Source organism: Pseudomonas sp. efr-133-TYG-23, assembly GCF_030209215.1.
Classification (GTDB): domain Bacteria; phylum Pseudomonadota; class Gammaproteobacteria; order Pseudomonadales; family Pseudomonadaceae; genus Aquipseudomonas; species Aquipseudomonas rhodesiae.
The window spans coordinates 57672-114995 of record NZ_JARVSL010000001.1; the positions used below are offsets into that span (position 1 = coordinate 57672).

Genomic DNA, 57324 nt, shown 5'->3' on the forward strand with positions numbered 1-57324 from the left:
CGAGGACCGCCGAGCCTCCAGCCCCTAGGGAACCGAAAATGACTTCAAACCTTGTCAAAGTCGTGTTGATCGCCGGTGCGTTGTTGTTGAGCGCGTGTTCATCGTCTTCTGCTGTCAGCAGCGACCCGTGTTTTTCAGGCGGGTGCCAAGCCTTTGGCGACCACAGCCCCAACAAAGCCGCCAAGATGAATTTTGGCGGCAGTGGGTTGGGGAGCAGTTATGGGGAGTATGGGGCGGGGTTGTTGCATGATGATTGATGGGGTGGTGGGTCAGTCAGTGGTGTATTGACTGGCCCACTGGCTATCGGGGGCAAGCCCCCTCCCACAGTTTGATCTCCAGCGGAGCGGGTGACGTTAGTGGCCGCCTTGCATGCGGCGGGCGATCAGGTAGATGCCCAGGCCGACCAGTGCGGTGGCGGCGCCGATGTAGCCGGTGCTGGTCCAGCCGTACCCGGCGGTGATCGCCATGCCGCCGAACCATGGCCCCAGGGCGTTCGCCAGGTTGAATGCCGCATGATTGGAGGTCGCTGCCAGGCTGGGGGCTTCGTGGGCGATGTCCATCAGGCGGATTTGCAGCGGTGCGGCCAGTGACACCATGGTGCCGACCAGGCCCATGCTTAGCAGCACGCCCCATAACGAGGATGCGGCGACGGGGAAGAACAGCAGCACCGCCATCGACCACACCAATATCAGACCCACCGCGCGAAATTGCAGGCGGTCGAAAAGCTTACCGCCGGCGATATTGCCGATGATCCCGCCCACACCGAAGGCCGCCAGGCCGAAGGGGATCCACTGGGGCGACACCTTGGTCACTTCCAGCATGGTCGGCGCCAGGTAGCTGAATACGCAGAACATCCCGGCAAAGCCGATGGCGCCGATAGCGAGGGCCATCCAGACCTGGGGTTTGGTGAAGGCGCGCAGTTCTTTGCGCGGGTCGCTGCGTTGTTCGTCATGGCGGTGGGGCACGAACTGCCAGACCAGAGCGATGGTGCACAGAGCAATCGCACTCACCAGTGCAAACGCCGAGCGCCAACCCAGGTACTGGCCGAGGAAGGTGGCGATGGGGTTGCCCAATAGCATGGCCAGGGTCAGGCCCATCATGACGCGGGCCACGGCGCCGGCGCGTTTGTCGGTGGGCACCATGCTGGAGGCCACCACGGCGGCAATACCGAAGTAGGCGCCATGGGGCAGGCCGCTGATAAAGCGAAACGCTACCAGCGAACCGAAGGTCGGGGTAAACGCCGTGGCCAGATTGCCCAACGCATACAGCCCCATCAGCAACAGCAACATGTGTTTGCGCAGCAATTTGGCGCCGAGGATCGCCAGCAGCGGCGCGCCGACCATTACGCCCAACGCATAAGCGCTGATGGCGTGGCCGACCTGGGGTTCACTCAAGTTCAGGTTATGGGCGATGTCGGGCATCAGGCCCATGATGGCGAATTCGCCGGTGCCGATTGCGAACGCGCCCACGGCCATGGCCGCTTCCATTTTGGCGGCACTGCGCGCGGGCAGCACATGCCCGGGTGTTTGCTGGATAGACATGAATCGCTCTATTTTGATGAGGGGCACGAAGGACAGCCGCCGATGCTACGCAAGCAACGACGAAGGTGTCTAGAACAGCCATTTGCACCAGAGTTCCCGCGCGATTGCCAGGCTGTGACCCCACGTCGCGCCCGTCAGGCTTGACACTGTGGCCGATCCAGCGCGCTAAAGCGGTTGTTTTGGCGTTGTCAATTAGCCAAACAGCGCATAACGGCCTTTTGCCGTGATATTCTGCGCGCCGTCCTGGTCTGGTCTGTTCCCGCAACGTATTCCTGTATACGTTGCGACGGGCGGCTGTCGCCGGGTAGCTGAAGCCAATAATGATAAGAAGTCAGCGCAGAAGGGACATAAAAGTGAAGTCGATACGTCGGCTTTGTGTGCCCACCCTGCGACCCTGAAATGACTGTGCACACCTCGCGGTGCGTTGCCTGGCGCAGCGCGATAGCGGCGTGCCCAGGCGCAGGGGCTGCGGGGCGGATGGCGTTTTATCATAGGTGCTACGGATGTTTAAGAAAGTTAACACTGCCCTGCTGGGGCTGGCGTTGTCGATGGGGATCACGACCGCGCAAGCGCAAGAGCCTAAGAAAGTCGATGTGCTGCTGATCGGCGGCGGCATCATGAGCGCGACCCTCGGCGTATGGCTCAACGAGCTGGAGCCGGATTGGTCGATGGAGATGGTCGAGCGTCTCGACGGCGTCGCCGAAGAAAGCTCCAACGGCTGGAACAACGCCGGTACTGGCCACTCGGCCCTGGCTGAGCTGAACTACACCCCCGAAGACAAGAACGGCAACGTTGAGATCCCGAAAGCGGTCGAGATCAACGAAGCGTTCCAGATCTCCCGTCAGTTCTGGTCCTGGCAGGTCCAGCAGGGCGTGCTGAAGAACCCACGTTCGTTCATCAACTCCACACCGCACATGAGCTTCGTGTGGGGCGATGACAACATCAAGTTCCTGAAAAAACGCTACGAAGCCCTGCAGGCCAGCCCGCTGTTCGCCGGTATGCAGTACTCCGAAGACCAGGCGCAGATCGCCAAATGGGTGCCGCTGATGATGGAAGGGCGTGACCCGAACCAGAAAATCGCGGCCACTTGGACCCCGATCGGCACCGACGTGAACTTCGGCGAAATCACGCGCCAGTTCGTCGCGCACCTGCAAACCACTCCGAAGTTCGATCTGAAGCTGTCCAGCGAAGTGCAGGACATCACCAAGAACGATGACGGTTCGTGGCGCGTCAGCTACAAAAACCTGAAAGACGGCACCAAGACTGAAACCGACGCCAAGTTCGTGTTCATTGGCGCTGGCGGCGGTGCACTGCACCTGCTGCAAAAGTCCGGCATTCCTGAAGCCAAGGAATACGCAGGTTTCCCGGTGGGTGGCTCGTTCCTGGTGACCGAGAACCCGACCATCGCCGAGCAGCACCTGGCCAAAGCCTATGGTAAAGCTTCGGTCGGCGCGCCGCCGATGTCGGTGCCGCACCTGGACACCCGTGTGCTGGATGGCAAACGCGTGATCCTGTTTGGCCCATTTGCGACCTTCTCCACCAAGTTCCTGAAGGAAGGTTCGTATCTGGACCTGCTGACCAGCACCACCACCCACAACATCTGGCCAATGACCAAAGTCGGTATTCGTGAATACCCACTGGTCGAGTACCTCGCCGGCCAACTGATGCTGTCCGATGACGACCGCTTCAAGGCGCTGCAAGAGTACTTCCCGAACGCCAAGCAATCCGACTGGCGTCTGTGGCAGGCCGGTCAGCGCGTGCAGATCATCAAGCGTGACGAAGAGCAGGGCGGCGTCCTGAAACTCGGCACCGAAGTGGTCAGCTCCGCCGACAACACCATCGCTGGCCTGTTGGGTGCATCGCCAGGCGCGTCCACCGCGGCTCCGATCATGCTGACCGTGCTGCAGAAAGTGTTCAAGGACAAGGTCGCCACCCCGGCCTGGCAGGAAAAACTGCACCAGATCGTGCCGAGCTATGGCACCAAGCTGAACGACAGCCCGGAAGCGGTTGCCAAGGAATGGGCCTACACCGCCGGAGTCCTGCAACTGACACCACCGCCTGCAATCCCACAGCGGTCGGCGCCAACGGCTACCGAGGCTGCCAAGCCTGCGGCCGAGCCAAGCAAGCCGGCGTCTGACCTGGCGCTGTAAAAAATGCTTTAAGACACAAAAAAGCCCGCTGAACCGGTAACGGTCAGCGGGCTTTTTTGTGGGCATCTGTCAAAGGGTGAAGCCCTGCTTTAACTGCTCATGCAGATCGAGCGCCAGGTAGTTCGCGCTATCGGACAGCAAGTAGAGATGGTGGCGTGGCAGTTCGGGCAGTTGCACCCCTGGAATGTTTTTAGTCAGCCCGGCGCTGATGCGACTTTCTTCGATCATGCCCACGGCCAGGCCGCAGCTGATGGCCGCCTCCACTGCCGTGGAGCTCGCGCTTTCCAGTAGCACCCGGTAGTAGGTGCCGTTGTCCTTGAGCACCCGCATGGCCGAGGCGCGGTAGGGGCAACCGTTCAATTGCACGGCGATTGGCAGCGGCGCCTGTTCGGGTGTTCTGAAATCTTCGGAAACCACCCACACCGGTTGTATCGACCCCAACAGCTCCCCTTGTTCCAACGGCTGAGCGCTGACAATCAACGCCAGATCGATCTGCTCACGGCTGAACATGGTGAACAATTCACCACTGGATCGGGCTTCGACTTCCAGTTCGAGCAGCGGATTGTCGGCGATCAGTTGCGGCAGGAAGTCTCGCATAAAGGCCGGTGCGTAGGAGTCCGGCAAGCCCAGGCGAATTTTCCCCTGCATGCGTTGTGGGGTCAGGGAAGCGAGGAGTCGGTCATGGCTCTTGAGGAAGTCAGTGGTTTCGCTGAGCAGCTTCTTGCCATACATCGTCAGCTCCACACCCTGATTGCTGCGAATGAACAAACGCTGACCGATCAACGTTTCGAGCTTCTGGATCTGCGTGGTGACCGTCGAGGCGCTGCGGTGCACATGTTGGGCGGCTTCGTTGAAGCGCCGAAAACGGGCCACCGCATGAAAGGTGCGCAGCAGGTCGACATTCAATTGTTTGCTCATGATTCTTCTTTTAAGGATCAGTTGTGCAGATTATTCAAATATACAAAATCATGCTCGCTCCCTAGGCTTTGGGTCAAGCAGGTACGCCGGTGGGTGCCTGATAACAATAAGAAAGGGAGCGCTTATGGATATCAATGAGCTGGTGGTGTCGTCGTTGAAGAACAACCACGGCTTTGAAAGCCCGATATGGACGGTTGAAAATGCCGCTAAATACGCGGCCACAGGCGCTGATTTATCGGAATGGGACCGGTTGGTCAGCGAAGAAATCCTGCACCTGATGACCTCGCTGAATCAGGAGGGCGTCGACCGCGTGGATCTGTGCGCCGCGCCCTGTGGCCAGGGCGCATTGGGTCAACTGTTGCGCGCGGTGGCGGATGACCTTGTGGAGCTGGTCGGTCAAGACCGCTTGCATTATGTGGAATTGGGCCCTGAGCCGATCAAAACCTGCGCGCTGATGCGACACCTGCTGGAGAACGGCGCTGAGCCCTTGCATTACACCGCCGTTGATATCAACCAGGCATCACACGGGGTCATGCGCCGATCGGTCGAGCCATTGCTCGTAGCGCCGCAAGGGTTTCGCTACTTATCGACGGATTTTCGCTCGCTGTACAGGCGTCACATCGACTGCGGGCAGGATGTGACGCTGATCACCATGCTGGGGTTTCAGGAAGGCAATGAACTGCCCGACACCATCGGACAGATCCTACGGCGTATTGGTGGCGCGCGAACCTACGTGCTTTCGGAGATGCAACTGTCCACTGCCCAGGGCGACGAACACATCCAGCGCTTTTACCGGCACGACTGTATGTATCGATTCTCCGACCTGATCGGCATGAAGCTCGGCTTCCAGAAAACCGGCGAGCACGAAGTGGTTGTTTCAGAAATCGAGCACGGGGTGGATCGCTACCGCGTTGCCGCCACCTTGTTGCCCGTCAGCAAAGGCTCGGCACAGGGCTACCTGTTGACCAATGTCTGTTTGAAGTACACCCGCGAACAATTTACCCGCGTACGCCAGGACTACGGCGGTTGCCGAGTCATCGGCGAGTACTGCAGCGGTGACGGCAGCGTGCTGTTTCAGCTGTCGGAATATTGCGCGGATCACGCGGCCGTCAATTGAGTGAGGCATCACCATGAAAAGACAAAGTGAGCTACCGGTATTCGCCCAAGGCTTCGCGCGCGTCAGATCAGCCTTGCAGGCGTCATTGGCCCCCACATCCCGTTGTAAACATCCGGGCGCATTGCTCGATACGTTGCAACCTTGGCGTGACAGCTATTTGCGAACGGATGGGCCCAGTCTCATGGGGAGCCGCACCCTTGCGGACTTGGGTTATGTGGACTCGCCCTTGGCGGTTTCCACGCCTCAACAATTGACGGCCTTGGCCCAGGTATCGGGGCTGTTCAGCGAGCAGGGCATCCTCCAACTGCGGCGTGCCTGTTATCAGTTGGAGGCGGGTTCCAGCACCAGTGACTGGATCATTTCAAACCGCACCCGCGGCGTCACAGAGTCGTCCACACTGATACGCGAGATGATGAACAGTCGGGCCTTTCTGCTGGCGGTATCGCGCATTGCCGGGGTTCCGTTGGTGCCCCATCCGTTCCCGCGGGCGCGTTCCCAGGTCAACTATTTCTATCCGCCCCAGGCACACCACGACAAGGCGCAGATCGGCATGTGGCACACCGACGGCACCAGTTTCGTGTTGAATATTCTGCTGTCTGAGTCCGACGAGTATGACGGCGGCGAGTTCGTCTACTTCGATGGCACCGCTGAACAGTTCGATGTCGAGGAGCTGGATCAGCGTGTGCGCAGTTGCTCGGTCAAATCCAGTGGTGATGCGGTGTATATCTACGGCAGCCGTGTGTTCCATGGAGTGCGTCCGCTTACGCGCGGTCGTCGTATGTCGTTGGTGCTATCGTTTCATTGCCCTTATAGCCAGGAGGATGTGAACAAGTTCTGGCACCTGGCTTCGGACGACGGGGTCTTGAGGACGATCCGACCGTGGTTCCGTTTACAGCACGACCTGGTGCGGCCGGCCCACGAGCAGTACCAGCGGCTGGGCATCGAGCCGATTACCTTCGCCGATCTCGATCCGTTGAGCGTGGCGCCGTGAGCGCCACTCACGGCACGCCTGGCATGGGTTATGTGAAGCTGCTGCTCCTGCAGGCGGTGTTCGTCCTGTCCTGGAGTTCGGGCTTTATCGGCGCCAAATTGGGCGCGCAGAGTGCCGGTGCATTCAACCTGCTGTTCTGGCGATTTCTGTTGGTCTCGCTGTGCCTGGGCGTGTTCTTGAATGTGCGGTTGCTCAAGGTTTCCTGGGCGCAGATACGTCATCACGCGGTGATCGGGTTTCTCTCGCAGTTTCTCTACTTGAGTTGCGTTTACGTGGCGATCCAGAACGGGTTGCCGCCGGGGATCGCGGCCATTATCGCGGCCTTGCAGCCGTTGATGACGGCGGCGCTGTCAACGGGGAACGCCGGGGAGCGCAGTGGTGGATGGCAGTGGTTGGGGTTGCTGATCGGGTTTGTCGGCGTGTCGATCGTCATCTCGGGGCAATACGGCAGCAGCGGGCGAAGTGTTGGCCTGGTCATGTATCTGTTGCCGCTGGTGTCGGCGTTGGGGCTGACCCTGGCAACCCTGTATGAGCGCCGTTCTGCGCAACAACACAGCACGGGCCTGGTGTTGCCGCTGTTTATCCAATCGCTGCTGACGCTGATCGGGTTTACCGCTGCGGTGTTGTATACCGACACCCTGAGCATTCCCCGTGAGCCTGAGGTACTGATCTCGATTGTCTGGCTGACGGTGTTCTCGACCTTCATTGCCTACTTGAGTCTTTGGATGCTGCTGCGGTTCATGACCGCGACCCATGTGGCAGTGCTGGTTTACCTGGAGCCGCCAGTGACCTTGGTGTGGGCGGCGTTGATGTTTGGCGATGCGATTCTCGCCTCCACCTATGCCGGCATTGCGGTGGTCGTCGCCGGTCTGATTCTGGTTCGGCTCAAGCGACCGACCGTCGCCTGCACATCGTGATGCCCTCAGCTTCAGCAAGCCGACAGATATCGCCTGTTACAAATTGTCCATGGCCACGCAGGAGCATGGCTGCGGCAACGGGGGGATTTTTGACAGCGGCAGGTGTTGGGCGCTAATGCCCGAGGGGTTTGTATGTTGCTACGTTATGCGGCATTGGCGGCGGTGGTCGTGGCTGCGTCCGGGTGTGTGCAAGAGCGTGTGGTGCATGAGCGCCGACCGGTGCAACGGGAATATGTCGAGGTGGTGGCGCCGCAGCCGCCGCCGGTGCAAGTGGTCGAAGTCGAACCGCCGGCACGTTATGGCTATATCTGGTCTCGCGGTTATTGGCGTTGGGAGGGCGGTCGCTATGTGGCGGTCCATGGCCACTGGGAGCCAGTGCGCGAAGGCTATCGCTATGTGCATCCGCATTGGGTGCAGCGCAGTGATGGCTTTCACTGGCAGATTGGTGGCTGGGTGCGTTGAGCCCGGCTCAGCCCAGGCGCTTCATGCCGGCTGCCTTGGCGGCATTAGCGTCAAAGGTCGCGGTGTATTCACAGCCGGCCCCATGGGCGCACCGCTCAATCAGGCAGTCGGCGAAATCGGCCTTGCCGACGCTGAACTTGCGTAGCGCCTGCCAGATGACTTCGGCATGTTCCAGGGTCAACTCGCGGGTGCGCAGCAGGGTTTCCAGCACGCTGACCACGTCACGCTTGGCGCACGCGTAGCAGCTCTGCAGGACCCACACCAGTTCCACTACCGACACCAGGCTGACAAACCCTGGAGACACTGTAGTGAGGGATTCGATCAATTCGGACGCCTGAGCGGACTGAACCGGGTCGTCCTGGGTGATGTAGCGCACCAAGACATTGGTATCCAACCCGATCATCGAGCTTTAGCTCCCTGCGCGGCGATGGCCTGGTTCATGTCATCGAGCGAGACCGCTTTGGCTGGCATTGGGATCAGTCCCTTCAGATCGCGAACGGTTTTACTCGCTGCAACGATTGAAAACCGGCCGTCTTCCATCTCGACGAATTCCACGCGGTCGCCGGTTTCCAGGCCAAGGGCGGTACGGACTTGCACGGGGATCGTGATTTGTCCTTTAGAGGTGAGGGTGGCGGTGGCCATAGCAAAGAGCTCCATCGGGGTATTCCTTACCCTAAGGTAAGGAATGATGGAGGACAAGGTCCGTTGGTCCATAGCGTGTTCTGCTCAAGTTAAAAGTGGGGTAGGTCAAAACCTAGTCCGAACTTTTAACGCTCGCACGCCCGATCCGGCGCCAAAGCAATACAAACTATGAACGCGCTTACTGCACCACGCGATAACACGGCACATACGCGGCGCCGCCGGGCAGTTTCATGCGGTGCTGGGCCACGAATGCCTTCAACAGTTCATCCAGCGGTTTCATGATCGCCGGATCGCCATGGATCTCGTACGGCCCATTTTCTTCGATCAGACGGATGCCCTTGTCCTTCACATTGCCCGCCACGATCCCGGAGAACGCGCGACGCAGGTTCGCCGCCAGTTCGTGAGGCGGCAGGGCGTGACTCAGTTGCAGGCTGGCCATGTTCTCGTGGGTCGGATCGAACGGGCGCTGGAAGCCTTCGTCAATCTTCAGCAGCCAGTTGAAGTGGAAGGCGTCGTTGCGCTCGCGGCGGAACTGCTTCACCTCCTTGAGGCCGGCGTTCATCTGACGGGCCACTTCGGCCGGGTCGTCGATGATGATTTGGTAGTGCGCCTGCGCCGCTTCGCCAAGGGTGGCGCCGACGAATGCGTGCAGTTGTTGCAGATACGGCGCGGCCTGTTGTGGCCCGGTGAGGATCACCGGGAACGGCACATCGCGGTTATCCGGGTGCATCAGGATGCCCAGCAGGTACAGAAATTCTTCAGCGGTGCCGGCGCCGCCTGGGAAGATGATGATGCCGTGGCCCACGCGCACGAAGGCTTCCAGGCGTTTTTCGATGTCCGGCAGGATCACCAGTTCATTGACGATCGGGTTCGGCGCTTCGGCGGCGATGATGCCCGGCTCGGTCAGGCCCAGGTAACGCCCGCCGGTGATGCGCTGCTTGGCGTGGGAAATGGTCGCGCCCTTCATCGGGCCTTTCATCACGCCTGGGCCACAGCCGGTGCACACGTCCAGGCTGCGCAGGCCGAGTTCGTGCCCGACTTTCTTGGTGTATTTGTATTCTTCGGTATTGATCGAGTGCCCGCCCCAGCACACCACGATCTTCGGTTCCACGCCCGGACGCAGCGTGCGTGCGTTGCGCAGCAGATGGAACACATAGTCGGTGATGCCCTGGGAGTTGCTCAGGTCGATGCGCTGGCTGTCCAGCTCGTTCTCGGTATAGACGATATCGCGCAGGGCGCTGAACAGCATCTCGCGGGTGCTGGCGATCATTTCGCCATCGACGAAGGCGTCGGCCGGGGCATTGAGCAATTCCAAGCGCACGCCACGGTCCTGCTGGTGGATGCGCACTTCAAAGTCTTTGTAGGCGTCGAGGATGGTCTTGGCGTTATCGATATGCGCGCCGGTATTGAGGATCGCCAGGGCGCATTGGCGGAACAGGGTGTAGATGCTGCCGGTACCGGCTTCGCTCAGTTGCTGGACTTCGCGTTGGGAGAGGGTTTCGAGGCTGCCCTTGGGGCTGACGGAGGCATTGATGACTTGACGTTGGGGCATTCTGATTCCTTGAAAGCGCAGCCACCGCATCCCCAGGGGGGCGATGGCTTGAGAAAGATGGGCGCCGATCACGGTCGCACGAGACGGTTTTTACCTCAGCCACACGGCCGAGCGCAAACACCGTCCAGCACCATCATGCCGCAGAACTTACTCGATCAGCTTCCAGTTTTTGTAGAAAACCCGACGCAGGGTAAAGACCATGGCGGCAAACCCGGCGATCACGGCGTTAAGCACCGCCGGCAGCGGGGTCGGCCGCACAATGTCGATAAACAGGCAGTAGCGCTTGGCGTCGTTTTTGTTGAAGGACGCGTGCATCAGGGTGTCATCGAAGATAAACAGCGGATCGTCATGCCAGTAGTGCTTGTGCTCGCCCACCTGGATATACACCCCATCGTGACGGGGCGCCGGTGCCATGTTGTAGAGCACGCGGAACATCATGCGCAGCGGGCCGAAGTGAAAAGACGTGGAGCGGTTCTCGTTGAATACCGACACGCCGATGGTTTTTACGAACGGCAGCTTTTGCCGCAGTTGCGGGATGTTCAGCGTGGTTTCGATCGGCCGACCGTACCATTGGAAAAACAACATGCCTCGTTTCTTCTCGGCCATGCGCTCATCCAGATAACCGATGATTTCATCCTTGTGGGCCATGGCATCGTCGATCACCTGTTGCAGTTCCTCGCGCCAGGCAGGCGGCAAGTCACGCATCGTATAGACATGGCGATTGCGCGAACTCAGCAGGTCGAACAGGGTGTTGAACGGCGCCAGCAACCACGTGTTGCGGCCGCTGCCGATAAAGTACTTTTTGACGGTGGGCGCGTCATACAGGCCGTTGCGCAGGAAATCGTAGATCCCACAGACCAGCACCAGGCTTAGAAAGACCACGGTGGTCATGGGAAACACTCCCATAAACAGCAACACGCCGATGACCCAGGCAACAGACACCGCTTTTTTACGCAACGCAGACTTATTCATGACACTCAAGCTCCAGCAGGACGCCATTCGACAGGTCCGTATCCGTGGCCGCGAGTGGTGGTTTTTGAAACATGTTGAAACATTTGCGTCATCATAAGGCGTTTGCCGCCCCATCGGCATTTTAAATAGTGCGAAATTGTGAAGGTTTTACACAGTTTTTAACCCCGCAGGATCCCGTGCATTGGATTTTGTAAACGCAAGATTTGCGACTATCGTGACGCTTCGGTTTTTGGGACGTCATAGACCGGTACGATTGAAGTTGAATGGCTACCACTGGCCTTCGGCACCTTGGAAGAGGCAGAAATTTTATGATCATCAAACCGCGGGTTCGTGGCTTCATCTGTGTAACCGCCCACCCAGTTGGCTGTGAGGCGAACGTCAAAGAGCAGATCGACTACGTGACTCAACACGGCACCATCGAAGGCGGCCCGAAGAAGGTGCTGGTTCTCGGTGCCTCCACCGGCTACGGCCTGGCCGCGCGCATCAGTGCCGCGTTTGGCTGCGGCGCCGATACCCTGGGCGTGTTTTTTGAGAAAGAAGGCGAAGAAGGCAAGCTGAGTTCGGCCGGCTGGTACAACAGCGCTGCGTTCGAGAAGTTTGCCGTCGAAAAAGGCCTGTACGCCAAGAGCATCAACGGCGACGCGTTCTCCGACGAGATCAAGCGCCTGACCATCGACACCATCAAGAAAGACCTGGGCAAGATCGACCTGGTGGTCTACAGCCTGGCCGCGCCACGCCGTACCGACCCGAAGACCGGTGAAGTCTACAACTCCACGCTCAAGCCGATCGGCAAGGCCGTGACCCTGCGTGGTATCAACACCGACAAGGGCGTAGTGGTCGACACCACCCTGGAGCCGGCGACCCAGGAAGAAATCGACGGCACCGTGAAGGTCATGGGTGGCGAAGACTGGCAACTGTGGATCGACGCCCTGCGTGACGCGGATGTACTGGCCGAAGGCGCCAAGACCACCGCGTTCACCTACCTCGGCGAAAAGCTGACCCAGGATATCTACTGGAACGGCTCCATCGGCGAAGCCAAGAAAGACCTGGACAAGAAAGTCCTGACCCTGCGTGAAAACCTCGCGGCATTGAAGGGCGACGCCCGCGTGTCGGTACTCAAGGCGGTGGTCACCCAGGCCAGCTCCGCGATTCCGATCATGCCGCTGTACCTGTCGTTGCTGTTTAAAGTGATGAAAGAGCAGGGCACCCACGAAGGTTGCATCGAGCAGGTCTACGGCCTGTTCAAGGACAGCCTGTACGGCAAGGCGCCGAAGCTCGACACCGACGGCCGCCTGCGTGCCGACCTGGCTGAGCTGGAGCCGAAAGTCCAGGACGCCGTGGCGGCGCTGTGGAACCAGGTGACCGATGAAAACGTCGACGAGATCAGCGATTTTGCCGGCTACAAGGCGGAATTCCTGCGCTTGTTCGGCTTTGAAGTCGACGGTGTGGACTACGAAGCTGACGTGAACCCGACTGTAAAGATCAACGGTCTGATCCAAGCCTAAAGCGCGGTTAAAAATGTTGGAGGGGGTTTGCCCCGATGGCGTCGCGTCAGACAGCTCAGCTGTAGCTGAGCTACCGCCGTCGGGGGCAAGCCCCCTCCCACTTTGATTTGTGTGCGTTTCAGAGGTTTCTTACGCTTCAGCGCGCCTTTCCCTCCCTTCAAATCTGCCAGACTCCTCCCGCTATCAAGCCAAGCCAACGGAGGATCTGATGACGATTCGTGCAGTAGTTTTTGATTTCGGCGGTGTTCTCTTCGATTGGAGCCCGCATCACCTCTACCGCAAACTGATTGCCGACGATCACGAACGGCAGTGGTTCCTGGATAACATCTGCACCCAGGCCTGGAATACCGAACAAGATGCGGGGCGGCCGCTGGCTGAAGCCACGCAAATCCTGATCGATCAACACCCCCAGCATAGATACTTGATCACGGCCTATTACGACCGCTGGCACGAGATGCTGCGCGGCCCTTTGCCTGAAGGCGTGGCGATTCTCCAGGCCTTGCACACCGCAAACATGCCCTTGTTCGGGCTCACCAACTGGTCGGCCGAAACCTTCCCCTATGCTCGTAAACACTACCCGTTCCTGCAGTGCTTGCGTGACATCGTCGTGTCTGGCGAAGTGAAGCTGATCAAACCCGACCCGGCGATCTACCACGCCAGCCTCGCGCACGTGCGTGCCCATCTGGCCGATATCCAGCCGAGCGAAGTGGTGTTCATCGATGACGTGGCCGACAACGCCGAAGCCGCCAGCGCTCTGGGTTGGCAGGGCATTCATCATGTATCGGCCGAGCAGACATCGGCACGATTACGTGAATTGGGCGTGGGCTTCTAGCGCGCCCATTTCTCCATCACAAAATCGACAAACGCTCGCAACTTGGGCAGGCGATAACGATCCTGGCCGTACAGCACATGCATGGGGCGGCTGGGCAATTGATAGTCGGTCAGCAACGCCACAAGGTTGCCGCTGTGCAGATCGGGCTGGACCAGCGCATCGGGCAGCATCACGATGCCCATGCCTTGCACCGCCGCTTGGCGCAGGGCTTGTGAGCTATTGATGGTCAACGATCCCGACACCGGGATTTCCACTTCGCCGTCCGCTCCCGTCATACGCCAGAGCTTGTCGGCGTTGCGCCAGTCGTCGGTGGACGGATAGGCGAATGCCAGGCAGTCGTGGAGTTGCAGGTCTTCGGGCTTGGTCGGCGTGCCGCGTCGCGCCAGGTAGCTCGGCGAAGCGCAAAGGGTGATGGTGTAGTCCTGCATGGGCCGGGCGATCAGGCTCGACGGTTCCAACTCGCCCAAGCGGATCGCCACGTCGAAGCCACTGTCGACCAGGTCCATGCGCTGGTTGCTGAGCACCACATAGAGCTTGATCTGCGGATAACGTTGGGAGAATTCGCTCAACGCCGGCGCCAGGCGCTCGGTGCCGAAGGCGGGTGGGGCGGTGATGCGCAAGGTGCCTCTGGGCACGTCGCTGTGGGCTTGTTCGGCCAGTTGTTCGGAGTCGGCCACCAGCCCCAGCACCTCCAGACAGCGTTGGTAATACTGGCCGCCGAACTCCGTGAGGCTCTGCTTGCGCGTGGTGCGCTTGAGCAGGCTGACTCCCAGGCGCTGTTCCAGGGCTCGCAGGTGGTTGCCGACCATCGTGGTCGACATGCCGCAGGCGTGGGCCGCCGCTGTCATGCTGCCGGTCTCCACCACTTTTACGTACACCGACATTGCCTGGAACAGATCCATTATCAAGCCCTGTTTTAAAGTCATTGCATAAATGCGCAGTTTATCCAGCTCAGGTGGCTAACGATACTGAGACCATCGACCTGATGACTTGGAGCCCGCACCATGACCGCCGCCTGCCTGATGACCACCTACCAACCCTTGGCCCTGAGCTTCGCCCGTGGCCTGGGCACGCGTTTGTGGGACCCGCAGGGTCGCGAGTACCTCGATGCGGTGGCGGGTGTGGCGGTGACCAATGTCGGGCATTCCCACCCGCGCCTGGTAGCGGCCATCAGCGAGCAGGCCGGTCTGTTGTTGCACACCTCCAACCTCTACAGCATCGACTGGCAACAACGCCTGGCCCAGCGTCTTGCGCAGCTGTCCGGCCTGGATTGCGCGTTCTTCAACAATTCCGGTGCCGAAGCCAACGAAACTGCGCTCAAACTGGCGCGCTTACACGGCTGGAAAAAGGACATCGAAGAGCCGTTGATCGTGGTGATGGAGAACGCTTTCCACGGGCGCACCCTGGGCACCATGGCGGCCAGTGACGGGCCGTCGGTGCGCCTTGGGTTTCAGCGCTTGCCGGGGAATTTTCTCAAGGTCCGGTTCGGTGACTTGGCCGCCATTGAGGCGATCACCCGCACCCACGGCGCACGTATCGCGGCTGTGCTGCTGGAGCCGATCCAGGGCGAAAGTGGCGTACTGCCCGCGCCGCCCGGCTATTTGCGTGGCCTGCGCGACCATTGCACCGCCCACGGTTGGCTGATGATGCTCGATGAGATCCAGACCGGCATCGGTCGCACCGGTGCGTGGTTCGCGTTCCAGCATGAAGGCATCGTGCCGGACGTGATGACCTTGGCCAAGGGCCTTGGCAATGGCGTGCCGATCGGAGCTTGCCTGGCGCGGGCGGGTGTAGCGCGCTTGTTCACGCCGGGCAGTCATGGCAGCACGTTTGGCGGTAACCCGCTGGCTTGCCGGGTGGGCTGCACGGTGCTGGACATCATCGAAGAGCAGGGCTTGCTGCACAACGCCGCGCAACAGGGCGAACGCTTGCTGGCGCGGCTGCGCGTGGAGCTGGCGGAACACCCCCAGGTGCTGGCGATTCGCGGGCAGGGCTTGATGATCGGCATCGAACTGGCCAACCCGTATCGCGACCTGGCCCAGCGCGCCGCCCAGGAACATGGGCTGCTGATCAATGTGACGCGGGGCAAGATCATCCGCCTGCTGCCGCCGCTGACCCTGGACGGCAAGGAAGTCGAGATGATCGTGCGGGCCATTAGCCGGTTATTGGATCAGGGCCATTGAGCCATTCTTGGTTGAGGGTTTCGGTGTCACCCAGGTATTCCAGCAACCACGCCATGGCCGGGGACAGCTTGTTCTGCGCCCAGGCCACGCAGGACGGGCTGGCGGGGAAGGGGCGGGTGAGTCGCAGCGCTACCAGCTCGCCGCGTTCGATCCACGGCGTCACTTGATGTGCCGGCGCCATGCCGACACACAGGCCGTCGCGCAGGCAATCGATGGCGGACGCCCAGTTGGGCACGACCAGGCGCCGTTGGTTATCCAGGGTCCAGGTATCGCGCTTGGGCAGGTTGCGCGACGTATCGGTCATGCACAGCGAAGCGAAGGGGCGCAGCTGGTCGTCGTTGAGCAAGCCTTCGGCCCTTGCCAGCGGGTGTTCTGCGCTGACCACGCACAGCCAGTTCAACAGGCCCATGTCGCGGAAGGTAAAGTGGCTGGCCACCGGCACCGCGCTGGTGGCGCCAATCACAATGTCGGTGCGTTCGTCGGCCAGGGCATCCCATACGCCGTTGTACACCTCGTATTCCAACAGCAATTCCACCTCGGGGAACTGTCGATAGAAATCCAGCACCAGTTGCCGGCAGCGCTGGGGCTTGACGATGGAGTCCACTGCCACCTTCAACTGGCCGCTCCAGCCATTGGCCACCTGCTGGCACAAGCGCCGCGTGCCGAGCATTTTCTTCATCACCCCCCGGGCTTCGTCGATAAACAGGCGGCCGGCGGGGGTTAGTTCCACGTCACGGTGACGTCGCACGAACAAAGGCACCGCCAGCCATTCTTCCAACTGACGCACCGTATAGCTGATGGCTGACGGTACGCGGTGCAATTCCTGAGCGGCGGCGCTGAAACTGCCATGGCGGGCCACTGCGTCTACTACGTCCAGAGAATATTCGGACCACATGGCTATTGCCTTCAAAAATATTGATAAGAGTGCCCAATTATTATCGCTTCACACAGAATCTATCAGCTTCATAATGGGCGCTAGTCAGCAAATAGTTTGATGGCAATGTCAGCAAGGCTTCAATGAAAAATTCGTTTGGTTTCACCGGGTATCTAGCGGGCCTGAGCATGCTCGGTTATCTCGCCATGGACATGTACTTGCCGGCGTTCGGCGCCATGGGCCAGCACTTGCAGATCAGCGTGAGCGCGGTTGGCGCGAGCTTGAGCGTATTCCTCGCAGGTTTTGCGCTGGGGCAGTTGATTTGGGGGCCGCTGTCCGACCGGCTAGGACGCAAGCCGATCCTGCTCGCGGGCCTGAGCCTGTTTGTGCTGGGCTGCGTAGGGATGTTCTGGGTCGACAGCGCTGCGCAACTGCTGGCCCTGCGCTTTATCCAGGCGGTTGGAGTGTGTTCCGCCGCCGTGAGTTGGCAGGCACTGGTGATCGATCGCTACCCGGCCGATAAGGCTCATCGCGTATTTGCCAGCATCATGCCGTTGATGTCGCTGTCGCCGGCTTTGGCGCCGTTGTTGGGAGCGGTGGTGTTGAATCATCTGGGCTGGCAGGCAATCTTCGGCGTGCTGTTGGGTGTGTCGCTGGTGCTGCTGGTGCCCACCTTGTTCCTGCGCAGCGTGCCGAAACGGCTGACACAGGCGTCGGCACGTTTGGGTTATGGGCAGTTGCTCAAATCGCGGGTGTTCAGCGGCAATGTGATGATCTTTGCCGCGTGCTCGGCCAGTTTCTTCGCCTGGCTGACGGCTTCTCCCTTTATCCTCGGCGGCATGGGCTACAGCCCTAACGATATCGGTTTGAGTTATGTACTGCCGACCTTGGCGTTCCTGATCGGCGGCTACAGCTGTCGCAGCGCCTTGCAGCATCTGCCGGGCAAAACGTTGCTGCCGTGGTTGTTGCTGGCCTACTGCGTGAGCATGGGCGCGCTGTACCTGGTTGCCACGTTGACCGTGCCGACCCTGACCACCTTGCTGATTCCGTTCTGCCTGATGGCGCTGTGCAACGGTGCCAGTTACCCCATCGTGGTGGCGAATGCGCTGATGCCCTTTGCGGAAAATTCCGGCAAGGCCGCAGCGCTGCAAAACACCCTGCAACTGGGGTTGTGCTTTGTGAGCAGCCTGCTGGTGTCATCGATGCTCAAGCATCCGCTAATGATCACCGTGATCGTGATGCTGGCGACCGCGCCGTTGGCAGTGTTGGGATATTGGCTGGCCCGGCCGAAGGCCAATCGCGCCGAGCTGATGACAGACCTGAACTGAAAGAGGACCCTGCGCAGCGGCTGCCCCACAGCCTGCAAACTGTTTATGCCTGGCACACCGCAGTGTCTGGAGACAGGGCCGCTTCGCGCCCCAGCGCGGGGCAAGCCCGCTCACCACAATTTGCGGGGGTGCTGCTTCCCTGTGGTGATGATAGAGCTGAACTGAAAGAGGACCCTGCGCGGCGCCTCCCCCAAAGCCTGCAAACTGTTTATGCCTGGCACACCGCAGTGTCTGGAGACAGGGCCGCTTCGCGCCCCAGCGCGGGGCAAGCCCGCTCACCACAATTTGCGGGGGGGGGGCTGCTTCCCTGTGGTGATGATAGAGCTGAACTGAAAGAGGACCCTGCGCAGCGGCTGCCCCAAAGCCTGTAAACCGTTTATGCCTGGCACACCGCAGTGTCTGGAGACAGGGCCGCTTCGCGCCCTAGCGCGGGGCAAGCCCGCTCACCACAATTTGCGGGGGGGGGGCTGCTTCCTTGTGGTGATGATAGAGCTGAACTGAAAGAGGACCCTGCGCGGCGGCTGCCCCAAAGCCTGCAAACTGTTTATGCCTGGCACACCGCAGTGTCTGGAGACAGGGCCGCTTCGCGCCCCAGCGCGGGGCAAGCCCGCTCACCACAATTTGCGGGGGTGCTGCTTCCCTGTGGTGATGATAGAGCTGAACTGAAAGAACACCCTGCGCAGCGGCTGCCCCAAAGCCTGCAAACTGTTTATGCCTGGCACACCGCAGTGTCTGGAGACAGGGCCGCTTCGCGCCCCAGCGCGGGGCAAGCCCGCTCACCACAACTTGCGGGGGGCTGCTTCCTTGTGGGGAGCAGGCTTGCCCTGCGTTGGGCTGCGCAGCGGCCCTAATTGCTGCGAATGCGGTGTGTCTGACTCACAGCAGCACCCGTGATTAAAAGGTGATTTCCATATTCACGGTCGGCGTGGAGGTGCGGCTGCCGCGCCCGCCGTCCACGCCGAATTTGTTATGCCAGTACTCGTAACCCACGCCCAGGTACAGGTTCGGTTTGACGCTCTTGCCCGGTCGCACGGCCACCATCAGCGCGGTGCGCATCAGCGCTTCGGCAGCGGTGTCGCGGCCGTGGTAGTCCTCGCCTTTAGCCCCGACGTAATTGATGAACCCTTGGAATTTCGCCCCGTGGTCGGCGATCTCGAACGGGCGCATCCACGTCAGGTTAAGCATGTAGGTGTCGTCGAAGGTGTGGTCGGATTCCTGGGCGCCGGGAATGCCAGTGTGGTTGCGCTCCTTGTAATACAGCAGGCTCAGGTCCAACACGCCGACAGTATTGAATTTCACGGTCGGGCCGAGCACCAGCGCGCGTTTCTTCGCGGAGGCGAAGTTGTTATTGCGGTTAGCGTCGAAGCCCAGGGTCAGGGCGTAATCCTTGATCGCACCCGTGCCCAGCGGCCTATCGAATACCCGCGACGCATAGAGCTGGTGCCGGTACACCGCGTACACCTCGCTGCCGCCGTGATCGGTGCCCTTGCGCGGGTCGCGGCTGTCGGACAGAAACACATCCAGGTTGAGGAAGTTGCTGCCGTACCGGTAGCCGCTGGCGTGGGTGAAGCTGTAGATACGCTTGCTGAATTCATCGGGGTTGTTCGGGTTGGTGAACTGCTGGCCGTAGCGAAATCCTACGCTGTTGTTCATCCACTCCACCGCGACAGCCTCCCCGCCGCCCAGCAGAGTAAGTGCGACGGTAGCGCCTTGTAATGCCTTTTTCATTGTTTTTGTGTCCTTTGGCGTTGCGGCTCATCACGGCCGAATGGTTTTTGTAACGCCGGCGGAGGGTATCTTGTCTGAATGATTGTATACAACTCTATGGACATCCAGTCCTAGGATTGCATACAGTGGCCCCACAACAAAAACAGAGAACCCCTCACCATGACTACCCCGAAGGCGTCACCGCAGCGGCCAGAAGATGAGAATCTCGGCGTCGCAGCCAATATGGCTTACGGCCTGCAGCATGTACTCACCATGTACGGCGGCATCGTTGCCGTCCCGTTGATCGTCGGCCAGGCGGCCGGCTTATCGCCGGCGGATATCGGCCTGCTGATCGCTGCGTCGTTGTTTGCAGGTGGCTTGGCGACTCTGCTGCAAACCCTTGGCCTGCCATTTTTCGGTTGTCAGTTGCCACTGGTGCAAGGCGTGTCGTTCGCCGGTGTGGCCACCATGGTGGCGATCGTTGGCAGTGACGGAGCGGGCGGTATACCGGCGATCCTGGGGGCGGTGATGGCCGCGTCCTTGATCGGGCTGCTGATCACGCCGGTGTTCTCGCGGATTACCAAGTTCTTTCCGCCATTGGTCACCGGTATTGTCATCACCACCATCGGCCTGACCCTGATGCCCGTCGCGGCGCGCTGGGCTATGGGTGGCAACAGCCGCGCGGCGGATTTCGGCAGCATGTCCAATATCGGTCTGGCGGCGTTGACCCTGGTGCTGGTGTTGCTGCTGAGCAAAATCGGCAGCGCCACTATCTCGCGTTTATCGATCCTGCTGGCGATGGTGATCGGCACGCTGATCGCGGTGGTGCTGGGCATGGCCGACTTCTCGGGCGTCGCCCAAGGGCCGATGTTCGGCTTCCCCACGCCGTTCCATTTCGGCATGCCGACCTTTCACATCGCTGCGATTATTTCCATGTGCATCGTGGTGATGGTGACCTTGGTGGAAACCTCGGCGGACATCCTGGCCGTGGGTGAAATCATCGACACCAAGGTCGACTCCAAACGCCTGGGCAACGGCCTGCGCGCCGATATGCTGTCGAGCATGTTCGCGCCGATTTTCGGTTCGTTTACCCAAAGCGCTTTTGCCCAGAACGTCGGCCTGGTGGCGGTCACCGGGGTGAAAAGCCGCTTCGTAGTGGCCACCGGCGGGCTATTCCTGGTGATTCTCGGATTGCTGCCGTTTATGGGGCGGGTGATTGCTGCGGTGCCGACGTCGGTGCTGGGGGGAGCCGGGATCGTGCTGTTTGGCACGGTGGCGGCCAGTGGGATTCGCACCTTGTCCAAGGTGGATTACCGCAACAACATGAACCTGATCATCGTCGCCACTTCCATTGGCTTCGGCATGATCCCCATCGCCGCACCGAGCTTTTACGATCACTTCCCCAGCTGGTTCGCGACCATTTTCCATTCCGGTATCAGTTCGTCGGCGATCATGGCGATCCTGCTGAACCTGGCGTTCAACCATTTCACCGCCGGCAACTCGGATCAGCAGTCGGTGTTTGTCGCGGGGACCGAACGCAGCCTGTGCTTCCACGATGTGGCGGCGCTGCGGGATGGGGATTACTTCAGGGGCGGCAAGCTGTTTGATGCCGAGGGCAAAGAGATTCCGCTGATGGCTGAACCGGCAAGGCAGCCGTCAACGCCTGAGACTTCCGAGGTGTGAAGGGGGGGGAGCAAGCCCGCTTGCTCCCACACTCAACTCAACCTGCCTTGCGTGTTGCGTGCGGTACTGCGCACGCTTCATCCAAAAACTTCACCACAGTCCCCATGCACGCCTGGCGTTCTTCCACATGGGGCATGTGGCTGGAGTCCTCAAACAGCGCCCAGCGCACATCGGCGATCTCATCCAGGAACGGCTTGACCACCAGCGGTGTGGCCTCATCGTGGCGGCCGGAGATCACCAGGGTTGGTACGTTGATCTTCGACAAACGGCCAATCGATTTCCAATCCTTCAGGCTGCCGATGACGTGGAACTCGGTGGGTCCGCTCATGGCGTGGTACACCGTCGGGTCCGAATCGACCTGGGCAAAGGTGCGGGCCACTTCTTCCGGCCATGGGTTGACCCGGCACACATGCTGGTCATAGAAGATCCGCGACGCGGCGAGGTATTCCGGGTCTTGGTAGGTGCCGGCGGCTTCGTGTTTAAGCAGGGTTTCGTGCACGCCTTCAGGCAGCAGTTTGCGCAGGCGATTGGCTTCGCTGACCCAGGTACGCATGCAGGTCGGCGAGTTGGCCGGGATAAACGCGCGCAGGCCCTTCGGCTGCAGAATCGCGTGTTCGCTGCCAAGCATGCCGCCCCAGGACTGACCCAGGATCGCGTAGTTATCGCTGATCTGCAGGTGGTCCAGCAGGTTGTTCAGCTCGGCGAGGAACAGTTCGACCGTCCAGAAGGATGGATCTTCATCTGGCAAATGGGTGGAGCGGCCGTTGCCGAGTTGATCGTAATGGATTACGGCATGGCCACTGGCCGCGACGTCCTTGAAGGCGTCGACGTAGTCATGGGTGCAGCCGGGGCCACCGTGGATGATCACCAGCGGCGTGCGACCGCTGTTCAGGTCACCGGTGACGCGGTACCAGGTCTGGTAGGCGCCGAACGCCGCATACCCTTCGCGGATTTTTTCGATGAATTCCATTTCGTACCCTGCTCTTTGAAAAAAGGATCAGGGTCACGATAAGCCGCCGTGCACATTTAGGTAACTAGCAAAACAGCTAGGTTTTATCGGCGGATCAGTCTTCCAGCAGGCGGTAATGGGTAGCGCGCACCACGGCCTGTACGCGATTCTTGGCCCCCAGTTTGTGCATCGCCGAGGCCAGGTGCAGGGTCACCACGGCCAGTGAACGGCTCAACTGGGTGGCGATTTCCGCCGCGGTCAGGCCTTCGGCGGCCCATTTAAGGCACTCGCGTTCGCGTTTGGTCAGGCGGATATGCGGGTAGCTGCGCAGTTCTTTGCCGAACAGCGGGTAGGCCGCTTCCTGCAAGGCATGGGTGATCAAGCTGAAATCCGCCAGGGTGTGTTGCGCATCCCGCAGCACCGCGCGGGTCTTGCCGACGCGTAGGCCGGTCAGTGAGGCAAAACCGCCTCGGGGCAAATGGATCGGCACACTGACCCCGCAGGTCAGTTGCTGGTCGTGCAGGTAGGAAGACACTGGCGCATGGCAGGGGTGCATGACCTTCTTAAGCGGGGTATCGGCTTTGACGTCGTAGGACCACACAAACGGCGACACTGTGCTCAGCGCCAGGTGCTGCACCGGATCGATCTGATAGAAGCCTTCGCTGCACCATAAGGCGTGCCAGTCCTGCGGGGTGTTGCGCAGTTCCAGCACCGAAGGGGTGATCAACGCGCCCTTCTGGTCCATCGGCACCGGTGTGTAGTCATACACCAAGGCATCGAAGCCCAGTTGTCGGGCGAGGATGAAAGTGTTGTCCATCTGTTCATCCAGGCTCCTGCCCGGCATCAGACGGTCGTTGAATGCAGTTAGCTTGGTCAGCATCCGTTCTGCTCCCGTTTTCATTTGAATCTCGACTTGCGCCAAGTAGAATGCCACGCCCCGGCGAAGGACTGCCAGGCCAAACCTATAAGAAATACTAGGTTATGGACGCACGGCATCCTCGGTAGTGTTGGCCTGATAAACGGCCGCGACCTGCCAGGCCGATACCACACAAGGAATGTATGCATGTGGCGTGAAATTGCCCCCGACCAGCGGTACAACGTGCAAGTCGATGGCCATAACCTCGTGGTCTACAGCTTTGGCCAGGGCGATGAGGTGCTGTTGTGCCTCAACGGCGGCCCCGGCCTGCCGTGTGACTACTTGCGCGACGCCCATGGCTGGCTCAAGGAGCATAACCTGCGAGTGGTCGCATTCGACCAGCTCGGCACGGGGGCATCAGCCAGACCGACCGATGTTTCCCTGTGGGAAATCCGCCGTTATGTCGAAGAAGTCGAAACCGTGCGCCAGGCCCTGGGCCTGGGCCGCGTGCACCTGCTTGGCCATTCCTGGGGGGGCTGGCTGGGCATCGAATACGCCATTCATTATCCCGATGCGCTCAAAAGCCTGATCCTGGAAAACACCGTCGGCGATATCCCGCACCTGTCCCAGGAACTGGAGCGCCTGCGCGGTGCCCTGGGCAGCGAAACCGTGGCCATGATGCAACGCCACGAAGCCATGGGCACCCTCGACCACCCGCAGTATCAGGCTGCGATCACCTTGCTCAACTATCGCCATGTGTGCCGTCTGGACGAATGGCCCGAGCCGGTCAAGCGCTCCCTCGGCGACTGGAACATGGGGCCTTATGAAACCATGCAGGGCCCCAACGAGTTTCTCTACGTCGGCAACCTCAAGGATTGGAACCGCATCCCTGAAATGGCCGACTTCACGATGCCCATGCTGATCACCACCGGCCAGTACGATGAACTCACGCCGGCCTGCGCCATGCGCATGAAAATGGCGGCCCGGCACGCCGAATTGCATGTCTTCCCCAACAGTAGCCATATGCCGTTCTACGAAGAACCCCAGGCATACTTCCCGGTGCTGTTGGACTTTCTCGCTCGCCATCGAGGCTGACGGATGAACCTGGCGCGTTACCGTTTCGTGCTGTACCGGCCGCTGCAACTGCTGCCGGTGCTGTTTGGCATCAGCGTGATCACGTTCGTGCTGGTGCGCTCGATTCCCGGCGATCCGGCACGGGCGCTGCTGGGTTCGCGCAGCACACCCGATGCGCTGTTGAAAATCCGCGCCCAGTACGGCCTCGACCAGCCGCTGTGGCTGCAGTATTTCTACTTCCTGAAAAACCTGCTCAAGGGCGATCTCGGCCAGTCGCTGTTATACAAGGTCGATGCGCTGAAACTGATCGTGACCCGGATCGAACCGACCCTGATGCTGGTGCTCGGCAGCGTATTGCTGGCGCTGCTGATCGCGCTGCCGCTGGCCAGCGTGGCCGCGCGGCATAAGGGCGGCTGGGCGGATAACCTGATTCGTGTCTTCACCACTGTGGGCCTGGGCATGCCGGCGTTCTGGCTGGGCTTGATGCTGATCCTACTGCTCAGCGTGCAATGGGGGCTGTTCCCGGTCTCCGGCTACGGCCGTACCTGGCTGGACAAGGCGCACCACATGGTGTTGCCGTGCTTGACCATCGCCCTGGCGTTGTCGGCGGTGCTGGTGCGCAACCTGCGTGCGAGCATGTTGATGGAGCTGCAGGCCGACCACGTCACCGCCGCCCGGGCGCGTGGGCTGTCGGAGGCGGCGGTGTTTCGTCGGCATGTGTTGCCCAACTCCCTAGTACCGGCGGTCAACTTGCTGGCGGTCAATATTGGCTGGCTGATCAGCGGCACGGTGGTCATCGAAAGCCTGTTTGCCATTCCCGGCATCGGCCAGTTGCTGGTGCGCGGCATCTTTACCCGCGATTACATGGTGGTGCAGGGCGTGGCAATGGTGCTGGCGTGCGCTACCGTGCTGGTCAATTTCGTCGCCGACCTGGTGACAGTCGCCCTCGACCCACGGGTAAAAATGCAATGAGTAGCCGCCCCCTGATTGCCCCGTGGCGCCTGCGGTTGCGCTTTGGTTTGCGCAATGGCCGGTTGACGGCCGCGTGGGGCCTGCTGATTTTAGGCGTGTGGCTTGGCTTGGCGCTGTTTGCGCCGTGGATCGCGCCGTACGATCCGATTGCGCAGAACACCGAACTGAGCCTGTTGGCGCCCAGTCTGATCCATCCATTTGGCACGGATAACTACGGTCGAGACATCCTTTCGCGTGTTATCTGGGGCGCGCGCATCGATCTGCAATTGGCGGTGGTCGGGGTGATCTTCCCGTTTCTCATCGGCACGTTTATCGGTGCGGTCTCGGGCTATATCGGCGGGCGTTTCGACAGCGTGTGCATGCGCGTGATCGATGTGATTCTGGCGTTCCCATTCCTGGTGTTGATGCTGGCGATCATGGCGATCCTCGGTCCGGGCCTGAAGAGCTTCTATATCGCCATGGCGCTGGTGGGCTGGGTGTCTTACGCGCGGTTGATCCGCTCGCAGATCCTGGTGCTCAAGGAAAGCGACTTCGCCTTGGCCGCCAAGAGCCTGGGCTTTGGCCATGGGCGCATCCTGTTTCGGCACCTGCTGCCCAATGCGATGTTCGGCTCGATTGTGTTTTCCATGTCCGATGCGGTGCTGGTGCTGCTCAATGGCGCAGCCGTGAGCTACCTGGGCCTGGGGGTGCAACCGCCGACCGCCGAGTGGGGCACCATGGTTGCCGAAGGCCAGGCGTTTATCACCACAGCGTGGTGGATCTGCACCTTTCCCGGCCTGGCCATCGTGACCCTGGCCATGGGCTTCAGCCTGCTGGCCGACGGTGTGGCGCAGATCCTGGGGGACCGCTCATGAGCCTGTTGCAGGTACGCGACCTGAGCGTGATCGCCAACAACGCCGGGCATGACGTGACCCTGGTGGACCGTGTCTCGTTCGACCTGGCCGATGGCGAGATTCTCGGCCTGGTGGGCGAAAGCGGTTCGGGCAAGACCATGGCCTGTCGTGGCCTGATCCGCCTGCTGCCATCGCCTAACCTGCGCGTGCAGGGCGGCGCGGTGCGCCTGGCCGGTCAGGACCTGCTGGCCATGGGCGAGGCCGACATGCGCGCGGTGCGCGGCGGGCAGTTGGGCATGATTTTCCAGAACCCCAGCAGCCACCTGGACCCGTTGATGCGCATCGGTGAGCAGATCGCCGAGGGCATTCGGTTGCATCAGGGCGCGTCGAAAAAGGACGCGCGTCGTCAGGCCGTCGAGGTGCTGCGGCAGGTCGGCATTCCCGATCCGCAGGCCCGCGTCGACAATTACCCCCACGAATTCTCCGGCGGCATGCGCCAGCGCGCGATGATCGCCGTGGCACTGGGCTGCAACCCCAAGGTGCTGATCGCCGACGAACCGACCACCGCCCTGGATGTAACCGTGCAGGCGCAGATTCTGCGTCTGCTGCTGGACCTGCGCGACCGGCGCGGCCTGTCGATCATCATGATCACCCACGACCTCGGCGTGGTGGCGCAAACCTGCGACTCCATCGCAGTGATGTATGCCGGGCGTTTGTGCGAGCACGCCAGCAAGTACGAGGTGCTGGCGCATCCACAGCATCCGTACACCGCCGGCCTGATCGACTGCGAGCCGGCCCACAGCAGTGGCCACGCCTTGCTGCGTACCATCCCCGGCCAGCCGCCGTTGCTCGATGCATTGCCCGCCGGGTGCCGCTTCAGCCCGCGGTGCCCGCAAGTGGGCGCGTTATGCACCGAGCAGTTGCCCCATGGCGCGCGGGTGGCGTGCCACTACCCCTTGGGAGACCGCCCATGAGCCTGTTGCAGATCAAGGACCTGGAAGTCCGCTTCGCGGCCTCCGGCAGCGGCGTGTTCGGGCTGAACAAGCAGTGGGTGAGGGCGGTGAACGGTGTGTCGCTGAACCTGGCGGCCGGCGAAACCCTGGGCCTGGTGGGCGAGTCGGGCAGCGGCAAGAGCACCCTGGGCCGGGCGATTCTGCACCTCAACCCCATCAGCGCCGGGCAGGTGGTGTTCGATGGTGTCGACATGGCCCACGCCAGCGCCGTCGACATCACGCGCCTGCGCCATGAAACCGCAATGATCTTCCAAGACCCGTACGCCGCGCTCAATCCACGGCACAGCATTGGCGAGACCCTGGCCGAAGTGTTGCGGGTGCAGCGCAAGGTCGCCGCGTCGCAGATTCCGGCGCGGGTCAATGAACTGCTCGACCTGGTGGGCCTGCGACCTGAACTGGCTACGCGCAAACCCGGTGCTCTCAGCGGCGGTCAATGCCAACGGGTCGGCATCGCCCGCGCGCTGGCGGTGGAGCCGCGTTTGATCGTCGCCGATGAATGCGTGGCGGCGCTGGATGTGTCGATCCAAGGCCAGATCATCAACCTGCTGCTGGAGCTGCAACAGCGAATGAACCTGGCGATCCTGTTTATCGCCCATGACCTGGCCATCGTGCGGCGCCTGTGCGACCGCGTGGCGGTGATGTATCTGGGCAAGATCGTCGAAGAAGGGCCGGTGGAAGCGGTGTTCAGTGCGCCGCGTCATCCGTATACGGCGGCGTTGATCCAGGCGATTCCCGAGATCGACCCGCAGCGGCCATTGCCGACCGAACCCCTGCCGGGCGAGCCGCCAAGCCCACTGAATTTGCCGACCGGCTGTGCCTTCCACCCCCGTTGCCGGCATGCGCGGGCAATGTGTTCCGTGGCGTTGCCGCCTACCCATCACCTGCACGAGCATCGGTACAGTTGCGTGCTTGAAACGCCTTTGCTTTAACCCTCTGCCATTCATGAACAAGGAGTTATGACATGCAATCCCGCCACTTGAAGTTACTCGCCGCCGCCACGCTGACCGCCTGGTCGCTGACCGCCGGTTTCGCCCAGGCCGCCGGTGTGCTCACCATTGGTTGCCGTGAAGACAGCACCACCTTTGACCCGATCAAAAGTGCGCAGAACCGCGATACCTGGGTGTTCGCCAATGTCTACGACACCCTGGTGCGCGTGGATAACCTGGGCACCAAGATGGAACCGGGCCTGGCTGAACGCTGGGACATTTCCAAGGACGGCCTGACTTACACCTTCACCCTGCGCGACGCGAAATTCTCCGATGGTTCGCCGATCACCGCCGCCGACGCCGCCTTCAGCCTGTTGCGCATCCGCGACAACAAAGCCTCGTTGTGGAGTGACCCGTTCAGCCTGATCAACACTGCGAAAGCCGCCGACCCGAAAACCCTGGTCGTCACCCTCAAGACCCCGGCGGTGGCCTTCCTGTCCCAGCTCGCTTCGCCGACGGTGTCGATCCTGTCGGAAAAAGCCATGACTTCCATGGGCGAAGACGCCTACTCGGAAAATCCGGTGACGTCCGGCGCGTTCACTGTGGAAGAGTGGCGCAAGGGCGATCGGGTGATCCTCAAGAAGAACCCGAACTTCTGGCAAGCTAAAAACGTCAGCCTGGACGGCGTGGAGTGGGTCTCGGTGACCGACGACAACACCCGTATGCGCATGGTGCAGAACAACGAACTCGATACTGCGATTTTCGTGCCGTTCTCCCGGGTTGAAGAACTGGAGAAAGACAAAAACGTGGTGGTTCACGCCGACCCATCCACCCGCGAAGATCACCTGCTGATCAACCATGCCCACGGCCTTCTGGCCAAGCCGGAAGTGCGCCAGGCGCTGGACATGGCCATCGATAAGCAATCGCTGGTCAAAACCGTCACGTACGGACAAGGCACCGTGGCCTATTCCTACATCCCAAAAGGCTCGCTGTACCACTACGCCAACAACTTGCAACGCCCCTACGACCCTACCGCCGCCAAAAAGCTGCTGGAGCAGGCCGGCGCCAAGGACTTGAAGCTTAACTATGTGGTCAATGCCGGCAACGAAGCCGACGAGCAGATTGCGGTGATCATCAAGGATCAGTTGGCCAAGGTCGGCGTGACCGCCAACCTGCAGAAGGTCGACCCGACCCAGAGCTGGCAGATGCTGGTGGACGGTGAGTACGATATTTCTGTGATGTACTGGACCAACGACATCCTCGACCCGGACCAGAAAACCACCTTCGTGCTGGGGCACGACACCAACCAGAACTACATGACCCGATACAAGAACGACAAGGTCAAGGACCTGGTAGCCGCAGCCCGCATCGAAGCTGACCCGGCCAAGCGCGAGCAGATGTATGTGGAACTGCAGAAACTGGCGAAACAGGACGTGAACTGGATCGACTTGTACTACAGCCCTTACATCAACATCTCACGTAAGAACATAAGCAACTTCCTGCAAAACCCGCTGGGCCGCTTCACCCTTGAGGAAGTGGTGAAAAACTAATAATCAGGGAACCGCGCAATGCAAATGTGGCAGGGGGCAAACCCCCTCCCACATTTTGTTCCAGTTGTGTCAGTGGTTACTGGGCATCGAATGCCTGCCCATTCACGCCCGCGCTGTCCGGCCCCATCAAATACAGGTACACCGGCATGATTTCCTCCGGTGCCGGCCTTTCCATCGGGTTTTCCCCTGGATAAGCCTGGGCACGCATGCTGGTGCGGGTGCCGCCTGGGTTGATGCTGTTGGCCCGCACCGCCGCCACATCCTCCAGTTCGTCGGCCAGGGTCTGCATCAAGCCTTCGGTGGCGAACTTCGATACGCCATACGCCCCCCAGTACGCCCGGCCTTTGCGCCCAACGCTGCTGGAGGTGAACACCACCGATGCATCCTGGGACAGCTTGAGCAGCGGCAGCAAAGTGCTGGTCAGCATAAACATCGCATTGACGTTCACATGCATCACCCGCATGAAGTTCTCGCCGGACAACTGTTCGATCGGCGTGCGTGGGCCGATGATCGAAGCGTTGTGCAGCAGGCCGTCGAGGTGGCCGAATTCCTTCTCGATCATCGCCGCCAATTCATCGTATTGATGGGGCAGGGCGGTCTCCAGGTTAAACGGAATCACCACCGGTTGCGGGTGGCCAGCGGCTTCGATTTCGTCATACACCTGGGCCAGGTTGGCTTCGGTCTTGCCCAGCAAGAGCACGGTGGCTCCATGGGCGGCATAGGTTTTCGCCGCTGCCGCGCCAATCCCGCGACCGGCACCGGTCACCAGGATGACGCGGCCTTTGAGCAGTTCTGGACGTGCGGAGTAATCAAACATAAATAGCCTCGACAGAATTCAACATGTTTCAGCACAAAACTTGAGACCGGTGGAGATCCCTTGTGGGAGGGGGCTTGCCCCCGATAACGGTGGATCAGTCAACAAATGCAGTGACTGACACACTGCAATCGGGGGCAAGCCCCCTCCCACAGGGGATCTTCATCGGTCAGCTGGATCGATGAGCCATCAGCAACTGCATAGCGCGTTATCCAGCACCTTGCGCAGTTCCAGCGGGTGATCCACCACCACATCCGCGCCCCAGTGGCGCGGGTTGTCGTCCGGGTGGATATAGCCATAGGTGACCGCGGCTGTGCGCGTGCCGGCGTCGCGGCCGGACTCGATGTCACGCAGGTCGTCACCCACGAACAGCACGCTGGCCGGGTCGAGGTCGAGCATCTTGCACGCCAGGATCAGCGGCTCGGGGTCCGGTTTGCTGTTCTTCACATGGTCCGGGCAGATCAGCAATGCCGAACGCTCGGCCAAGCCCAACTGCTGCATGATCGGCTCGGCAAAGCGCACCGGCTTGTTGGTGACCACGCCCCAGATCAGGTTGGCCTTTTCGATGTCCGCCAGCAGCTCGCCCATGCCGTCGAACAGCTTGCTATGGATCGCGCAGCCCTTGAGGTAGCGTTCGAGAAACTCTTGGCGCAGTTCCTCGAAGCCTGGGGACTCGGGGTCCATCGAGAACGTCACCGCGACCATCGCCCGCGCGCCGCCGGAGATTTCATCGCGGATGTGTTGGTCGTTGATCGGCGCCAGGCCTCGGTCGGCGCGCATGGCCTGGCAGATGGCGATAAAGTCCGGCGCCGTATCCAGCAGGGTGCCGTCCATATCGAAGAGAACCGCTCGCAACTTCACAGGCTTACTCCTCGCGCAGGGTCTGGATCATGTAGTTGACGTCGACGTCGTTGGCCAGCTTGTAGTGCTTGGTCAGCGGGTTGTAGGTCAGGCCGATAATGTCCTTGACGGTCAAACCGGCCTGGCGGCTCCAGGCCCCCAGCTCGGACGGGCGGATGAATTTCTTGAAATCATGGGTGCCGCGCGGCAGCAGCTTCATGATGTATTCGGCGCCGATGATCGCGAACAGGTACGCCTTGGGGTTGCGGTTGATGGTGGAGAAAAATACCTGGCCGCCCGGCTTGACCATGCGGAAGCACGCGCGGATCACCGATGACGGGTCCGGCACGTGTTCGAGCATTTCCAGGCAGGTGACCACGTCGAACTGCTCGGGCATCTCTTCGGCCAGGGCTTCGGCGGTGATCTGGCGGTACTCCACGTTTACGCCGGACTCCAACTGGTGCAACTGGGCCACGGCCAGTGGCGCTTCGCCCATGTCGATGCCCATCACCGTGGCACCGCGCTGGGCCATGGCTTCGCTGAGGATGCCGCCGCCGCAGCCAACGTCCAGCACCTTCTTGCCGGCCAGATTGACGCGTTCGTCAATCCAGTTGACTCGCAGCGGGTTGATGTCGTGCAGCGGTTTGAACTCGCTTTCGCGGTCCCACCAGCGGTGGGCCAGGGCTTCGAATTTGGCGATTTCGGCGTGGTCGACGTTGCTCATGGTGAATCCTCTGAATCTGATAAATCGGTGGGCCGGTGTTGAACGCGCAGGTTCACCACCGTCGTTATTCGTGCTGCCCGCTGATGCGCCTGCCCCAGGCAACGGCCGTGGCGGTCAACTGTTGCTCATCCATGCGGGTCAATCGCCGGTCGTCGAGCAACTGCTTGCCGGCGACCCAAAGGTGTTTCACGCAATCGCGTCCGGTGGCATATATAAGCTGTGAGACCGGATCGTAGATCGGTTGTTGCGCCAGCCCCGACAGATCGAAGGCGACGATATCCGCCGCCTTGCCTAGCTCCAGCGAACCGATCTCAGTGTCCAGCCCCATGGCGCGCGCTCCGTTGAGCGTAGCCATGCGCAGTGCGCGGTGCGCGTCCAGGGCGGTGGCCGAACCGGCGACGGCCTTGGCCAACATCGCAGCGGTGCGGGTTTCGCCGAGTAAATCCAAGTCGTTGTTGCTGGCGGCGCCGTCGGTGCCGAGGGCCACATTGACGCCAGCCTGCCACAGACGTTCCACCGGGCAGAAGCCACTGGCCAGTTTCAGGTTCGACTCAGGGCAATGGATCACGCTGGTATTGCTTTCTACCAGCAAAACCAGGTCGTCCTCGCTGATTTGAGTCATGTGAACGGCCTGGAAGCGCGGCCCCAACAGCCCGAGGCGGCTCAGGCGCGCCAACGGCCGCTCGCCGGTCTGCTCCACGGCTTGCTGCACCTCGCCGGCGGTTTCGTGTACATGCATATGGATGGCGGCGTCGAGTTCTTCGGCGATTACTCGGATTTTCTCCAGATTGGCGTCGCATACGGTGTAGGGCGCGTGGGGGCCGAAGGTGATATTGACGCGCGGGTGGTGCTTGAGGTCGCCGAACAGCTCGATGCCCTGGCGAATCGCTTCATCGGCGGTGCTGGCGCCAGGGATCGGGAAATCGAGGATCGGAATCGCGATCTGCGCGCGCATGCCGCTGTTGTGTACGCAGTCGCTGGCGACCTTGGGGTAGAAGTACATGTCGGAGAAACAGGTGATGCCCCCTTTGAGCTGTTCGGCGATAGCCAGGTCGGTGCCGTCGCGTACAAAGGCTTCATCGACCCACTTGGCCTCGGCGGGCCAGATATGCTTCTCCAGCCAGGTCATCAGCGGCAGATCATCGGCCAGGCCGCGAAACAGGCTCATGGCCGCGTGCCCGTGGGCGTTGATCAAGCCGGGGCTGAGCAGCATGCCCGGCAGCTCGCGCACCTCGGCGGCCTGCAGTTTCAACGCTGCCGCCCGAGGCCCGATAAAGGCGATGCGCCCGTCGCGGATGCCCAGGCCGTGCTCCCTGAGCACCACGCCGGCGGGCTCCACAGGTACCAGCCAGGTCGGCAACAGCAAGATGTCGAGCGGGGCGGCGGTGGGGGTCATCGCGGGCTTCTTCCTGGGCAGCTATAAAAGAAGCGCGAAGTATACCCGAGCGTCCTGGCTGGCGGATCGCTATAATCGGCGGCTTTTGTTCATGAGTGCGGAGTAAGGGATGCGCGATCGACTGTTGGCTGCGGAGAAAGTGAAGGCCATCGATTGGCGCGACGGCACGCTGCACCTGCTCGACCAACGCGCTTTGCCGTCCCGCGAGCGTTGGGTCGCCTGCGCCACGGTGGACGAAGTGGCCGCGGCCATCCGTGGGATGGTGGTGCGCGGCGCGGCAGCCATCGGTATCAGTGCGGCCTATGGCCTGGTACTGGCCGCTCGGGCGCGCATCGCCGAGGGCGGTGACTGGCAAGCCGGGTGGGAAGAAGACTACGCACTGCTCGCCGAGAGTCGTCCGACCGCGTCGAACCTGTTCTGGGCCCTCAAATGCATGCGAGACCGCCTCGACCGTCTCAAGAAACACGCCGATCCGCTGGCTGCGCTGGAAGCCGAGGCCATTGCGATTCATGAAAGCGACCGCGAAGCCAACCTGACCATGGCGCAATTGGGCGTCGACCTGATCCGCAAGCATCAGGGCAATGCCCAGGCCATTTTGACCCACGGCAACGCGGGCGCGCTGGCCACCGGCGGGGTCGGCACGGCGCTGGGGGTGATCCGTGGCGCATTCCTTGAGGGCATGGTCGAGCAGGTCTATGTCAATGAAACCCGTCCTTGGCTGCAAGGTTCACGGCTGACCGCCTGGGAGCTGGCAGGCGAGGGCATCCCGGTCACGGTGAATGCCGACTCGGCCGGTGCCCATATCCTCAAGACCAAAGGTGTGACCTGGGTGGTCGTGGGCGCGGACTGCATCGCCGCCAACGGTGATGTGGTCGGCAAGATCGGCACCTACCAACTGGCGGTCTGCGCCATGCATCACGGCGTGCGCTTTATGGTAGTGGCGCCGAGTTCCACCCTGGACCTGATGATGGAGACCGGCGAAGACGTCGCCCTGGAAGAACGCAATGCCGGTGAATTGCTGGAGGTGATGGGGCAGCAGCTGGAGGTCGGCGCCTACAACCCGGTGTTCGATGTGACGCCAGCCGACCTGATCGATGTGATCGTGACCGAAAAAGGCATCGTCGAACGGCCGGATACCGCGAAATTGGCCAAGTTGATGTGCCGTAAGCGGCTGCACTGAGGTTTATGTGGAGGCTGAAATGGTCATCGTGGGCAAGCCCCCTCCCACATTTGACTGTGTTCACATTTTCAGTGTGCGAGGGGCTTGCCCCCGATTGGCTCTAAAAGTCAACAAAACCCTCGGATTCTCCCTCGAAAAATACCACCACCCCACCTCTGAGCCCCTCTCGTCGCCCTCAAGCCTGTCATCCGTCAACTTACTATGCTCCATGCCCATCAAGGGGATAGGTGCGTGGCGGCGATTGTGATAACATCCGGCGGTTTCCAAGGTCACCCCGAGGGGCGGCCTATAACGTGCAGATCCGTGTCATAACTCGTTGATTTGTCGTAAGTCGTTGCCAGGCACTCTGCCGGCAGCGGCGAGCTTCGTTCGTCCCATATGGATGTGACGAAGTTTCACCCGAAAAAGGAATCAGGCTTCTCATGGGCGAACTGGCCAAAGAAATCCTCCCGGTCAATATCGAAGACGAGCTGAAACAGTCCTACCTCGACTACGCGATGAGCGTGATTGTCGGTCGAGCACTGCCTGATGCGCGCGATGGCTTGAAGCCCGTGCACCGGCGTGTGCTGTTCGCGATGAGCGAGCTGGGTAACGACTGGAACAAGCCGTACAAGAAATCTGCCCGTGTTGTCGGTGACGTGATCGGTAAGTATCACCCTCACGGCGACACTGCGGTGTACGACACCATCGTACGTATGGCCCAGCCGTTTTCCCTGCGCTACCTGTTGGTAGACGGTCAAGGCAACTTCGGTTCGGTCGACGGCGACAACGCCGCGGCCATGCGATACACCGAAGTGCGCATGACCAAGCTGGCGCACGAGCTGCTGGCCGACCTGCATAAAGAAACCGTGGACTGGGTGCCGAACTACGACGGCACCGAAATGATCCCGGCCGTCATGCCGACCAAGATCCCCAACCTGCTGGTCAACGGTTCCAGCGGTATCGCCGTGGGCATGGCCACCAACATCCCGCCGCACAACCTCGGTGAAGTCATCGACGGTTGCCTGGCTCTCATCGACAATCCTGAGCTGACCGTCGATGAGCTGATGCAATACATCCCTGGTCCGGACTTCCCGACCGCCGCGATCATCAATGGTCGCGCCGGTATCATCGAAGCCTACCGCACCGGTCGCGGGCGCATTTACATGCGTGCCCGCTCGATCATCGAAGATATCGACAAGGTCGGTGGCCGCCAGCAGATCGTGATCACCGAACTCCCGTACCAGTTGAACAAGGCGCGTCTGATCGAGAAGATCGCCGAGCTGGTCAAGGAGAAGAAGCTCGAAGGTATTACCGAGCTGCGCGACGAGTCCGACAAGGACGGTATGCGCGTCGTGATCGAGCTGCGTCGTGGCGAAGTGCCGGAGGTGATCCTCAACAACCTCTACGCCCAGACCCAACTGCAAAGCGTGTTTGGTATCAACGTCGTAGCCCTCATCGACGGTCGCCCGCGCATTCTGAACCTCAAGGATCTGCTGGAAGCCTTCGTCCGTCACCGTCGCGAAGTCGTCACCCGCCGTACCGTGTTCGAACTGCGCAAGGCCCGCGAGCGCGGCCACATCCTGGAAGGCCAGGCGGTTGCGTTGTCGAACATCGATCCGGTGATCGCGCTGATCAAAGCCTCGCCAACCCCGTCGGAAGCCAAGGAAGCGCTGATCAGCACGCCTTGGGAATCCAGCGCCGTGGTAGCCATGGTCGAGCGCGCTGGCGCCGACTCCTGCCGTCCGGAGAACCTGGACCCGCAATACGGTCTGCGCGAAGGCAAGTACTTCCTGTCCCCGGAACAGGCCCAGGCCATCCTGGAACTGCGTCTGCACCGCCTTACCGGTCTGGAGCACGAGAAGCTGCTGGCCGAGTACCAGGAGATCCTCAACCAGATCGGCGAGTTGATCCGCATCCTCAGCAGCGCGGTGCGCCTGATGGAAGTGATCCGCGAAGAACTGGAAGTGATCCGCGCCGAATACGGCGATGTGCGCCGCACCGAGATCCTCGATGCGCGCCTCGACCTGACCCTGGGCGACATGATCCCGGAAGAAGAGCGCGTGGTGACCATCTCCCACGGCGGCTATGCCAAGACCCAACCGTTGGCGGCCTACCAGGCCCAGCGTCGTGGCGGTAAAGGTAAGTCGGCTACCGGCGTGAAGGATGAGGACTACATCGCTCACCTGCTGGTAGCCAACAGCCACACCACGCTGTTGCTGTTCTCCAGCAAGGGCAAGGTGTACTGGCTCAAGACCTACGAGATCCCGGAAGCCTCCCGTGCCGCCCGTGGTCGTCCGTTGGTCAACCTGCTGCCGCTGGACAGTGATGAATACATCACCACCATGCTGCCGGTCGAGGAATACACCGAAGGTCACTTCATCTTCATGGCCACCGCCAAAGGCACCGTGAAGAAGACCCCGCTGGAATCCTTCAGCCGTCAGCGCAGCGTTGGCCTGATCGCCCTGGAGCTGGACGAAGGCGACGTGCTGATCTCGGCCGCCATCACCGATGGCGAACGTGAAGTCATGCTGTTCTCCGACGGTGGCAAGGTTACGCGCTTCAAGGAGTCCGACGTACGCGCCATGGGCCGTACCGCCCGTGGTGTGCGCGGCATGCGTCTGCCGGAAGGGCAGAAGCTGATCTCGATGCTGATCCCGGAAGAAGGTAGCCAGATCCTCACCGCTTCCGAGCGTGGTTACGGCAAGCGCACCGCCATCAGCGAGTTCCCGGAGTACAAGCGTGGCGGCCAGGGCGTGATCGCCATGGTCAGCAACGAGCGCAACGGCCGTCTGGTCGGCGCGGTGCAAGTGCTCGACGGCGAGGAAATCATGCTGATTTCCGACCAGGGTACCTTGGTGCGTACTCGCGTGGCCGAAGTGTCGAGCCTGGGTCGTAACACTCAGGGCGTCACCTTGATCAAGCTGGCCAAGGACGAAAAACTGGTGGGCCTGGAACGCGTCCAGGAACCCTCGGAAGTCGAAGGCGAAGAGCTGGAAGGTGAGGCGTTTGAAGGCGAGGTGATCCCGACAGGCGATGACACCGTCGACGAGCCTACCCTCGACGCTGCCGCAGACGAAGAAGAACCGCAGGAATAAGCGGACACACAGGGGGCGGATGAAGATTCGCCCCCTTGTTGTTTGTCCCCTATGAAATAACACGTCCTTTGGCTGGACGCGGTCAATGTGGGAGCTGGCTTGCCTGCGATGGCAGCGCCGCGGTATCACTGCGCTACCGAGGTGCCCTTATCGCCGGCAAGCCAGCTCCCACAAGGGTTCGCTCCAGAGAAAGGTTGTTACCGAACATGATTGCAGCCCCACCAGATCAGAGTGAGATTGGATGTGAGCAAGAGAGCCTATAACTTCTGTGCCGGTCCCGCGGCGCTTCCTGAAGCAGTCCTGCAGCGCGCGCAGGGTGAACTCCTCGACTGGCATGGAAAAGGCCTCTCCGTGATGGAAATGAGCCATCGCAGCGATGAGTTCGTGTCCATTGCCACCAAGGCCGAGCAGGACCTGCGCGACTTGCTGGACATCCCCTCCAATTACAAAGTGTTGTTCCTGCAAGGCGGCGCCAGTCAGCAGTTCGCCCAGATCCCGCTGAATCTGCTGCCGGAAGACGGCACTGCGGACTACATCGACACCGGTATCTGGGGGCAGAAAGCCATTGAGGAGGCCTCGCGCTACGGCCACGTCAATGTGGCGGGCACCGCCAAGCCTTACGACTATTTCGCGATTCCCGGTCAGAACGAGTGGAAGCTGTCGAAGGACGCGGCCTACGTGCACTACGTACAGAACGAAACCATCGGAGGCCTGGAGTTCGACTGGGTGCCGGAAGTCGGTGACGTCCCGTTGGTGTGCGACATGTCCTCGGACATCCTCTCGCGCCCGATCGATGTGTCCAAATACGGCATGATCTACGCCGGCGCGCAGAAGAACATCGGCCCGAGCGGCATCCTGGTCAACATCATCCGCGAAGACCTGCTGGGCCGCGCCCGTTCGCTGTGCCCGACCATGCTCAACTACAAGGTCGCGGCCGATAACGGCTCGATGTACAACACGCCGCCGGCATTCGCCTGGTACCTGTCGGGCCTGGTGTTTGAGTGGCTCAAGGAGCAGGGCGGTGTGGCTGCCATGGGCAAGCTCAACGAAGTGAAGAAGCGCACCCTGTACGACTTTATCGATGCCAGCGGCCTCTACAGCAACCCGATCAATAAAACGGATCGCTCGTGGATGAACGTACCGTTCCGCCTGGCCGATGATCGCCTGGACAAGCCGTTCCTGGCCGGTGCCGACGAACGCGGTCTGCTCAACCTCAAAGGCCACCGTTCGGTAGGTGGCATGCGCGCCTCCATCTACAACGCTGTCGACATCAACGCGATCAACGCGCTGGTGGCCTACATGGCAGAGTTCGAAAAGGAACACGGCTAATGTCTGAACAAGAACTCAAGGCCCTGCGCGTTCGCATTGACAGCCTGGACGAGAAAGTCCTGGAGCTGATCAGCGAGCGCGCGCGATGCGCCCAGGAAGTGGCGCGAGTGAAGATGGCGTCCCTGGCCGAAGGCGAAGTGCCGGTGTTCTACCGCCCTGAACGCGAAGCCCAAGTGCTCAAGCGTGTAATGGAGCGCAACAAGGGCCCGTTGGGCAACGAAGAGATGGCGCGGTTGTTCCGTGAAATCATGTCGTCGTGCCTGGCCCTGGAGCAGCCGCTGAAAGTGGCGTACCTCGGTCCTGAGGGCACCTTCACCCAAGCGGCGGCCATGAAGCACTTCGGCCACGCGGTGATCAGCAAACCAATGGCGGCGATCGACGAAGTGTTCCGCGAAGTAGCGGCCGGTGCGGTGAATTTTGGCGTGGTGCCGGTGGAGAACTCCACCGAAGGCGCGGTCAACCACACCCTCGACAGCTTCCTTGAACACGACATGGTGATCTGTGGCGAAGTGGAGCTGCGTATCCACCACCACTTGTTGGTGGGCGAGAACACCAAGACCGACAGCATCAGCCGCATCTATTCCCACGCTCAGTCCCTGGCTCAGTGCCGCAAGTGGCTGGATGCCCACTACCCGAATGTCGAGCGTGTGGCGGTGTCCAGCAACGCCGAAGCGGCCAAGCGGGTCAAGGGCGAGTGGAACTCAGCGGCGATCGCTGGGGATATGGCCGCGGGCCTGTACGGCCTGACGCGCCTGGCGGAAAAAATCGAAGACCGCCCGGACAACTCCACGCGCTTTTTGATGATCGGCAATCAGGAAGTGCCGCCGACCGGCGACGACAAGACCTCGATCATCGTGTCCATGAGCAACAAGCCCGGCGCCCTGCATGAGCTGCTGGTGCCGTTCCATGACAACGGGATCGATCTGACGCGCATCGAGACTCGGCCTTCGCGCAGCGGTAAATGGACCTACGTGTTCTTTATCGATTTCGTCGGCCATCACCGCGACCCGCTGGTCAAAGGCGTGCTCGAGAAAATCAGTCAGGAAGCCGTGGCACTCAAGGTGCTGGGCTCCTACCCGAAAGCGGTTTTGTGAGGCGTTAACATGAGTGGCAACTTCCTCGCCCTGGCTCAGCCGGGCGTGCAACAACTGTCGCCTTACGTTCCGGGCAAGCCGGTGGACGAGCTGGCGCGCGAGTTAAACCTGGATCCGGCCAACATCGTCAAGCTGGCCAGTAATGAGAACCCGTTGGGCCCAAGCCCCAAGGTGTTGGCGGCGATTCGTGAAGAGCTGGCGGAGTTGACCCGTTATCCGGACGGCAATGGCTTCGCACTCAAGTCCTTGTTGGCGGAGCAATGTCGTGTGGAACTGAACCAGGTGACCCTGGGCAACGGCTCCAACGACATTCTTGAGTTGGTAGGCCGTGCTTATCTGGCCCCGGGCCTGAATGCGGTGTTCAGCGAGCACGCGTTCGCGGTCTACCCGATCGTGACTCAGGCCGTTGGTGCCGAGGCGCGGGTGATTCCAGCCAAGGAGTGGGGGCATGACCTGCCGGCCATGCTGGCGGCCATCGACGCCCAGACCCGCGTGGTATTCATCGCCAATCCGAACAACCCCACCGGCACCTGGTTCGGTGCCGAAGCCTTGAACGACTTCCTGCAGGACGTGCCGGAGCATGTGCTGGTGGTGCTGGACGAAGCCTACATCGAGTACGCCGAAGGCAGCGACCTGCCGGACGGCCTGGATTTCCTCGCGGCGTATCCGAACCTGCTGGTGTCGCGCACGTTTTCCAAGGCCTATGGCCTGGCGTCGCTGCGGGTGGGTTATGGCCTGTCGAGCGCGGTGGTCGCCGATGTGCTGAACCGCGTGCGCCAACCGTTCAACGTCAACAGCCTCGCCCTGGCGGCGGCCTGTGCGGCGTTGAAGGATGTCGACTACCTAGAAGAAAGCCGTCGCCTCAATGAAAGCGGTATGCAGCAGTTGCAGGATGGCTTCCGCGCATTGGGCCTGGGCTGGATTCCGTCCAAGGGCAACTTTATCTGTGTCGATCTGGGCCAAGTGGCTGCGCCGATATTTCAAGGGTTGCTGCGCGAAGGTGTGATCGTGCGCCCGGTGGCCAACTACGGGATGCCGAACCACCTGCGTATCACCATCGGCTTGCCGGCTGAAAACAGTCGCTTCCTGGAGGCGTTGGCCAAGGTTCTGCCTCGTGGTTGATGTCACTGCATTGCAACCTGCTGTGCCTATGATCGGTCGCCTGGTGGTAGTCGGTCTGGGCTTGATCGGCGGTTCCTTCGCCAAGGGCCTGCGTGAAAGCGGGCTGTGCGGTGAAGTAGTGGGCGTCGACCTGGACCCGCAATCGCGCCAACTGGCCGTTGAGTTGGGCGTGGTGGATCGCTGTGAAGCCGACCTGGCGCTCGCGTGTAAAGGTGCTGACGTGATCCTGCTCGCCGTGCCCATCCTGGCCATGGAAAAGCTGCTTGCAGTGCTGGCTCAGATGGACCTGGGGCAAGCGATCCTGACCGATGTCGGCAGTGCCAAGGGCAATGTGGTGCGCGCGGCGCAACGGGCCTTTGGCGGCATGCCCGCGCGCTTCGTGCCTGGGCATCCGATTGCCGGCTCCGAGCAGAGCGGGGTGGAGGCGTCGAATGCGCAGTTGTTCCGCCGGCATAAGGTCATCCTGACGCCGCTTGAGCAAACGGATCCGGCGGCCTTAGCGGTGGTGGATCGTCTGTGGCGCGAGCTAGGGGCGGATGTGGAGCATATGCAGGTCGAGCGGCACGATGAAGTGCTGGCGGCGACCAGTCATTTGCCGCATCTACTTGCCTTTGGCCTGGTGGATTCGTTGGCCAAGCGCAACGAGAACCTTGAGATTTTCCGTTACGCCGCCGGTGGTTTCCGCGATTTCACGCGGATTGCCGGCAGTGACCCGGTGATGTGGCACGACATCTTCCTGGCCAATCGCGAGGCGGTGTTGCGCACCCTGGACACCTTCCGTAGCGATCTCGACGCTTTGCGCGATGCGGTCGACGCCGGGGATGGCCATCAATTATTGGGCGTGTTCACCCGTGCGCGGGTGGCGCGTGAACATTTCAGCAAGATCCTGGCTCGCCGGGCCTATATGGAAACCGCTGTGAGCGCCGATGCGTTGACCTTTCTCGCCAATCCAGGTGGCCGCCTCAGCGGGCGTATCCGGGTGCCCGGGGATAAGTCGATCTCCCATCGCTCGATCATGCTGGGCTCATTGGCCGACGGCGTGACCGAAATCGAAGGCTTTCTTGAAGGCGAAGATGCCCTGGCGACCTTGCAGGCGTTTCGCGACATGGGTGTGGTGATCGAGGGGCCGCACCATGGTCGCGTGGTCATCCATGGGGTGGGGCTGCACGGTCTGAAACCTGCGCCGGGGCCGATTTATCTGGGTAATTCCGGCACATCCATGCGCTTGCTCTGTGGGTTGCTGGCTGCGCAAAGCTTCGACAGCGTATTGACTGGCGACGCGTCCCTGTCCAATCGCCCGATGAACCGCGTGGCCGAGCCGCTGCGTGAAATGGGCGCGCAGATCGAAACCGGCCCGCAAGGGCGACCACCGTTGACCATTCGCGGTGGCCAGTCCCTGAAGGGTTTGACCTACACACTGCCGATGGCCAGCGCCCAGGTCAAATCCTGCCTGCTGCTGGCCGGTCTGTATGCCAATGGCAAGACCGCGGTGACTGAACCGGTGTCAACCCGTGATCATACCGAGCGTATGTTGCGCGGCTTTGGTTATCCCGTGGCGGTGCACGGGGCGACGGCAGCGGTTGAATCCGGCCATGCGCTCAAGGCGACCCATATTGAAGTGCCGGGGGATATCTCGTCGGCGGCGTTCTTTATGGTGGCAGCCTCGATTGCCGAGGGTTCCGAGTTGGTGCTGGAGCATGTTGGCATCAATCCGACACGCACCGGCGTGATCGATATCCTGCGGCTGATGGGCGCGGATATCACGCTGGAAAATCCCCGTGAAGTGGGTGGCGAGCCAGTAGCCGACCTGCGGGTGCGTGCGGCTGCGCTGACGGGTATTGAAATCCCCGAGGCCCTGGTGCCGTTGGCGATCGATGAGTTTCCCGTGTTGTTTATCGCGGCGGCGTGCGCTGAAGGGCGAACCGTTTTACGCGGCGCGCAAGAGTTGCGGGTCAAGGAGTCTGATCGTATCCAGGTCATGGCCGACGGTCTGTTGGCGCTGGGCGTGAAGTGTGAAGCCACCCCTGATGGGCTTATCATTGACGGCGGCCCGATGGCGGGGGGTGAGGTTCATGCCCATGGGGACCATCGCATTGCCATGGCCTTTAGTGTGGCTGGGTTGCGGGCAACTGCGCCGATTCATATCCATGACTGCGCCAATGTTGTTACGTCTTTTCCGAATTTTCTTACACTGTGTGCCCAAGTCGGCATCCGTGTTGCCCAAGAGGCTCAATTGTGAATATCAAAGCACCGGTGATAACCATCGACGGGCCAAGCGGTTCGGGTAAAGGCACGATCGCCGGCATCCTGGCTAAGCGCCTTGGCTGGGGCCTGCTGGATTCCGGCGCGCTTTATCGCTTGCTGGCGTTTGCCGCGCGTAACCACGGGGTCGACCTGACCAATGAGGCGTTGCTGACCCAGCTTGCTGCTCATCTGGATGTGCAATTCATCGCGGCGACAGACGGTCAACTGCAGCGCATCATTCTTGAGGGCGACGAAGTCAGTGATGCCATTCGCACTGAAGATGTCGGCTCCGGAGCGTCACAGGTGGCTGCGTTGCCGGCCGTACGGGATGCGCTGCTGCAGCGTCAGCGGGCGTTTCAGGAGCCGCCGGGCCTGGTCGCCGATGGGCGCGATATGGGGACTGTGGTGTTTCCCGACGCACCGTTGAAGATTTTCCTGACGGCCAGCGCCGAGGAACGGGCGCGCCGCCGCTACTTGCAGTTGAAGGGCAAAGTCGATGGTGTTAGTCTGTCGAGTCTGCTAGATGAGATCCGTGCACGCGATGAGCGTGATACCCAGCGCGCAGTAGCCCCGCTCAAACCGGCGGCCGATGCCATACAGCTGGATTCCACGGAGTTGTCCATCGAGCAGGTGCTGGAACGCATCAGGAGCGAGATCGCCATTCGCGATATCGCCGGGTGACCAAGAAGGCTGCAGGGGACCAGTCATAGTCCTGTGGTGCTTCTTTTAATTGAAACTGACCCACACCGTCTGGGGTGTGGAGATGGGCGTATTCTTCGCCCTTATCAACAGGAATTAAAATGAGCGAAAGCTTTGCGGAACTCTTTGAAGAAAGCCTAAAAACCCTGAACCTTCAGGCAGGCTCCATCATCACCGGTGTTATCGTTGATATCGATTACCAAGCTCGCTGGGTAACCGTTCACGCTGGTCTGAAGTCTGAAGCTCTGATCCCGCTGGAACAGTTCTACAACGATGCTGGTGATCTGACAATCAATGTCGGTGACGAAGTTCACGTTGCTCTGGACTCGGTTGAAGACGGTTTCGGTGAAACCAAGCTGTCCCGTGAAAAAGCCAAGCGCGCTGAATGCTGGATTGTTCTCGAAGCAGCCTTCGCAGCTGAAGAAGTGGTCAAGGGCGTTATCAACGGTAAGGTTAAAGGCGGCTTCACAGTCGACGTTAACGGCATCCGTGCGTTCCTGCCAGGTTCTTTGGTCGACGTTCGTCCAGTGCGCGACACCACGCACCTGGAAGGCAAAGAACTCGAATTCAAGGTCATCAAGCTCGACCAGAAGCGCAACAACGTTGTCGTTTCCCGTCGCAGCGTCCTGGAAGCAGAGAACTCCGCCGAGCGTGAAGCTCTGCTGGAATCCCTGCAGGAAGGCCAACAAGTCAAAGGTATCGTCAAAAACCTCACCGATTACGGCGCATTCGTCGATCTGGGTGGCGTCGATGGCCTGCTGCACATTACCGACATGGCTTGGAAGCGTATCAAGCATCCTTCCGAAATCGTCAACGTTGGCGACGAGATCGATGTCAAGGTTCTGAAGTACGATCGTGAGCGCAACCGCGTTTCCCTGGGCTTGAAGCAGCTGGGCGAAGATCCATGGGTTGCTATCAAAGCACGTTACCCAGAAGGCACTCGCGTGACCGCGCGTGTTACCAACCTGACCGACTACGGCTGCTTCGCTGAGCTGGAAGAAGGCGTGGAAGGCCTGGTACACGTTTCCGAAATGGACTGGACCAACAAAAACATCCACCCTTCGAAAGTCGTACAAGTCGGCGACGAAGTGGAAGTTATGGTTCTGGACATCGACGAAGAGCGTCGTCGTATCTCCCTGGGCATCAAGCAGTGCAAATCTAACCCATGGGAAGATTTCTCTGGCCAGTTCAACAAGGGCGATAAAATCTCCGGCACCATCAAGTCGATCACCGATTTCGGTATCTTCATTGGTCTGGACGGCGGCATCGACGGCCTGGTTCACCTGTCCGACATCTCCTGGAACGAAGTGGGCGAAGAAGCTGTTCGTCGTTTCAAGAAGGGCGACGAGCTGGACACCGTTATCCTGTCGGTTGACCCAGAGCGCGAGCGCATCTCCCTGGGTATCAAGCAACTGGAAAGCGATCCGTTCTCCGAGTACGTTCAAGAGAACGACAAAGGCGCAATCGTTAAGGGCACTGTGAAAGAAGTTGACGCTAAAGGCGCCATCATCACTCTGGCCGACGATATCGAAGCGACTCTGAAAGCCTCCGAAATCAGCCGTGACCGCGTTGAAGACGCGCGCAACGTTCTGAAAGAAGGCCAGGAAGTAGAAGCCAAGATCATCAGCGTTGACCGCAAGAGCCGCGTAATCCAACTCTCCATCAAGTCGAAAGACGAAGTGGAAGAGAAAGAAGCTATCCAGAGCCTGAAATCGGCTCCAGAAGCTGCACAAGGCGAGACCACCATGGCCTCCCTGCTGCGCGAAGCAATGGCTAAGCAGAACTAAGTTCTGTAAAAGCTGTAGGAAAAGGGCGACTTCGGTCGCCCTTTTTTGTGCCTGAAATTTGTTGAATCAACAACTTAGAACCAACGCGTTCAGCTCAGTGTCGGAAGTGACTATAGTCTTTAAAGAGACGCCACCAACGCTGTTGTTTCATAAGGATTCGGATGAACAGGCTTATCGTAGTGCTCGCCCTGGTAATGCTTGCGGGGTGCGCCGCCACCAATGCAAAAACTTATGCAAAGCGCGGCGTCAGCGGTGTTGAGATCGACTGCTCGGGCCTAGGCAACAAGTGGGAGAAGTGCGAGAAGCGCGCTGCACGCGAGTGCAAGATGCAGGGCTACAAGGTTATCACGCGCTCCAGCGACGCCAAGGATGAAGAAGGCGACTACTTGTTTGGATGGAACCCGGCAGGAGCGGTCACACGCAAGATGCTCGTAATCTGCAAATAGCCTAAGGAGCTTTGTTCGCCAGTGTTTATTCAGTCGTATATTAGTTTATGCACGGGCTGTTCAAATTCATCAAGTCATGCTAAAACCTTTGAAGCGCTTTTCCTAGCTGCTTGAAAAAGAAGGGAAAAATATGACGAAGTCGGAGTTGATCGAACGAATTGTCACCCATCAAGGGCTGCTGTCATCCAAGGATGTGGAGCTGGCTATCAAGACCATGCTTGAGCAAATGTCCCAATGCCTTGCCACCGGAGATCGCATCGAAATCCGCGGCTTCGGCAGTTTCTCCCTGCACTACCGCGCACCACGCGTAGGCCGCAACCCAAAGACCGGCCAATCCGTCAGCCTCGACGGAAAGTTCGTTCCCCACTTCAAACCGGGCAAAGAATTGCGGGACCGGGTGAACGAAGAAGAGGAAGAGGGCGTCTGAGTGTTTTTGGGGTAGGAGAAGGTTATGCGTGGGGTTAAGCGCGTTTTGCTGGTACTGACAGTGTTGGTTGTAATCTCGGCTGTCTTGGGTTTTGTGCTCGAAAACCAGCAGGGTGTTTCGCTCTCATTTTTGAGCTGGACAACTATGCAGATGCCGGTAGCGGTGTTTGTCGTAATAGCCCTGATCGTTGGGATGCTGATAGGGCCGTTATTCCGTGCTTTGGTTGGCGGTTGTCGACGAAAAATGGCACCTGCGGTACGCGGCTAAGGACGATTCTTAAGCCTTTGATGCGTTTGGCATGCTGGGCGTAGAAGCCGTCTGTCAGAAAATCTTCCTTATGTATTTCAATTGTCGCGCGGTCTCATGATTTTGTGGGGTTGGTAGGTTGCGTCTCAAGCCCCGATATTGTGTGGTCGTCGCTTCCGTTTGATACCTCTCCTTCGCTCTCGGCGTTGTCTTTACAGGCTTAAGAGCTGTATCTCTCGCTAAGCAGGAATTATCCTACGGCTCTGTCAAGGCTTGTAATATGTCAGCGAGATGGCAGAATGGAGTCTTTTCTCGATAACGGACATTTCGTGTGTTCAAGATTTGGCAGAGACGCCCGGTTTTGACGGTCATATAACTCGAATAAAAACACATAAAACTGTCTGCATAACGAGCCCGCAGTTTCTCTTTGAAGGCAGGTTTTTGTTGTGAGTAGTAATTTTCGTATCCCCTCTACGCCTCCGTACAGTGAAATTGGCATTGTCACAATTTTTCATGCCGTTTGGCAGCAGAAAGCTTTGGTTTTATTTGTGACAATAGGGGTCATAGTAGCTACGGCCGTCTATGCTTTTACTGCAGCCCCGGAATACCAAGTAAGTAGTGTTCTGCGTCCTGCTGCTATTAATGAGCTGGACGAATTAAATCGTTCTGAAGTCTACCAATTGCCTCCCGGAGATGCGCTCATAAAAGTAGGTGCATCTTTAGAATCATATGAGACTCGACTTAATTTCTTTAGGGCTAATCAGGCTTTGTTCAAGCCTTTCGAGCGGCCCGGACGTACGCTTGAACAAAGCTTTGACGTCTTTAATCGTGACTCTCTCAAATTAGTCCTTCCCGATCCGAAAAAATCTGATTCTCTTAGTGCGTATATAGGCCTAGAGCTAAAATATCCAGAAGGTATTGATGGCGTCAGTTTACTTAATAAATTCGTTAATTACGCAATCGCTGCTGAGCGTAAACAGATCGCTGCTGATCTTAGGGTAATTGTTAGAAATCGTCTAATCGAGCTTGAAGGCAAGATTGACGCTGCTCGGTCGAGTTATAAAACGGGCAAGGATGCGCGAATAGCGACGCTTCAGGAGGTCGATAATATCAAGCGAGCTCAGTTGCAGGACGAACTGAAAGCGCTGCGCCAGCAAATCGAAACTGGACGCCAAGACCGCATTGCACAGCTGGGCGAAGCAATCGCGATTGCAAAAACTCTCGGAATTGAAAAGCCGACAACCCCGTCTGCGTTGGGTGAAAAAGCTGCCGGTTCCGGTGAAAGTAATAGTGTGATGCGAACCGAGATTAATAATCAGCAGACACCGCTTTATTTTATCGGGGTAGAAGCTTTATCAGCTGAGCGTACGGCGCTGTTGCAACGTAAATCTAATGATTTTACCGAAGGTCGAATTGCCCAAATCGCTCGTGAACTGCAGTTATTGCAGAGTAACCGTGAAGTTGAGATGTTGAAGCAGCGCCAGAATGAAGACCTCTTTCTTTCCGGGGTTGAACCCCTGAGAGCTGAGATTGTCCGTCTGAAAAATCTAGGCAACCTCGACATCAGCAACATGAAGCTGGCGACGATAGACCGAAAAGCGCTTGAGCCATTAAGGCCGGTACATCCTAAAAAAATATTGATATTGGCCATTGGCGTTTTAGTGGGGGGGATTTTGGGGGTTCTAGCTGCATTGGTTAGGATTTTTTTCGTCACTGGTCGGCGCTCCACGCAACAGGAGCTCATTCCGTTGCTTTCTAACGCTGTAGGCAAGCAATTGCGTGAGAAGACGAAACCTTAATCCTGCTCTCCAACGCGCTCATCAGGCCATGATCGAGCATAGGCTATGTCTCATTATTGATCCCGGGTTTTGAGGTTTTACCTGACCTTTCTTGGGTATTCAACTATCGAAGCTCTGACATCTGGGTAGGGATGTATGGATATTTCCTTCGTTATCTTGCTGTGCTCAGCGCATGCCGCTTCCTAATGGGTATTTTTGGAATTTCAACTTCACGGCGTTTGGAGGCGGTATTTTCCCAAGGGCTGGTTTGTTGGTATTAAGGTCCGCAGCCTCAAAGCCGTAAAGTCTTTTTAGAGTTCGTTTTTGAATTGGAGGGTTGGGGCTGTATCATCATTCTTTGTAGCTCACATGCGTGCTGCGCCAGCGTAGGGGCCGGGGAAGGCCTTTACTCAAAGGACTGCCCGCATAAAAAATGGCTATTCGCCATGGCTGATTGTAAGGTGCAACCGAAGCTGCGACTGCGACGAATTTTTGGCGGGGTATAGTAGTCCAAGGCTTTCGAGACGTCAGCGTCAGCTTTTGGATGAGTAGTGCGTTTTGTCGGTATTAATCAAGTAAACCTCTGTCCGAATGATAGGGGATCTGAACGTTAAGGACGTGTTTTAGATATGACAATGTTGAAGCGTAAGGGGATCATTCTTGCAGGAGGCGCGGGTACCCGTCTCTACCCATTGACGCTGGGAGTGTCAAAGCAAATGCTCCCCATCTACGACAAGCCGATGATCTTCTACCCGCTATCTGTGCTGATGCTGGCAGGTATTCGTGAAATTTTGATTATCTCCACCCCTGATGACTTGCCAGGGTTCAAGAAACTGCTGGGTGATGGTAGTCAGTACGGTGTGCAATTGAGCTACGCGGAGCAGCCGAGTCCTGACGGCCTGGCGCAGGCGTTTCTCATTGGTGAGGAGTTTATCGGCAAAGACCCTGTGTGCCTGATCCTGGGCGACAACATTTTTTATGGACAGCATTTTTCCGACAATTTGCGATCTGCCATGTCGCAGGCGTCTGGGGCTACAGTCTTTGGTTATCACGTATCTGATCCAGAGCGCTTTGGTGTGGTTGAGTTTGACCACACCGGTCGTGTGCTCAGTATTGAAGAAAAACCGGCCAAACCTAAGTCGAACTATGCCGTCACCGGGCTGTACTTTTACGACAACCACGTTGTGGAGATTGCCAAAAGTATTCGCCCATCCTCTCGAGGTGAGCTTGAAATTACGGATGTGAACCGTGCTTATCTTGAGCAGCAAAGTCTGACTGTTGAAATGTTAGGTCGAGGCTTTGCCTGGCTGGATACAGGAACCCATGAGTCGCTGTTGGAGGCGAGTCAGTTTGTACATACCATTGAGCATCGACAGGGCTTGAAAGTGGCTTGTCTTGAGGAAATCGCCTTCCACGCAGGCTGGATTACATCCGAACAACTGGCTATTCAAGTACAGCACTTGAGTAAAACAGGATACGGACAATATCTGCGGAACATTCTGACAGAGCATAAGAGCTGATGAAGTTTATAGAGACCAAGCTGGCTGGTGTGCTCATCATTGAGCCCAAAGTATTCGCGGATGACCGTGGATGGTTTATGGAAAGCTTCAATGAGCCATTGTTTCATGAGCAACTCGCTGCGTTGGGTCACCCGATTCCACGCCCGTTTGTGCAAGACAATCATTCCTGCTCAAAAAAACATGTTTTGCGGGGGCTTCATTTTCAGGAAGATCCCCACGCACAGGGCAAGCTGGTGCGAGTCACTGCGGGCAGCGCCTATGACGTAGCGGTTGATATCAGAAAGGGCTCGGAAACATTTGGTCAGTGGTTAGGCGTCGAACTGTCAGCAAGCAATGGACGGATGCTTTGGATTCCAGAAGGGTTTGCTCACGGGTTTTTAGCCCTGGAAGACAATACTGAGTTCCTCTACAAGACCACGGATACATACTTCAAGGCCTGCGAGCAATCCATCAACTGGAGTGATCCCGCCATTGGTATTCAATGGCCAGTTACTGAAGAGTTGATCATCAGTCAGAAAGATAACGAAGCTCCGTTACTCTCGGATGTCATTTCTTTTATCCCTGCGCTGACAGGTAACGTGACGTCGAGGGAACTGCAAATAATTGGAGATGAGCGTGGCAGCCTGATTGCTTTGGAGCAGGGACGTGATATCCCTTTCGACGTGAGGCGAGCCTACTATATTTTCAACACTAAATCGGGTGTCAGCAGAGGCTCGCACGCACATTTTAGATTAGAGCAGTACATTATCTGCCTATCGGGTAAGTGTAGAATCTTGATCGATGATGGTGTGACGCAAGAATCAATTTGGCTAGATGCTCCGAACAAAGCCATTCACATCAGGAAGCTGATTTGGCGCGAAATGCACGATTTCAGCGAGGATTGCGTTCTCTTGGTGTTCGCAAGCAATCACTATGATGAAGGCGATTATTTACGAAGTTATGATGAATTCATACGTGCGATTAAACGATACGCTTGATTGAACAGCATGCTTGCTGCGATCCGTTACTAGCGAGCCGGCCTGATCAAGCGGCACACAGATTTGCTACGGTGCAGCGGTGGCTGTGCCTTTATGAAATTAATAATGAAGCACCGAGGTCAGGTATTTTTTGATGATTCCATTTCTCGATCTAAAATCATTGAACAAGGTTCACCGTGAAGAGCTGATAGACGCGGCCACACGTGTTATTGATTCGGGCTGGTATATTCAGGGTGAATCCCTCAAGCGTTTTGAGGAGGATTTTTCAGTTTACACAGGTGCGCTTTACACCGTGGGTGTGGCGAACGGTCTGGATGCTTTGACCTTGACCATACGTGCCTGGAAAGAGCTAGGAAAACTCAAAAATCACGATGAAGTAATAGTTCCGGCCAATACCTACATCGCAACGTTGCTGGCTGTCACCGAAAATGACCTGACACCGGTTTTGGTTGAGCCTGACGCAGATACATATAATCTGTGCCCCAAAAATATCGAGCGTGCGTTAACTGATAAAACCCGCTTGATCATGCCTGTTCATCTCTATGGTCAGTTAGCTGACATGCCTGCAATTGATGCAATTGCAAAGCGTGAGAATTTGCTAGTTCTGGAAGACTCCGCTCAAGCTCACGGTGCACATGTTGCGGGCAAGAGCGCGGGTAACTGGGGAAATGCATCCGGTTTCAGTTTTTACCCAGGCAAAAACTTGGGCGCGCTGGGAGATGCAGGTGCGATTACCTCCAGTGATGCTGAACTGGTCAATATGATCCAAGCGTTACGGAACTATGGTTCCCATGAGAAGTACAAGAACCTGGTGCAGGGCGTGAATAGTCGGCTAGACGAAATCCAGGCGGCCATGTTAAGCGTAAAGCTGAAATATCTGCAGGCGCAGACTGAGGCCCGTCGACGTGTTGCTGCTATCTATATGTCGGGAATAAAGAATCCTTTAATTAAGTTGCCATTGGATTCCAGCATTGATGTGATGGATTACACCTCGCACGTGTGGCATCTTTTTGTCGTACGGTCCGAGATGCGTGAGGCCCTGCAGCGCCACCTGGCAGAGTCCGGTGTTCAAACGCTAATCCATTATCCTATCCCACCTCATCAGCAACAGGCCTATACGCAGTCCGGCTTTTATGATAAGTCATTCCCTATTACTGAATGTATCCACCGGGAAGTATTGAGCTTACCAATCAGTCCAGTGATGACCGACGATGAGGCTTATCGTGTTGTTGAAGCTTGCAACAGCTTTTTTGTAGACGCCTGATATGACGCTGCTTCGAACAAGCTTCCTTAACGGTATTGCAGTCATTATCAAGATGCTAACTTTATTGGGCATCAACAAAATGCTGGCTATTTATGTGGGACCTTCTGGTTATGCCGCGTTAGGCCAGTTTCAAAACGCAGTGCAAATGATTACGACGTTTTCTACGGGCGCTATTAGCAATGGGGTGACTAAATACACTGCTGAGTATAAAGATGATGAGGATGCCCAACGTCGGGTATGGCGCACTGCGGGCGCGATTGCATTTATTGGCTCAGTAGTATCATCTGCCTTGATTATTTTCTTCAGTAAACCGCTGGCCGTGTGGTGTTTTAATGATGAGACTTTGTACAGCGTATTTATCTGGTGCGCTGCTACAGTGGTGTTTTTCTCGTTCAACACCTTGCTACTCGCTATTTTAAATGGAAAAAAAGAAATCAGCCGATATATCCTGGCTAATATCGGGGGAAGCCTCCTATCCTTACTGGTCACCATAGTCATGGTTGTGCTGTACGGTCTCTATGGTGCGTTGATATCACTGGTGCTCTATCAATCCATCGCCTTTTTCGTTACGTGCCTGCTTTGCTATAGAACTCCATGGTTTCGTTTTTCGAATTTATTGGGTCCGTTGGACAAGCAGGTTGTTTTAAATCTCACAAAATTTACCGCCATGGCGCTCACTACCGCCGCATGCGTGCCGGTCAGCCAAATTTTAGTCCGTAACTATCTTGGTTCTGAATTTGGCTGGGAGACGGCCGGTTATTGGGAGGCTATGTGGCGTTTAAGTACAGCGTATTTGCTGCTTGTTACAACGACGTTGGGTTTATATTTTTTGCCGAAGTTATCAGAGCTGATCAATCCAGAGGATATCAGGAAGGAGATAGTGCAAGGGTATAAGCTCATCCTGCCTGTTGCGATGGTCTGTGGCTTGGTGATCTATCTCTCGAGAGACTTTATTATAGGGCTTCTATTCACCAGTGCATTCAGCCCAATGAGAGAATTTTTCGCGTGGCAGATGCTGGGTGATACGTTGAAAATTGCAAGCTGGATACTCGCCTATCTGATGCTGGGCAAGGCGATGGTTAAGATGTATATCATCACAGAAGTTTTTTTTGCGTTTGGCTTTTATCTTTTAACAGTAGTGTTAACAAAGATTGGTGGACCAGTTGGTGTTACTTGGGCTCATGCCGTTAATTACGGATTTTATCTAGCTGTTATGTACTTTCTTATCTATAGAAAGTTAGATCAAAATAATACAGTGTGAGGTCTTTTTGCCCATGAGTCGCTTCCTACCCTTGATTCGTGATTTAATTTTAACGCAAAAAGATATCGATAAGAGTGTCGAGTTGGCAGAAATTTACGGGTCTATACTCTGGGCTGTTGATAAAGGTATCTACGATGATCCTGAGTTGGAGAATATATTAACTGACCGGTGCCTGATTGAAGTTGAAAAAGGCGAAGCCCTTTTACCTTTCAAGGACTGTATCCATTTGATATCCGAGCCATATCTGATCGGAGGGCATACTCGGCTAATGGAACAGCTCTCTACGATGCATTCGGAAAAGCCTGACCTTCTAATAACTCGCAAAAGTGATAAGAAGGCGATCGAACGTACGCAAAATTTCTTTAATAACTGCACCGTCGTAAAATCCGGAACGCCATTGCAGAGAATAGTTCAAATCATAGGGTATTTGAAAGCGTATAAGAGGGTGGTTTTGCATATACACCCTGATGATATGGTCGCTGTTATTGCCTGCCGTATTTTAAAAGGATTTACGGGTGCCCAGATTTTCTTCGTGAACCATGCTGATCATGTTTTCACCTATGGCAGCACGGTCGCTGATGTGTATTTCGAAATCAGTACCTTTGGCCTTCGTCGGGATATGAAGAAGAATATATCAGGGAACAAGTCCTTTTTGGGTATTCCGCTAAGTACCCAACTAGTTCCAAAAAAACATCGTCTACCTGAGAAGGAAGCTGCACTGAATTTTTTCAGTGCGGCGTCGCCATTCAAGTTTAAGCCAGTTAAAACGTATGATTCACGGCCCGCGATTGACAGAATTTTAACTGAGTTTAAGAATTCTACATTCTGGATAGTTGGAGCAAATCCATATACAAATACTTGGTGGTGGCCACTGAAACTTAAATATTGGCGTCGTTTCAAGATTTTGTCGTCCGTTCCTTATGAGAGTTATTTGAAGATTTTAGAAAAAGCCGACTTTTATGTTGATAGCTATCCAACGCCCGGCGGAACTGCATTTGCCGAGCAACTGGTTAGTGGCCGTCGCTGTGTGGGGCTCCGCGCACCCATACAGGGATATTCGCCAGCAGATAATCTTAAAAGTAGTAGCGTGGATGACTTAATTACCAGTATTCTTCAATTTGATAATGATGAGTCAGTGACTGAGTCAGTTTACACAGTAAATGGCTATGATGCCGTGAAGTCGCGCTACTTGGCGTGCCTATATGAAAACGTTTTATATGCTAATGAAATACAAAAGTATGTTGCATGGACGGGTGATATTTCTGTTTATGAGCAAGCAGAAAAAATAACTTCAGCTATTCCAGCTGAAGTGATCGCTAAACTGACTGGTTACGATGGCAAGTTATTATTTGCTGTGTTGCAAGAACTTAGTGTCACGCAAAAAATAAAAATGGTGATTAAATTAGCACTTTTAAATCTAAAAGATTTGGTAGGTAAAGGCTCGAGGTCGGATAAAGTATGAGAGCATTAGGGTTGCTTTTTTTTATTACTTTGCTCTTGCTCTCAGATTACATCATCCTAACGTTTCACGCGCCTGCTGTTTTCGGTGCTTGGCGCGAAGAGGCGGTATTGTTATATATCTTGACGACAGTGTTGCTAGCGTTTTTTCAGGCCGGAACTCGCCATTCGATACCGCGACAGTATAAAGAACAGCTTTTGATATTCGTTTTTTTTATCGCTTTCTATTTGATGTGCGGAGAACTCTCTGATTCGTCTTTTCGGATGTTCCGCTCTTTTGCGATGCCCGTTCTTTTTGCATTGATGGTAAATGAGCTATGTCGGAATTTAGAGATTGAAGTAAAACTGCGGATGATATTTTTCATCCTGGTGTTGATGACTTTTATTTTTGGTAGTTATGCCGTTTATCAATACCTCACCATCGATGATGCTGCGCAATTTTGGTATTGGCCTTTGCTGTTAGAGAAGGGCTTTGAATTAGAGGTGTACAATTCTATGAGAGAGGGAAGCGCCCGCATGTCAGGGTTCTTTACCGGTACACTAGAATTCAACGCCTTTGTTCTGAATACTGCACTATTTGCCAGTTCTCTGCTCGTGCAGGCCGTCAGAAACCGGAAATATAACTTAAGCTTTATCGGATATCTCCTCACGGCTTTCGTTTCGACTATGCTGATTTGTTATGGTTCCGTAAGAACTGCCGTTATCGGGATGATATCTGCCACGTTTTTCCTGATGGTATTGCAACTATTCAGGCGGAGAATACTCATAAAAATGTTGGGTTACAGCTATTTTCTGCTTTTCACATGCTCGATATTTTTCTATCTTGCCTTGGGATACACCGAAGATTTGTCTGCACTTGATCGGGTAAGACAGTGGTATGTGGTTCTCGAATCGCTTAGTTCCATGCCGTTGGGTCTGGGTTTTGGTGCCATCGGCCCAGGTCAAGCGCATTGGTATGACTCCTTGTGGCTGAATCTCTTGGCTTCTGCTGGCTATGTAGGGCTCGCCATCATGGTCGGGCTGATCCTGTTTTACGGTAAAATTGTCACGGCCGCCCAGCAATTACGTTTAGGAGGAAGCTCCTTTATGGCAGGCGTTGCCGACTATCTGGTTATCAGTTATCCATTTTTCCTCAGCAGTTTCTTCTTTCAGTCTTATACCAATAGTGTCGTCTTGTATCTTTTTACGCTGATTATTGTGGTGGTAATGTATGACTCAAAATATCGTGCCAATTAAGCTTTCAATATTGGTTGTTCTTTATGGGCGGCATTATAAGGACTCGACCGCTATAATAACACTATTGGACTGTGTAAAGAAATTTCAGGAAAAAGGGATCGGGATCGATTTTTTTGTATGGAATAACACTCCGCAGTGTTCGCCCATTTTAGTTAAAAAAGATTTGACGTGGCTAGAAGGAAATAATGACGGTTTGGCTCATATTTATAATCGCGTTGCTGCAAAAGCTTTTGAAGCAGGGGCGACACATTTTGTTATTTCGGATGATGATACCGATTACTCAGCACGAAATTACGTTGATTCAATTGCTAGTGCGATTAAGTTCGAAGCGAAATCACTGCCGGACGCATTTGGCGTGATGCTGCCGAAAATTTACTCGGGCGAGAAGCTGGTCAGTCCAGGTGAGCGCTTCTGGTTTTTTGGTCGTCTGTCATCGACAATCGATAGCGGAATGAATACTTCCCTTAATAAGCTGGCTATCAACAGTGGAGTAATATTCACAAAAGCTTGCTATGAGCGCATGGCGCCGCTCTTTGATGAGCGTCTTAAGTTTTATGCCACGGATACAGCATTCTTCGTAAGGTACGAGTCTTATTATTCACACTTCTATGTGCTTGATACCGAGCTTCAACATGATCTTTCTGAACACACATCAGATAGCCCTCAGCGTGCGGTCTTTCGTTTTCAGGAAATGATTCGTGGCTTTCGAGTAATCTTTGAACAAAAAGGTTACTTTCTTCGCTTTGTGATGGAATCTTATTTGATAGTTTCTGCGTTGAGAAAAAGTGTTTCGTACAAGGATTCTGGATTTCTCCACTCATACATTTTGTCTTTTAAGGAGAAAAAATAATGCTGATA

General features: G+C 57.8%; 52 protein-coding genes and 1 pseudogene (1 of these 53 cut by a window edge). 38 read left to right on the forward strand and 15 right to left on the reverse strand.

What is annotated here, in order from left to right; all coding sequences use genetic code 11:
* The first annotated feature begins 38 nt into the window (after nt 1–38).
* Nucleotides 39–257: a hypothetical protein gene (locus QRN41_RS00250; protein ID WP_082238613.1), complete on the forward strand. Its 219-nt coding sequence runs from the start codon at nt 39–41 to the stop codon at nt 255–257.
* Between the two features lie 96 nt (nt 258–353).
* On the opposite strand, the gene QRN41_RS00255 is transcribed toward QRN41_RS00250, so the two are convergent.
* Nucleotides 354–1541: an MFS transporter gene (locus QRN41_RS00255; protein ID WP_285421034.1), complete on the reverse strand. Its 1188-nt coding sequence runs from the start codon at nt 1539–1541 to the stop codon at nt 354–356.
* Between the two features lie 503 nt (nt 1542–2044).
* On the opposite strand from QRN41_RS00255, the gene mqo reads away from it, so the two are divergent.
* Nucleotides 2045–3691 carry a malate dehydrogenase (quinone) gene (gene mqo / locus QRN41_RS00260; RefSeq protein WP_285421035.1) on the forward strand — a complete coding sequence of 549 codons (1647 nt, stop codon included), beginning with the start codon at nt 2045–2047 and terminating at the stop codon, nt 3689–3691.
* A 69-nt stretch (nt 3692–3760) separates the two neighbouring features.
* Here mqo and QRN41_RS00265 read toward each other — a convergent pair whose 3' ends face one another.
* Nucleotides 3761–4609, reverse strand: a complete 849-nt coding sequence (locus QRN41_RS00265; protein ID WP_285421036.1) for a LysR family transcriptional regulator — start codon at nt 4607–4609, stop codon at nt 3761–3763.
* A 124-nt stretch (nt 4610–4733) separates the two neighbouring features.
* Between QRN41_RS00265 and QRN41_RS00270 the strand changes: the two genes are divergently transcribed.
* The 4 genes from QRN41_RS00270 to QRN41_RS00285 all read left to right on the forward strand — a co-directional run bounded on the left by QRN41_RS00270 (nt 4734) and on the right by QRN41_RS00285 (nt 8096).
* Nucleotides 4734–5726 carry a hypothetical protein gene (locus QRN41_RS00270; protein ID WP_285421037.1) on the forward strand — a complete coding sequence of 331 codons (993 nt, stop codon included), beginning with the start codon at nt 4734–4736 and terminating at the stop codon, nt 5724–5726.
* 181 nt (nt 5727–5907) lie between these two features.
* A complete protein-coding gene (locus QRN41_RS00275; protein WP_285421038.1) occupies nt 5908–6717 on the forward strand; it encodes a 2OG-Fe(II) oxygenase family protein in 810 nt (269 codons plus the stop codon).
* 23 nt (nt 6718–6740) lie between these two features.
* Complete coding sequence (locus QRN41_RS00280; RefSeq protein WP_052229532.1) at nt 6741–7634, forward strand: DMT family transporter; 894 nt, start codon at nt 6741–6743, stop codon at nt 7632–7634.
* A 132-nt stretch (nt 7635–7766) separates the two neighbouring features.
* Nucleotides 7767–8096: a YXWGXW repeat-containing protein gene (locus QRN41_RS00285; protein ID WP_034096507.1), complete on the forward strand. Its 330-nt coding sequence runs from the start codon at nt 7767–7769 to the stop codon at nt 8094–8096.
* A gap of 7 nt (nt 8097–8103) precedes the next feature.
* On the opposite strand, the gene QRN41_RS00290 is transcribed toward QRN41_RS00285, so the two are convergent.
* The 4 genes from QRN41_RS00290 to QRN41_RS00305 form a co-directional block, all read right to left on the reverse strand.
* On the reverse strand, nt 8104–8499 hold the full coding sequence (locus QRN41_RS00290) for a type II toxin-antitoxin system VapC family toxin (RefSeq protein ID WP_034137423.1): 396 nt from the start codon (nt 8497–8499) through the stop codon (nt 8104–8106).
* Nucleotides 8496–8753 (reverse strand): AbrB/MazE/SpoVT family DNA-binding domain-containing protein, encoded by a 258-nt coding sequence (locus QRN41_RS00295; RefSeq protein ID WP_034096509.1) that lies wholly within the window; start codon nt 8751–8753, stop codon nt 8496–8498. The genes QRN41_RS00290 and QRN41_RS00295 overlap by 4 nt, the downstream gene beginning before the upstream one ends.
* Before the next feature lie 163 nt (nt 8754–8916).
* On the reverse strand, nt 8917–10290 hold the full coding sequence (gene ppnN / locus QRN41_RS00300; RefSeq protein ID WP_034096510.1) for a nucleotide 5'-monophosphate nucleosidase PpnN: 1374 nt from the start codon (nt 10288–10290) through the stop codon (nt 8917–8919).
* Between the two features lie 147 nt (nt 10291–10437).
* Nucleotides 10438–11262, reverse strand: a complete 825-nt coding sequence (locus tag QRN41_RS00305) for an aspartyl/asparaginyl beta-hydroxylase domain-containing protein (RefSeq protein ID WP_285421039.1) — start codon at nt 11260–11262, stop codon at nt 10438–10440.
* 308 nt (nt 11263–11570) lie between these two features.
* On the opposite strand from QRN41_RS00305, the gene fabV reads away from it, so the two are divergent.
* Nucleotides 11571–12767, forward strand: a complete 1197-nt coding sequence (gene fabV / locus QRN41_RS00310) for an enoyl-ACP reductase FabV (protein WP_094064567.1) — start codon at nt 11571–11573, stop codon at nt 12765–12767.
* Between the two features lie 208 nt (nt 12768–12975).
* Nucleotides 12976–13599 carry an HAD family hydrolase gene (locus QRN41_RS00315; RefSeq protein ID WP_285421040.1) on the forward strand — a complete coding sequence of 208 codons (624 nt, stop codon included), beginning with the start codon at nt 12976–12978 and terminating at the stop codon, nt 13597–13599.
* On the opposite strand, the gene QRN41_RS00320 is transcribed toward QRN41_RS00315, so the two are convergent.
* Nucleotides 13596–14501 carry a LysR family transcriptional regulator gene (locus QRN41_RS00320; RefSeq protein ID WP_034112485.1) on the reverse strand — a complete coding sequence of 302 codons (906 nt, stop codon included), beginning with the start codon at nt 14499–14501 and terminating at the stop codon, nt 13596–13598. The two genes, QRN41_RS00315 and QRN41_RS00320, sit on opposite strands and share 4 nt — an antisense overlap.
* Nucleotides 14502–14603: 102 nt before the next feature.
* On the opposite strand from QRN41_RS00320, the gene QRN41_RS00325 reads away from it, so the two are divergent.
* Nucleotides 14604–15782, forward strand: a complete 1179-nt coding sequence (locus QRN41_RS00325) for an aspartate aminotransferase family protein (protein WP_285421041.1) — start codon at nt 14604–14606, stop codon at nt 15780–15782.
* Here the strand turns inward: QRN41_RS00325 and punR are convergent.
* Nucleotides 15754–16677, reverse strand: coding sequence for a DNA-binding transcriptional activator PunR (punR, locus tag QRN41_RS00330; RefSeq protein WP_034096516.1), 924 nt, complete (start codon nt 16675–16677; stop codon nt 15754–15756). The two genes, QRN41_RS00325 and punR, sit on opposite strands and share 29 nt — an antisense overlap.
* A 122-nt stretch (nt 16678–16799) precedes the next feature.
* Here punR and punC point away from each other — a divergent pair, with 122 nt between their 5' ends.
* The gene (punC, locus tag QRN41_RS00335; RefSeq protein ID WP_285421042.1) at nt 16800–17984 is read left to right on the forward strand and encodes a purine nucleoside transporter PunC; all 1185 of its coding nucleotides are present in this window, start codon (nt 16800–16802) and stop codon (nt 17982–17984) included.
* An 894-nt stretch (nt 17985–18878) separates the two neighbouring features.
* Here the strand turns inward: punC and QRN41_RS00340 are convergent.
* Nucleotides 18879–19712, reverse strand: a complete 834-nt coding sequence (locus QRN41_RS00340) for a nucleoside-binding protein (protein ID WP_094064562.1) — start codon at nt 19710–19712, stop codon at nt 18879–18881.
* Between the two features lie 159 nt (nt 19713–19871).
* On the opposite strand from QRN41_RS00340, the gene QRN41_RS00345 reads away from it, so the two are divergent.
* Complete coding sequence (locus tag QRN41_RS00345; RefSeq protein ID WP_094064561.1) at nt 19872–21374, forward strand: nucleobase:cation symporter-2 family protein; 1503 nt, start codon at nt 19872–19874, stop codon at nt 21372–21374.
* Between the two features lie 37 nt (nt 21375–21411).
* Here the strand turns inward: QRN41_RS00345 and QRN41_RS00350 are convergent, their stop codons facing one another.
* Nucleotides 21412–22344 carry a proline iminopeptidase-family hydrolase gene (locus QRN41_RS00350; protein ID WP_034137432.1) on the reverse strand — a complete coding sequence of 311 codons (933 nt, stop codon included), beginning with the start codon at nt 22342–22344 and terminating at the stop codon, nt 21412–21414.
* 94 nt (nt 22345–22438) lie between these two features.
* Nucleotides 22439–23203, reverse strand: coding sequence for a LuxR family transcriptional regulator (locus QRN41_RS00355; RefSeq protein ID WP_285421043.1), 765 nt, complete (start codon nt 23201–23203; stop codon nt 22439–22441).
* Between the two features lie 183 nt (nt 23204–23386).
* Here QRN41_RS00355 and QRN41_RS00360 point away from each other — a divergent pair, with 183 nt between their 5' ends.
* Genes QRN41_RS00360 through QRN41_RS00385 form a run of 6 tightly spaced genes read left to right on the forward strand, consistent with a single transcriptional unit; the run spans nt 23387 to nt 29547 of the window.
* Nucleotides 23387–24274, forward strand: a complete 888-nt coding sequence (locus QRN41_RS00360; protein ID WP_167416543.1) for a proline iminopeptidase-family hydrolase — start codon at nt 23387–23389, stop codon at nt 24272–24274.
* Nucleotides 24275–24277: 3 nt separating this feature from the next.
* Nucleotides 24278–25225 (forward strand): ABC transporter permease, encoded by a 948-nt coding sequence (locus QRN41_RS00365; RefSeq protein ID WP_034096523.1) that lies wholly within the window; start codon nt 24278–24280, stop codon nt 25223–25225.
* Nucleotides 25222–26079: an ABC transporter permease gene (locus QRN41_RS00370; protein ID WP_285421044.1), complete on the forward strand. Its 858-nt coding sequence runs from the start codon at nt 25222–25224 to the stop codon at nt 26077–26079. Before QRN41_RS00365 ends, QRN41_RS00370 begins: the two co-directional genes overlap by 4 nt.
* Nucleotides 26076–27032: an ABC transporter ATP-binding protein gene (locus QRN41_RS00375; protein ID WP_285421045.1), complete on the forward strand. Its 957-nt coding sequence runs from the start codon at nt 26076–26078 to the stop codon at nt 27030–27032. The genes QRN41_RS00370 and QRN41_RS00375 overlap by 4 nt, the downstream gene beginning before the upstream one ends.
* Nucleotides 27029–28000 carry an ABC transporter ATP-binding protein gene (locus QRN41_RS00380; protein WP_094064555.1) on the forward strand — a complete coding sequence of 324 codons (972 nt, stop codon included), beginning with the start codon at nt 27029–27031 and terminating at the stop codon, nt 27998–28000. Before QRN41_RS00375 ends, QRN41_RS00380 begins: the two co-directional genes overlap by 4 nt.
* A gap of 32 nt (nt 28001–28032) precedes the next feature.
* On the forward strand, nt 28033–29547 hold the full coding sequence (locus tag QRN41_RS00385) for an ABC transporter substrate-binding protein (protein ID WP_167416544.1): 1515 nt from the start codon (nt 28033–28035) through the stop codon (nt 29545–29547).
* A 76-nt stretch (nt 29548–29623) separates the two neighbouring features.
* Here the strand turns inward: QRN41_RS00385 and QRN41_RS00390 are convergent, their stop codons facing one another.
* The 4 genes from QRN41_RS00390 to QRN41_RS00405 all read right to left on the reverse strand — a co-directional run bounded on the left by QRN41_RS00390 (nt 29624) and on the right by QRN41_RS00405 (nt 33321).
* A complete protein-coding gene (locus QRN41_RS00390; RefSeq protein WP_034096528.1) occupies nt 29624–30364 on the reverse strand; it encodes a YciK family oxidoreductase in 741 nt (246 codons plus the stop codon).
* Between the two features lie 186 nt (nt 30365–30550).
* On the reverse strand, nt 30551–31222 hold the full coding sequence (gene mupP, locus QRN41_RS00395) for an N-acetylmuramic acid 6-phosphate phosphatase MupP (RefSeq protein WP_034137439.1): 672 nt from the start codon (nt 31220–31222) through the stop codon (nt 30551–30553).
* A 4-nt stretch (nt 31223–31226) separates the two neighbouring features.
* Entirely contained in the window at nt 31227–31925 is a 699-nt protein-coding gene (gene ubiG, locus QRN41_RS00400) for a bifunctional 2-polyprenyl-6-hydroxyphenol methylase/3-demethylubiquinol 3-O-methyltransferase UbiG (RefSeq protein WP_010211967.1), read from the reverse strand.
* Between the two features lie 64 nt (nt 31926–31989).
* Nucleotides 31990–33321, reverse strand: a complete 1332-nt coding sequence (locus QRN41_RS00405; RefSeq protein WP_034137440.1) for a TRZ/ATZ family hydrolase — start codon at nt 33319–33321, stop codon at nt 31990–31992.
* 109 nt (nt 33322–33430) lie between these two features.
* Here QRN41_RS00405 and mtnA point away from each other — a divergent pair, with 109 nt between their 5' ends.
* The 21 genes and pseudogenes from mtnA to QRN41_RS00510 form a co-directional block, all read left to right on the forward strand.
* On the forward strand, nt 33431–34501 hold the full coding sequence (gene mtnA, locus QRN41_RS00410) for an S-methyl-5-thioribose-1-phosphate isomerase (RefSeq protein ID WP_094064554.1): 1071 nt from the start codon (nt 33431–33433) through the stop codon (nt 34499–34501).
* A gap of 422 nt (nt 34502–34923) precedes the next feature.
* Nucleotides 34924–37578: a DNA gyrase subunit A gene (gyrA, locus tag QRN41_RS00415; RefSeq protein ID WP_034137442.1), complete on the forward strand. Its 2655-nt coding sequence runs from the start codon at nt 34924–34926 to the stop codon at nt 37576–37578.
* Between the two features lie 243 nt (nt 37579–37821).
* Nucleotides 37822–38907: a 3-phosphoserine/phosphohydroxythreonine transaminase gene (serC, locus tag QRN41_RS00420; RefSeq protein WP_034096533.1), complete on the forward strand. Its 1086-nt coding sequence runs from the start codon at nt 37822–37824 to the stop codon at nt 38905–38907.
* Nucleotides 38907–40001, forward strand: coding sequence for a prephenate dehydratase (pheA, locus tag QRN41_RS00425; protein WP_034096534.1), 1095 nt, complete (start codon nt 38907–38909; stop codon nt 39999–40001). The genes serC and pheA overlap by 1 nt, the downstream gene beginning before the upstream one ends.
* A 9-nt stretch (nt 40002–40010) precedes the next feature.
* A complete protein-coding gene (gene hisC, locus QRN41_RS00430; RefSeq protein ID WP_285421046.1) occupies nt 40011–41123 on the forward strand; it encodes a histidinol-phosphate transaminase in 1113 nt (370 codons plus the stop codon).
* A 28-nt stretch (nt 41124–41151) separates the two neighbouring features.
* On the forward strand, nt 41152–43362 hold the full coding sequence (locus QRN41_RS00435; protein ID WP_285421068.1) for a bifunctional prephenate dehydrogenase/3-phosphoshikimate 1-carboxyvinyltransferase: 2211 nt from the start codon (nt 41152–41154) through the stop codon (nt 43360–43362).
* The gene (gene cmk / locus QRN41_RS00440; protein WP_094064551.1) at nt 43359–44048 is read left to right on the forward strand and encodes a (d)CMP kinase; all 690 of its coding nucleotides are present in this window, start codon (nt 43359–43361) and stop codon (nt 44046–44048) included. Before QRN41_RS00435 ends, cmk begins: the two co-directional genes overlap by 4 nt.
* Before the next feature lie 119 nt (nt 44049–44167).
* Nucleotides 44168–45853 carry a 30S ribosomal protein S1 gene (rpsA, locus tag QRN41_RS00445; protein WP_034096538.1) on the forward strand — a complete coding sequence of 562 codons (1686 nt, stop codon included), beginning with the start codon at nt 44168–44170 and terminating at the stop codon, nt 45851–45853.
* Nucleotides 45854–46014: 161 nt separating this feature from the next.
* Nucleotides 46015–46299: a hypothetical protein gene (locus QRN41_RS00450; protein ID WP_123480433.1), complete on the forward strand. Its 285-nt coding sequence runs from the start codon at nt 46015–46017 to the stop codon at nt 46297–46299.
* A gap of 130 nt (nt 46300–46429) precedes the next feature.
* Nucleotides 46430–46726 (forward strand): integration host factor subunit beta, encoded by a 297-nt coding sequence (gene ihfB, locus QRN41_RS00455; protein ID WP_003189779.1) that lies wholly within the window; start codon nt 46430–46432, stop codon nt 46724–46726.
* A 24-nt stretch (nt 46727–46750) separates the two neighbouring features.
* Nucleotides 46751–46993: a LapA family protein gene (locus tag QRN41_RS00460; RefSeq protein WP_285421047.1), complete on the forward strand. Its 243-nt coding sequence runs from the start codon at nt 46751–46753 to the stop codon at nt 46991–46993.
* Nucleotides 46994–47418: 425 nt separating this feature from the next.
* Nucleotides 47419–48771, forward strand: coding sequence for a Wzz/FepE/Etk N-terminal domain-containing protein (locus tag QRN41_RS00465; protein ID WP_285421048.1), 1353 nt, complete (start codon nt 47419–47421; stop codon nt 48769–48771).
* 608 nt (nt 48772–49379) lie between these two features.
* On the forward strand, nt 49380–50270 hold the full coding sequence (gene rfbA / locus QRN41_RS00470; protein WP_285421049.1) for a glucose-1-phosphate thymidylyltransferase RfbA: 891 nt from the start codon (nt 49380–49382) through the stop codon (nt 50268–50270).
* Nucleotides 50270–50827: pseudogene (rfbC, locus tag QRN41_RS00475) on the forward strand (dTDP-4-dehydrorhamnose 3,5-epimerase); the annotation flags it as partial. The gene rfbA and the pseudogene rfbC, both read left to right, overlap by 1 nt.
* A 21-nt stretch (nt 50828–50848) precedes the next feature.
* Nucleotides 50849–51247, forward strand: coding sequence for a sugar 3,4-ketoisomerase (locus tag QRN41_RS00480; protein WP_285421069.1), 399 nt, complete (start codon nt 50849–50851; stop codon nt 51245–51247).
* A 133-nt stretch (nt 51248–51380) separates the two neighbouring features.
* Nucleotides 51381–52511: a DegT/DnrJ/EryC1/StrS family aminotransferase gene (locus tag QRN41_RS00485; RefSeq protein ID WP_285421050.1), complete on the forward strand. Its 1131-nt coding sequence runs from the start codon at nt 51381–51383 to the stop codon at nt 52509–52511.
* A gap of 1 nt (nt 52512) precedes the next feature.
* Nucleotides 52513–53772 carry an O-antigen translocase gene (locus tag QRN41_RS00490; protein ID WP_285421051.1) on the forward strand — a complete coding sequence of 420 codons (1260 nt, stop codon included), beginning with the start codon at nt 52513–52515 and terminating at the stop codon, nt 53770–53772.
* 13 nt (nt 53773–53785) lie between these two features.
* A complete protein-coding gene (locus QRN41_RS00495; protein WP_285421052.1) occupies nt 53786–55234 on the forward strand; it encodes a hypothetical protein in 1449 nt (482 codons plus the stop codon).
* A complete protein-coding gene (locus tag QRN41_RS00500) occupies nt 55231–56466 on the forward strand; it encodes a hypothetical protein (RefSeq protein WP_285421053.1) in 1236 nt (411 codons plus the stop codon). The genes QRN41_RS00495 and QRN41_RS00500 overlap by 4 nt, the downstream gene beginning before the upstream one ends.
* A complete protein-coding gene (locus QRN41_RS00505; RefSeq protein WP_285421054.1) occupies nt 56441–57316 on the forward strand; it encodes a glycosyltransferase family protein in 876 nt (291 codons plus the stop codon). Before QRN41_RS00500 ends, QRN41_RS00505 begins: the two co-directional genes overlap by 26 nt.
* Nucleotides 57316–57324: the 5' portion of an acyltransferase gene (locus tag QRN41_RS00510; protein WP_285421055.1), read on the forward strand. It continues 681 nt past the right edge of the window; the window shows 9 of its 690 coding nt (coding positions 1–9); its start codon is at nt 57316–57318; its stop codon lies beyond the right edge, outside the window. Before QRN41_RS00505 ends, QRN41_RS00510 begins: the two co-directional genes overlap by 1 nt.

Bases quoted from the DNA above. Each gene is read 5' to 3' on its own strand.
- rfbA (WP_285421049.1), top strand. From the start codon at position 49,380: ATGACAATGTTGAAGCGTAAGGGGATCATTCTTGCAGGAGGCGCGGGT.
- QRN41_RS00265 (WP_285421036.1), bottom strand. From the start codon at position 4,609: ATGAGCAAACAATTGAATGTCGACCTGCTGCGCACCTTTCATGCGGTG.
- QRN41_RS00485 (WP_285421050.1), top strand. From the start codon at position 51,381: ATGATTCCATTTCTCGATCTAAAATCATTGAACAAGGTTCACCGTGAA.
- gyrA (WP_034137442.1), top strand. From the start codon at position 34,924: ATGGGCGAACTGGCCAAAGAAATCCTCCCGGTCAATATCGAAGACGAG.
- QRN41_RS00320 (WP_034112485.1), bottom strand. From the start codon at position 14,501: ATGGATCTGTTCCAGGCAATGTCGGTGTACGTAAAAGTGGTGGAGACC.
- hisC (WP_285421046.1), top strand. From the start codon at position 40,011: ATGAGTGGCAACTTCCTCGCCCTGGCTCAGCCGGGCGTGCAACAACTG.
- QRN41_RS00255 (WP_285421034.1), bottom strand. From the start codon at position 1,541: ATGTCTATCCAGCAAACACCCGGGCATGTGCTGCCCGCGCGCAGTGCC.
- QRN41_RS00270 (WP_285421037.1), top strand. From the start codon at position 4,734: ATGGATATCAATGAGCTGGTGGTGTCGTCGTTGAAGAACAACCACGGC.
- QRN41_RS00305 (WP_285421039.1), bottom strand. From the start codon at position 11,262: ATGAATAAGTCTGCGTTGCGTAAAAAAGCGGTGTCTGTTGCCTGGGTC.
- QRN41_RS00350 (WP_034137432.1), bottom strand. From the start codon at position 22,344: ATGGAATTCATCGAAAAAATCCGCGAAGGGTATGCGGCGTTCGGCGCC.
- QRN41_RS00280 (WP_052229532.1), top strand. From the start codon at position 6,741: ATGGGTTATGTGAAGCTGCTGCTCCTGCAGGCGGTGTTCGTCCTGTCC.
- QRN41_RS00355 (WP_285421043.1), bottom strand. From the start codon at position 23,203: ATGCTGACCAAGCTAACTGCATTCAACGACCGTCTGATGCCGGGCAGG.
- QRN41_RS00450 (WP_123480433.1), top strand. From the start codon at position 46,015: ATGAACAGGCTTATCGTAGTGCTCGCCCTGGTAATGCTTGCGGGGTGC.
- QRN41_RS00275 (WP_285421038.1), top strand. From the start codon at position 5,908: ATGGGGAGCCGCACCCTTGCGGACTTGGGTTATGTGGACTCGCCCTTG.
- QRN41_RS00460 (WP_285421047.1), top strand. From the start codon at position 46,751: ATGCGTGGGGTTAAGCGCGTTTTGCTGGTACTGACAGTGTTGGTTGTA.
- fabV (WP_094064567.1), top strand. From the start codon at position 11,571: ATGATCATCAAACCGCGGGTTCGTGGCTTCATCTGTGTAACCGCCCAC.
- ubiG (WP_010211967.1), bottom strand. From the start codon at position 31,925: ATGAGCAACGTCGACCACGCCGAAATCGCCAAATTCGAAGCCCTGGCC.
- QRN41_RS00405 (WP_034137440.1), bottom strand. From the start codon at position 33,321: ATGACCCCCACCGCCGCCCCGCTCGACATCTTGCTGTTGCCGACCTGG.
- QRN41_RS00490 (WP_285421051.1), top strand. From the start codon at position 52,513: ATGACGCTGCTTCGAACAAGCTTCCTTAACGGTATTGCAGTCATTATC.
- pheA (WP_034096534.1), top strand. From the start codon at position 38,907: ATGTCTGAACAAGAACTCAAGGCCCTGCGCGTTCGCATTGACAGCCTG.
- QRN41_RS00250 (WP_082238613.1), top strand. From the start codon at position 39: ATGACTTCAAACCTTGTCAAAGTCGTGTTGATCGCCGGTGCGTTGTTG.
- QRN41_RS00340 (WP_094064562.1), bottom strand. From the start codon at position 19,712: ATGAAAAAGGCATTACAAGGCGCTACCGTCGCACTTACTCTGCTGGGC.
- ihfB (WP_003189779.1), top strand. From the start codon at position 46,430: ATGACGAAGTCGGAGTTGATCGAACGAATTGTCACCCATCAAGGGCTG.
- QRN41_RS00390 (WP_034096528.1), bottom strand. From the start codon at position 30,364: ATGTTTGATTACTCCGCACGTCCAGAACTGCTCAAAGGCCGCGTCATC.
- QRN41_RS00315 (WP_285421040.1), top strand. From the start codon at position 12,976: ATGACGATTCGTGCAGTAGTTTTTGATTTCGGCGGTGTTCTCTTCGAT.
- QRN41_RS00285 (WP_034096507.1), top strand. From the start codon at position 7,767: ATGTTGCTACGTTATGCGGCATTGGCGGCGGTGGTCGTGGCTGCGTCC.
- QRN41_RS00345 (WP_094064561.1), top strand. From the start codon at position 19,872: ATGACTACCCCGAAGGCGTCACCGCAGCGGCCAGAAGATGAGAATCTC.
- QRN41_RS00495 (WP_285421052.1), top strand. From the start codon at position 53,786: ATGAGTCGCTTCCTACCCTTGATTCGTGATTTAATTTTAACGCAAAAA.
- QRN41_RS00365 (WP_034096523.1), top strand. From the start codon at position 24,278: ATGAACCTGGCGCGTTACCGTTTCGTGCTGTACCGGCCGCTGCAACTG.
- rpsA (WP_034096538.1), top strand. From the start codon at position 44,168: ATGAGCGAAAGCTTTGCGGAACTCTTTGAAGAAAGCCTAAAAACCCTG.
- QRN41_RS00435 (WP_285421068.1), top strand. From the start codon at position 41,152: ATGATCGGTCGCCTGGTGGTAGTCGGTCTGGGCTTGATCGGCGGTTCC.
- QRN41_RS00360 (WP_167416543.1), top strand. From the start codon at position 23,387: ATGTGGCGTGAAATTGCCCCCGACCAGCGGTACAACGTGCAAGTCGAT.
- QRN41_RS00370 (WP_285421044.1), top strand. From the start codon at position 25,222: ATGAGTAGCCGCCCCCTGATTGCCCCGTGGCGCCTGCGGTTGCGCTTT.
- QRN41_RS00290 (WP_034137423.1), bottom strand. From the start codon at position 8,499: ATGATCGGGTTGGATACCAATGTCTTGGTGCGCTACATCACCCAGGAC.
- QRN41_RS00385 (WP_167416544.1), top strand. From the start codon at position 28,033: ATGCAATCCCGCCACTTGAAGTTACTCGCCGCCGCCACGCTGACCGCC.
- ppnN (WP_034096510.1), bottom strand. From the start codon at position 10,290: ATGCCCCAACGTCAAGTCATCAATGCCTCCGTCAGCCCCAAGGGCAGC.
- QRN41_RS00505 (WP_285421054.1), top strand. From the start codon at position 56,441: ATGACTCAAAATATCGTGCCAATTAAGCTTTCAATATTGGTTGTTCTT.
- punC (WP_285421042.1), top strand. From the start codon at position 16,800: ATGAAAAATTCGTTTGGTTTCACCGGGTATCTAGCGGGCCTGAGCATG.
- QRN41_RS00375 (WP_285421045.1), top strand. From the start codon at position 26,076: ATGAGCCTGTTGCAGGTACGCGACCTGAGCGTGATCGCCAACAACGCC.
- QRN41_RS00325 (WP_285421041.1), top strand. From the start codon at position 14,604: ATGACCGCCGCCTGCCTGATGACCACCTACCAACCCTTGGCCCTGAGC.
- QRN41_RS00380 (WP_094064555.1), top strand. From the start codon at position 27,029: ATGAGCCTGTTGCAGATCAAGGACCTGGAAGTCCGCTTCGCGGCCTCC.
- mqo (WP_285421035.1), top strand. From the start codon at position 2,045: ATGTTTAAGAAAGTTAACACTGCCCTGCTGGGGCTGGCGTTGTCGATG.
- QRN41_RS00295 (WP_034096509.1), bottom strand. From the start codon at position 8,753: ATGGAGCTCTTTGCTATGGCCACCGCCACCCTCACCTCTAAAGGACAA.
- punR (WP_034096516.1), bottom strand. From the start codon at position 16,677: ATGTGGTCCGAATATTCTCTGGACGTAGTAGACGCAGTGGCCCGCCAT.
- QRN41_RS00500 (WP_285421053.1), top strand. From the start codon at position 55,231: ATGAGAGCATTAGGGTTGCTTTTTTTTATTACTTTGCTCTTGCTCTCA.
- mtnA (WP_094064554.1), top strand. From the start codon at position 33,431: ATGCGCGATCGACTGTTGGCTGCGGAGAAAGTGAAGGCCATCGATTGG.